This window comes from Micromonospora sonneratiae (assembly GCF_042679305.1).
Taxonomy (GTDB): Bacteria; Actinomycetota; Actinomycetes; order Mycobacteriales; family Micromonosporaceae; genus Micromonospora_H; species Micromonospora_H sonneratiae.
The window spans coordinates 112,914-156,417 of record NZ_JBHTMP010000012.1; the positions used below are offsets into that span (position 1 = coordinate 112,914).

The following is a 43,504-nucleotide window of genomic DNA, read 5'->3' on the forward strand; positions in this document are numbered from 1 at the left end:
CGCCCGCCGCCCACCAGCGGCGCAGCGCGAGCGCCAGCACCACCGGCACCAGCGTCCAGGCGGCGACGTACGGCGTGAACGCGAACAGCGGCACCAGCGGTCCGCGTTCGAGTCCACCGATCCGGATCACCGCCCAGCCCAGGGTGGGCACGACCAGCAGCCAGCACAGCCAGGTCGGCAGCACCCTGACAGCCTTACGTCTGACGCGGGATGCCTCGGTCGGTTTCTCGATTGCGTCCACGCTCATGGGTGCACGTTATCGACGGTCCAAGGTGGACCTGTGATGGTCCCGTGAAGGTTCCCGGCCGGGTGGTTCGACACCGCTGGACGTGACAGCTCGACACCGCCAGTCGTGGGGCAGTTGATTGTCATGTTCGTTGGTCGGCCGGTGGGTTGCCGCCCGGCTGCTGTCGGTCGGTGGCCCACCACCGCCGGAGAAAGTGAATCGGCTACAGGTTTGCTGGTCGTCGAGCGGGGTAGCCCGCACCGTGACGGACATGTCGGACACCGTGGCCACCAGGCACTGGCCGGTCGAGACCGCATCGACCGGCTCGGAATTGGAACAGGCGCTCTTCGAAGTCAAACGGGTCATCGTCGGGCAGGACCGACTCGTCGAGCGACTGTTCACCGCGCTGCTGGCCGACGGTCACTGCCTACTGGAAGGCGTACCCGGCGTCGCCAAGACGCTGGCTGCGCAAACGTTGGCTGTCACGGTCGGTGGCAGCTTCTCCCGGATCCAGTTCACCCCGGACCTGGTGCCCTCGGACATCGTCGGCACCCGGATCTACCGGGCGTCGAAAGAGGGCTTCGACGTGGAACTGGGACCGATCATGGCCAACCTGGTACTGGCCGACGAGATCAACCGGGCACCCGCGAAGGTACAGTCGGCACTGCTGGAGGCGATGGCCGAGCGTCAGGTCTCGATCGGTGGCCGCAGCTATCCGGTACCGGACCCGTTCCTGGTCCTCGCCACCCAGAACCCGATCGAGAGCGAGGGCGTCTACCAACTGCCGGAGGCGCAACGCGACCGGTTCCTGATGAAGGTGACCGTCGACTACCCCAGCGACGCCGACGAGTTGGCCATCCTCTACCGGATGAGTGCCGACCGGCCGAAGGCCCGGCAGATCCTCGACCCGGACCGGCTGCGCGCCCTACAGGCCCGGGCCAGCCTGGTGTTCGTACACCACGCGCTCGCCGAGTACGTGGTCCGGCTGATTCTGGCCAGTCGTGACCCGATCCGGTTCGGACTGCCGGACCTCGCACCGCTGTTGGCGTACGGTGCCAGTCCCCGGGCGACGCTCGGACTGGTCTCCGCCGCCCGGGCGCAGGCCCTGCTGCGAGGTCGTGACTACGTACTGCCCGAGGACATCCGGGAACTGGCCGGGGACGTGCTCTCCCACCGGTTGGTGCTCTCCTTCGACGCGGTCGCTGACGGTGTGACAGCCGAGTCGGTGGTACGCCGACTGGTGCAGGCGGTGCCACCGCCACGAATCGCGCCGAACCGGGACGAGGGCTATCCCGAGTTGGCGGTCGCGTGAATCGCCCGAGTGCCGGGCAGGGCCCGGGGGACGCGCGGCGTCCCGCTGTCATCGGAGATCCGACACTGCGGGATCTCGCCCCGGAGCACCGGCTCCGCCGGCTGGAGTTGACCGTCGCCCGGCGGCTCGACGGTCTGCTGCACGGCCAGCACCAGGGCCTGCTGCCCGGTGCCGGCAGCGAGTTCGCCGGCAGTCGGGAGTACCGACCCGGCGAGGACGAGGTACGCAGGATGGACTGGGCGGTGACCGCTCGCACCATGACGCCGCACGTACGGGAGGTGGACGCCGACCGGGAACTCTCCACCTGGCTGCTGGTCGACGCCTCACCGAGCATGGACTTCGGCACGGCCGACCTGGAGAAACGGGAACTGGCGGTGGCCGCGGTGGCGGCGGTCGGGTTCCTCACCGCGGGTGCCGGGAACCGGCTCGGTGCGTACCTGGCCGGTGCCGATCAGGTACGGAGGTTCCCGGCCCGGACCGGTCGGAACCATCTGCTCAACCTGCTGCGGGCACTGATGGCCGCCCCACGCGGCGACACGGATGTCGGCGCACCGGGTGCCGCTGGCCCCGAGGCCAGGGGCGACGGTCGGCTACCGGCGTGGGCAGCCGCAGGTCGACCGCCAACACCGGGACCCGGCCTGGCCGGTGCCATCGAGAGTCTGCGTCGGGCGCTGACCCGTCGGGGCCTGGTCGTCGTGGTCTCCGACTTCCTGGACGGGCTACCCGACAGCGACCTCACTGCGCCGAGCTGGGAACGGCCGCTGCGGCGGATGGCCAGCCGGCATCAGGTGCTGGCCGTCGAGGTGACCGATCCGCGTGAGCTGGAGCTGCCCGACGTCGGACTGATCACGCTGGTCGACCCGGAGACCGGACAGCGCCGGGAGGTGTCCACCGGCGATCCCCGGCTGCGGGAGCGGTTCGCCGCCGCCTCGATCGAGCAGCGCCAACTGGTCGGGGCGGCGATCCGCCGGGCCGGAGCCGCCCACCTGTCGCTGCGTACCGACCGGGACTGGGCCGCCGACATCGTGCGACACGTCCACGGTCAGCGACGGCTGGCGGGGGCGGTCCGGGGACGTTCCCGGGCAGAACTCGGAGGTGGGGTGTGACCTGGGAATCTCCCGGACGTCTGTGGCTGCTGCTGGGTGTCGTCGCGGTCGGTGTGGCGTACGTGCTGATGCAACGGCGACGCAGCCGGTACGCCGTACGCTTCACCAATTTGCGACTGCTGGACCGGGTCGCGCCGAAACGTCCGGCCTGGCGCCGGACTCTGCCGGCGAGCCTGTTCCTGGCGATGCTGGCGTTTCTGGTGGTGGGCTTCGCCCGGCCGCACGCCGACGTGAAGGTACCCCGGGAACGGGCCACCGTGATGGTGGCCGTGGACGTGTCCACCTCGATGCTGGCCACCGATGTGGAACCGGACCGCCTGGCGGCGGCGAAGGTGGCCGCCCGCAGGTTCGTCGACAGCCTGCCCAAGGAGTTCAACGTGGGGCTGGTGGCGTTCGCCGGCAGCGCGGCGGTGCTGGTCCCACCCGGTACGGACCGCAAGGCACTGCACACCGGGATCCGGCGGCTGGCCGAGGGCACCACCGGGGTGCAGGGCACCGCCATCGGGGAGGCGATAAACACCTCCCTACAGGCGGTGAAGTCACTGGACGCCCGGGCGGCGAAGGACCCGCCGCCGGCACGGATCGTCCTGCTCTCCGATGGGGCGAACACCTCCGGCCGGGACCCGCTGGCGGCAGCGGCCGACGCGTTGGCGGTGAAGGTGCCGGTGCACACCATTTCGTTCGGCACACCCGACGGCCATGTGGAACGGGGCGGCCGACCGATCCGGGTGCCGGTGGACGGGCAGACCCTGAAGGCGGTGGCCGAGGAGACCGGCGGGGGCTACCACGAGGCCGGTTCGAGCGCCGAGCTACGGGCCGTATACGAGGACATCGGCACGTCCGTGGGCTATCGCATCGAACGGCAGGACATATCTGCCCGGTTCATCGGGTTCGGGCTGTTGCTGGCCATGGCGGCGGCAACCGGGTCGATGGCCTGGTTCTCGCGTCTGCCCTGATCTCGACGGCGGGAGGAAGTGAGCTCAGCGATGCGAGGGGAAGTCAGCTGAGCGACAGGGGGAAGTCAGCTGAGCAGTTTGACCAGGAGTGAGCCGAGAAGGAGTGCGCGGATGGCAGTACAGACCGGTTTGGGCGAACCCCGCGGCCCGTGGTTCATCTCACCCGACCTCGACCAGGGGAGCGGGAACGGCCGATTCGACGTACCGGATGGGACCGTGGTCCCGGACAGTGCCACCCGCTGGCGGCAGCGGCTGCTGGCCGCGCTGGCCGTGGTGACCCTGTCCGTCGGATCCGGCGCGGTGGCCGGCGGGTACGTCGCAGGCCTGGACGGGGTGGCCCCGGCCGCCTCCACCAAGGCCGCCGGTACGCCGGCCGACCTCATCGCGGCTGCCGCCCAGGTGGTGCCGGGTGTCGTGTCGATCAGGGTCACCGGGGGCAGTGGAACCGCCACCGGATCCGGATTCGCCATCGACGACCAGCAGCATGTCGTCACCAACGACCACATCGTGGCCCGGGGCAAGGGCCCGACGGTCCAGGTGGAGGCACCCGACGGCAGGCAGGTCACCGCGCGGGTGGTGGGCCGCGACTCCAGCAGCGACATCGCCGTCCTGCGGGTGCCCCCGTCGGTGGGGCTGACCCCGTTGCCGTTGGCCAAGCGCGGCTCGACCCGGGTGGGGGAGCCGGTGCTGGCGGTGGGCTCGCCGCTCGGCCTGCCCGGTACGGTCACCGCCGGCATCGTCAGTGCCCTGGACCGGCAGGTACGCCTGGGCGACAACCAGCACACGGCGGTGCAGACCGACGCCTCGATCAACCCGGGGAACTCGGGCGGGCCACTGGTCAACGCCCGGGGTGAGGTGGTCGGGGTGAACACCGCGATCGCCACCATCGACGGCAACGGGTCGATCGGGATCGGCTTCGCCATCCCGATCGAGCAGGCGCAGCAGGTCGCCGACACCATCATCGGCAAGGGCGGCTGACCAATGTCGACGCGGGCGGCTGAGCAGCGGCAGCCGGGACGGAACTAGCCTCAGCACATGGCCGACGATCTGCGTGTCAACGAACGCCTGGTGATTCCGGGCGCGGAGTTGAACTGGCGCTTCTCCCGTTCGTCCGGTCCGGGCGGGCAGGGCGTCAACACCACGGACTCGCGCGCCGAGCTGTCCTGGAACCTGGCGGGCTCCGCAGTCCTACCGGCGAAACTGCGGGACCGGGCAGTGGAACGGCTGGCCGGTCGGCTGGTGGACGGCACACTCACGGTGACCGCCAGTGAGCACCGGGCCCAGTTGGCCAACCGGGAGGCGGCCCGGGACCGGCTGGCGGCGCTGTTACGCGAGGCGGTGGCACCGCCACCGCCCCCGCGTCGCCCCACCCGGCCGTCGAAGGCGGCCAAGGAACGGCGGATCGCCGAGAAGAAGCGACGTGGCGAGACGAAGCGGCTTCGCCGTGCGGACGGCGATTGACGGTGTACGCCCGTTGCTACGACCCTCGGCAGGACCGCGCCCGGAGCAACCCGTTACTGCGTTCGGGCCGTGTCCGTCACTGCACCCGGGCCGTGTCCGTTACTGCCCCCGGGCCGTGTCCGTCACTGCATCCGCGCCGTCTCGCGGAGCACGGTTTCCAGCACCCGGGCTATGCCGTCCTGGTCGATCGACGCCTCCGGATCGGTCGCGTACTGGTGGAATGCCTGGCGGACCGCCGTCAGTGACGGGTCCCGGCCGAGCACCCACGAGGCGGCCTGACCCTTGGAGCAGTGCGCACCCTCGACCGCGAACCGCCAGATCCGGCAGGCGGTGAGCACCATGTGCGCGGCGTCCTCCGAGTCGTCGACGAGCGATTGCCAGGTGGTCAACCAGTACCTGCCACGCTGGTGGAGCCACTCCACCGGTATCGGCGCGATCGTGTCACGGGGCCTCGCGCCGATCAGGTTGTGGCCGTCCGCGCGAGCCATTGCCAACTCGGCCGGCAGGTCCGGGCTGGCGGCCACCCGGGGCTCGATCTCGAACCCGATGGTGGAGTCGTCGTACCGACCGACGTGTAGCTCCATCGGTGGCGTCCGGGTCGGCGAGCCGGCGACACCGGCGGTCACGACATGCAGGTCCACGCCGCTGGCGTCACCGACGTCGGCGTGGCGTACCAGGTCCGCCAACGCGTCGATCTGCGGATCCGACAGCGCGCCGTCGATGACGGCGAGCAGGTCGATGTCACTTCGGCCGGGACGGAAGTCGCCGGCTGCCAGGGAGCCGTGCAGTATCACCGACCGGGTCCGGGAGCCGACGACGTCGGCGGTGGATTCGGCCAGCTGCTTCGCGGCGGCCCGGGTTGCGACTTCGGCTACGTGTGCCATCCGGCCTTTCTAGCAGTCGGGCGACGGACGGGCGCTGGCCTACCGTTCGTGCGGGGTCTGGGTGCCGATCGGCCGGGCGGCGGGTGAGGCCAGACCGGCGAGCGCGGCGAAGACCAGTACGGCGATGAACGCGTGCAGGAGTCCGACCCGTTCCCCGAGGAAGCCGAGTGCCGGCGGACCGGCCAGGAAGGCGACGTAGCCGATCGTGGCGACGACGCTGACCCGGGCGGCGGAGAGCCGGGGTTCGTCCGCCGCCGCCGACAGGCCGACCGGGAAGCCGAGCGCGGAGCCCAGCCCCCAGAGGACGACTCCGGCGGTGGCCACCGTAGCGCTGGGTACGAAGATCACGATCGCGAGGCCGGTTACCGCGCAGGCGGCCGAGGCCAGCAGTACGCGTACCCGGCCGTAGGTGTCCAGGAGTTTCACGCCGACTATGCGCCCCAACGTCATGGCGGCGACGAAGATGCCGAAGACGAGCGACCCGATGGCGTTGCTGACGTCGTGTCCGTCGACCATCGCCAGGGTGAGCCAGTCGTTGGCGGAGCCTTCGGCGAAGGCCAGGCCGAGGACGATCACGCCGATGAGGAGCGTTCGCGGTTCCCGCCAGACGGCGAGCCTGGTACGAGGGCTGACCGGCTCCTCGTCGGCCTGCTCCGGGTCCTGTTCGCCCGCGTTGCGCGGAAGGAAGCGTACGGTGACGACGGTCGTGCCGGCGATGACCACCGCGACCAGGCCCAGGTGCACGATCACCGGTACCCGGGTGAACTCGGCGATGGTGCCGAGCCCCGCCCCGATCATCGTGCCCACACTGAACGAGGCGTGGAACAGCGGCATGATCGTGCGGTCCAGCGCGTGTTCGTTGGCGGCCCCCTCCACGTTCATCGCGACGTCGCACAGCCCGTAGCCGGCGCCGAAGAGGGCCAGTCCGGTGATGACGATGGCCGTGGCGGTGGCCAGCGCCCCGATGCCGACGACGGCGAGTCCCACCGAGGCCAGCAGCAGTGCGATGAGGATGGTGCGTCGGCCGCCGATGCGGGCCAGTACGTGGCTCGACGTGGTCAGGCCGACGATCGAGCCGGCAGCGAGCCCGAAGATGATCCAGCCCATCCGGGCGGTGGAGGCGTCGAGGGCGTCGCGGACGGCCGGGGTACGGGAAACCCAGCTCGACAGACCGATCCCGGTCAGCGCGAAGATCGCGAAGATCGCGTTTCGCCACGCCCTGACGGTGTGGCCGCCCAGGTCGATGGTCACGACATCTGACGCTACCGGCCCACCCGGGCCGGCATGTAGGAAACCTTCCATCGACAGGTTTGACTTCGTTGGAATCCGTCGCAACAATGTTAATCGATATAGATAGACGTTGTTCTATTGAACTCTGAAGGGAGGCACCCATGGCAGCCGTGACCGGCGAGATGTCATGGTTCTGCTGCGGCACCGCATGGGGGCCGTGTGGCACGACCGGCCGTGGTGCGTGTGGCACCTGCAACTCGGGCAGCTACCAGCACGCCTGGCCGAACACCTCCGACGCCTGCTGGGCCATCACCCGCCCGGACGTCTGCGGCGTCCCCCTGAGCCGGCGGACCTGCGGATTCCGGCACTACACCACCAACCCCTGCACCGGTGCGCGGGTCGGCACCACGATCGCCGACTGCGGCCCGCAGACCGACCTGTTCTGCGGCGAGCGCAGCTGCTGCGGCTCGGTGTGCGGAAGCAACCGCATCATCGACCTGACCCCGGCGGCCTACAGCGCCATCGCCAGCCTCTCCACCGGGCTGCGGCCCTGCTCCGTCGACGTCGTCTGAACAGGAAGGAGGGCCCGCAATGGACGTCACCATGGACCGCCGCCGACTGCTCAGCACGGCCGTACTCGGTGGGGCCGGCATCGTCGGTGCCACCGCGCTCGGCTCCCTCGCCCCCGAAGCGGCCTTCGCCGCCGATCCGGTGCTGGTGGAACCCGGGGCACCGGATCCCAACTTCGCCGAGGGACGGGTCAGCAAGGTGACCGGAAGCATGTTGCTGCTGACCGGCTCGGACACCGTACTGCACTCGATCCGGGTCACCGACGGCACGAGCATCTGGAAGCTGCGCCCCACCACCTTCGACAACATCGCCATCGGCGACGGGATGTACGTACGGGGACTACGCCTGCCCGACGGCACCCTGGCCGCAGACTCGATCTGGGTGAACATCGTCAACCTCCAGGCGCACATCACCTCGGTCGGGCGCAACCTGGTCCACCTCGACCACCGTGGCCAGCGGATCGTCGGTCACGTCGTGCCCGGCACCACGGCCGCCGTCTACAACGGCACCCCGGCCATCTCCGACGTGTCGCTGCTGCGCGTCGGAAAGCACGTCCAGGTGATCGGGGCCTGGCATCCGGACACCAACGAGATCGACATCGCCACCGTCTACGCCGCAGCCTGACCGTCGCCACCCCGGGCGGGTGCCACGCCCACCGGCACCCGCCCACTGTGGCCCAAGCCCCCTGCCCTGTCCGCCCGGGCCTCCGACCACCACCGACGACCAAGGAGGAGAGACTTCCCATGCTTGCGATGATCGCGGCACTACAGCCCCTGCTGATCGGAGCGGTGCTGCTCTGGTCCGCCCAGGGGAAGCTGCTCAGCCGGTACGCCGCAACCGGGGCCCGCCGGTCGGCGCTGGCCCGACTCGTCGGTGACGAACGCGTGGTGCCCGCGTACCGGGTGCTCGGTGGGGTCGAACTCACTCTCGGCGCGCTCCTGCTGCTGCCACCCACGCTGACAGCGGAGGCGGTCGCGGCGACCGGACTGGCCCTCGGCTTCCTCGGCTACCTCGGTTACGCGGCCAAGGCGGCCCCGACCTCCTCGTGCGGTTGCCTCGGTGCCCGGTCCGCCCCGGTGTCCTGGCGTGGATTCGCCCGAGCCGGCCTGCTGGTGGTCGCCGGCCTGCTGGCCATGCTGGCCCAGGGCAGCTGGCTGACCGCCCTCACCGGCCGTCCGCTGGCCGGTACGACGATCCTGCTGGTCGAGGCGGCGGCGGTCGTCGTACTGTCCCCGGAACTCGATCAGGCCTGGCTGGTGCCGCTGCGCCAGCTCCGGGTCCGGCTGACCAACCCACTCGCCGGCGGCACCGGCATACCGTTGCTGGCCACGGTGCACCAGCTTCAGCAGAGCGAGGCGTACCGCCGGGTCGCCGCCCTGATCAGCTCGGACGTCCGGGAGCACTGGGACGACGACGAGTGGCGGATCGTCTGCCACGCGGCCCGCTACCAGGGCCGACTGGCCACCGCCGTGTTCGCCGTACCCCGGCTGCGCTACGAGCCGGACGCGGTACGGGTGGCGATCGTCGACGAGGCCACCGGCGTCACCCTGGTGAACGTCCCGGCGGTTGCGGCCTAGCAGCACGTCCCGGTAGAGGCCCGCCCATTCAGCTCAGGTGCACACTCACCGCTGGCGGTCGAAGTCCTGACCGGCTCCGATCACGAACACATCCAGCGACAAGGCAGGTCCAGCGGCAGGGTCGAGCGAGGACATGCATCCGTGGCCGCACTCCAGGAGCGCCCACGCGACCTCGGCCGTCGTCGCCGGGGCAGCTTTCGCAGCCGACTCGATGTCGGTCCAGACCACCGCGACCAAGGACCCGGCATTCTCCAGCACGTAGTCGCCGAAACAGTCGTTGAAGGCGTCCCAGTTCTTCCCGTAGTACGCAGGGAAGCCGAACGCCCGGCTGAGCTCGGTGTGTGCTTCGGTGCGGGAGGTCATCCGCCGCCCGTCCAGCTCAACCCTTCGGTACGACCAGCGGTCGAGGAACGCGTCGAGTGCCGGGACCGCCTCCAGGTGGACCCGGAACAGCGGCCCTGAACGGATCCAGGGAAGTTCTCCGCGTACCCAGGGCCGTGCGCTCGTCATGGGTTCGCAGCCTAGGCGTCCTCGACGCGACATGGCTCACCCGTCCGAGGCGTCCACGAGCCGGTCGCACTCCGCGATCAGGCGCGTGCGCAGCGGTGTGGCCCGATCGGAGAAGTCACGTTGTGCGGCGACGTACTCGGCCCGGCCCGCCGCCGTCTCCACCCGTACCGGTGGATAGCCCAGGGCGGCCAGGTCGTACGGACTGGCCTGCATGTCGAGGGTACGGACGTCCCGGGCCAGGGCGAACGCGTCGGCCACCAGCTCGCTCGGCACCAACGGGGACAGCTTGTACGCCCACCGGTAGAGATCCATGTTCGCGTGCAGACAGCCCGGCTGCTCGTTGTCGTGCTGCGTCTCCCGGGTCGGATTGAGCAGGTTGAGCGGCCGGGCGGGTTCGGTGAAGAAGCGGTACGCGTCGAAGTGACTGCACCGGACCCGGTTGACCTCCACCGTCCGGGCCGTCTCCGCCGGGCTGAGCCGCAGCGGCCACGCGTTGTGCCGCAGTTCCTCCTGGGTCTGCCGGTAGACCATCGCCCACTCGTGCATTCCGAAGCAGCCGAACTGGGCCGGCCGCCCGGCCGTCGCCACCAGCAGTGCGCGGATCCACGCGATCGAGTCGGCGCGACGTTGGCGTACCCCGTCGGTGTCGAGCGTGAGCCCGACGGACGTCTCCCGGTAGTCCCGGCCGAACTCGGCCGGATCCGCGTCCCGCAGCGTCACCCCGGCCCCCGGATGCCAGCGACGCAGTTGTGCCGGCCGGTGCGAGTAGTAGGTGAACAGGAAGTCCTCGACCGGATGCTTGACGCCGCTGCGTCGCCGTTGCAGGTGCGGGGCCAACCAGGCATCCACCCGTTGCTCGTGGGCCTGCCGGCGGGTCTGCCAGGTCGGCGCATCGAGAACGGCGGTACGGGTGGTGGCGGCGGTCACCGGTCCAGCGTACGACCGCCACCGCGGCAGTCGTCCGTCCCCACCACCGCAGCCACCCGCCGGGCGGCGGGCTACGTCACGTCGACCCGGACCCCGGCGGAGAAGACCGCACTGCGCAGTTCGAGCTGGGTCGGTAGCTCCCGCCCGGCGGTGTTGAACACCAGTGGGAAGAGCAGTCGGCCACCGGCCGGCACCGGCGTGGAGAACAGATCCCGACCCTGGTTGGCGGCCCGGGTGGCGGCCTCGTCGGCACCGACCCAGTTGCCGTCGGGCAGGTACGCCCGTTGCAGCGCGCCGTACCAGGTCTGTTTCTCCTGCGTGAGGTTTCGTAGGCCGACGGTGGCCTGGCAGTGCTGCGTGCCGGGCGGGCAGGACACCCGGTAGACGGTGAACTCGAACGCCGACTCCTGTAGCGGCGCGCCGACCGGGCCGGTCCTGCTCTGGCCGATCCACGCACCGTTGGACGGTTGCCGGTCGGTCTGCATCGCGCTCACCCGTGCGGTGGCGGTCCAGACCGCCCCGGCGACCACGCCACCGAGGATCGCGATCGCCACCCCGACGGCCAGCCAGGCCGGCGGTCTGCGCCGTGCCCTGGGCCGGGGAGCGGCGGGCCGTGGATAGAGGGTGCCACGGGTCGCGTTCGGGTCGTAGACCGCGACACCGGAGCGCTGGCGGCTGGCCGCCCGGCGCAGGATGGTCCGACGGTTCCAGATCCGGTAGCCCAACCAGCTCAGCACGGCCAGCACCAGCAGCGCCACCACGGCACCACCGAGTACGGCGGGGTGTCGCCACCACGGCGGTGGGGCCGGTGCGGCCGGGTTCATCACCGCCGCGTCCCAGGTCGCGGTCGCACAGTCGTACGGGGTGTCCCCGCCGATGGCGAAGGCGCAGGCCGGAGCGGTGACCGGGGTGCTGTCGACGGTCGGAGCCAGGACGGTGGTCAGACTCATCGCGTCGTGGGCACCGAGTTGCAGTTGCCAGCTCACCTCGGTACCCCGGTCCGGACCGTTCGGGGCGGTCGCCTGACCGCCGTTGCTGATCCCGGTCGGGGCGACCCGCTGGGGCAACTCCTGCCGGACGGTGGTGCCCACGGTGCTGTCACCGCTGTTGCGGACGTCGATCCGGTAGGTCGGTGAGGCGGCTCCGACCGGGGTCACCGCGACGGTGACCATTGGGGCTGCCGATGTGACGACCGCCATCGGGGCTGCCACCGGGGCGGTGACCGCCGGGTGGGCCGTTGCGGATCTGGTCGCGGCGGCGGTGGCCGGTTCGGCTACCAGGATCATCAGGGCCGGCAGCAGTGCCGGAAGGTAGCCGACGATTGCTGCCGCGACCGTGCATGAACGCTTCGATACAGGCATGACAAACGAGACCTCCCAAGCCGCACGCTAGGTCGGGGTGACGCCGCGTCACCGGGGAAGGAACGAACTGCGTCCGGGTCGGGTCGGGTCGGGTATCGTGCCCCGACCCGGGCGGGGCGCAGGTGGTGGTGGCGGTCGATCGGGGCAGGTGAGACTAGATTGGCTGGGTGCGTATCGCTCGTTTTGCTCATGCCAAGGGAATGTCGTTCGGGGTCGTCGAGGGGGAGCCGGAGGCCGGCCCCGAGGGGCTGACCATCGCCGAGATCGAGGGCCACCCGTTCGGCGAGATCCGGTTCACCTCCGCGCGGTGGGCGCTGGCCGACGTACGGCTGCTCTCGCCGATCCTGCCCAGCAAGGTCGTCTGCGTCGGCCGTAACTACGTGGAGCACGCGGCGGAGCAGTCCGCCGAGGTGCCGACCGAACCGTTGCTGTTCCTCAAGCCGTCGACGTCGGTGGTCGGGCCCCGGGACGCCATCCGGCTGCCGCTACAGAGTCAGCACGTCGACCATGAGGCCGAACTCGCGGTGGTGATCGGGCCACCGGGGGCGCGGCGTGCCGACCGGGCGACCGCCAGCAAGGCGATCTTCGGCTACACCTGCGCCAACGACGTGACCGCTCGGGACCTGCAACGCGCCGACGGGCAGTGGACCCGGGCCAAGGGCTTCGACTCGTTCTGCCCGATCGGCCCGTGGATCGTCACCGGGCTCGACGTGAGCGACCTGGAGGTGCGCTGCGAGGTGGGCCGCAAACCGGAGGAGATGGAGGTACGCCAGCTCGGCCGGACCAAGGACATGGTCTTCGACGTGCCGACGCTGGTGTCGTACATCTCACACGTGATGACCTTGCTGCCCGGGGACGTGATTCTGACCGGCACCCCGGCGGGGATTAGCCCGCTGACCGACGGGGATACGGTGACGGTGCGTATCGAGGGGATCGGCAGTTTGTCGAATCCCGTGGTCCGCGCGGCGTGACCGTTTCGGCGTGCCAAGCCGGCTGATTCGACGCGTTTTCGCAGGTCAGCGGGTTTCTTCGGAGCCGATTTGGTGCCCGTGAACCGGGTCCGGTAAAGTTCTTTTCGGCACTGAAGAGCGCCACTGGGGTATGGGGTAATTGGCAGCCCGACTGATTCTGGTTCAGTTAGTCTAGGTTCGAGTCCTGGTACCCCAGCCACCGATGCTCCCCAAGAACATCGGTGCTGCTGGACTCTGATAGAGTTCGGCAGCAGCAGGAGAGCAACAAAGGCAACACCAGCAACACAAAGCAAGTCCTGGCCCCGTCGTCTAGTGGCCTAGGACGCCGCCCTCTCAAGGCGGTAGCGCCGGTTCGAATCCGGTCGGGGCTACAACTGGCGGCCCGTGTCACCTCGGTGGCACGGGCCGCTTCCTTTTTCACCGGACCACTCTTCGTCGGCGTCGCGCAGCCTGTCGTGCTGCCGGGCCCGTTCCGCCCGCGCTCCGTCGGTGCAGCCCGCAGCGTGGTCGGCTGTCCGAGCCTGGCGGTCGGCTGGTCCGGGCCTGCTACGTCTCGATGGTCAGCGTATGACGTGACGTGCCCCCGGCGCGGCCCTTTGGCGTAATCGCCGGGCCGTGCCGGGGGCACGATGACGTGCGGCTGACCGGGGGAAGCCGAACCGGTGATGGGCGGTCGGCTCCGACGGCCGCGTCGAGTGAACCGGGACCCGGTGCGGCCCGGGGAGTGGCGGGCTAGAGGCCGCTGAGCCGTTGACCGGCCCGGACGACCGCCATCGCGTGCCGGTCACCCGGCCGGCGGCCCAGGCGCTCGATCGGGCCGGAGACGCTGATCGAGGCGATCACCCGGCCGGTCCGGTCGCGGATCGGCGCTGAGACGCTGGCCACACCGGCCTCCCGCTCGGCAACGCTCTGCGACCAGCCGCGTCGCCGTACCTCGGCGAGGGTGCGACCGGTGAACTTGCAGCGGGGCAGCAGTGGCATCACCGCCTCCGGCGGCTCCCAGGCCAGCAGGACCTGTGCGGCGGACCCGGCGGTCATCGGCAGCACCGAGCCGACCGGGACGGTGTCCCGCAGCCCGCTGGCGCGTTCCGCCGCGGCCACACAGACCCGCTCGTCGGCCCGCCGCAGGTAGAGCTGGGCACTCTCGCCGGTGGCGTCACGTAGCGCCGCCAGCAGGGGCTCGGCTGCGGTCAACAGCACGTCAGGCGCGGCGTTGGCCAGTTCGCCGAGGCGGGGGCCCGGCCGCCAGCGTCCCTGGGTGTCCCGTACCAGCATGCGATGGATCTCCAGCGCCTGTGCCAGCCGGTGCGCGGTGGCCCGCGGCAGCTTCGTGCGCTCGACGAGTTCGGCCAGGCTGGCGCCGTCGACGCAGGCGGCCAGGATGACCACCGCCTTGTCGAGAACGCCGACACCGCTCATACTGTGTCCCACAAGCCGAAACATACCTCCCAGAATTTAGGATGTCCAGATGGTGGGAGTCACATCGAAGGCGGCATCGCCGAGGACCCTGGCCGAGAAGGTCTGGGATGCCCACGTGGTGCGATCCGCCGAGGGTGAACCAGACCTGCTCTTCATTGACCTGCACCTCCTGCACGAGGTCACCAGCCCGCAGGCCTTCGACGGTCTGCGGATGGCCGATCGTCAGGTACGGCGACCGGACCTGACCCTGGCGACCGAGGACCACAACACCCCGACCGGCTACGCCGACCCGGCGTTCCAGAGCCGGCGCGGGGATCTGTTGACCATCGCCGACCCGACCTCGCGTACGCAGATCGAGACACTGCGCCGCAACTGCGCCGAGTTCGGGGTCAAGATCCACCCGCTCGGCGACGAGAACCAGGGGATCGTGCACGTGATCGGGCCACAGTTGGGGCTGACCCAGCCCGGCCTGACCATCGTCTGCGGGGACTCGCACACCGCCACCCACGGTGCGTTCGGAGCGCTCGCCTTCGGCATCGGCACCAGCGAGGTGGAGCACGTCCTGGCCACCCAGACGCTGCCGCAGATCCGGCCGAGGACCATGGCGGTCACGGTCACCGGCGAACTCGGGCCGGGGGTCACCGCCAAGGACCTCGTCCTGGCGCTGATCGCCCAGGTGGGCACCGGTGGCGGTCGCGGCCACATCGTGGAGTACCGGGGTGAGGCGATCCGCAAGCTCTCCATGGAGGGCCGGATGACCATCGCCAACATGTCCATCGAATGGGGCGCCAAGGCCGGCATGATCGCGCCGGACGAGACCACCTTCGAGTACCTCAAGGGCCGCCCCAACGCGCCCCAGGGGGCCGACTGGGACGCCGCCGTGGAGTACTGGCGCACCCTGCCCACCGACGAGGGCGCCACCTTCGACACCGAGGTCGTCCTCGACGCCAGCCAGATCAGCCCATTCGTCACCTGGGGCACCAACCCGGGTCAGGGCACCTCGCTGAACTCGGTGGTGCCGGACCCGAGCGACTTCGACACCGAGGCCGAGCGGACCGCCGCCACGCGGGCCCTGGAGTACATGGACCTCCGGCCCGGTACGCCGCTGCGTGACGTCCCGGTCGACGTGGTCTTCGTCGGGTCGTGCACCAACGGGCGGCTGGAGGACCTACGCGCCGCCGCCGACGTGCTGCGCGGGCACAGGGTCGCCGACGGCGTACGGATGCTGGTCGTGCCTGGCTCCGCCGCCGTACGGGCCGCCGCCGAGAACGAGGGGCTGGACAGGGTGTTCACCGAGGCGGGCGCCGAATGGCGGTTCGCCGGGTGCTCGATGTGCCTGGGAATGAACCCCGACACGCTCACGCCGGGGCAGCGGTCCGCCTCCACCTCCAACCGAAACTTCGAGGGCCGGCAGGGCCGGGGTGGGCGTACCCACCTGGTTTCCCCGCCGGTCGCCGCCGCCACCGCCGTGGCCGGCCGGCTGGCCGCTCCGGCCGATCTGTGAGGGGCAGATATCAATGGAAAAGTTCACCGTTCACACCGGTTCCGCAGTCCCGCTCCGTCGCTCCAATGTGGATACGGATCAGATCATTCCGGCCGTGTATCTCAAGCGGGTAACCAGAACCGGCTTTGCCGACGGGCTCTTCAGCGCATGGCGGGAAGACCCGGCATTCGTACTCAATGATCATTCATATTCCGGTGCTTCGATCCTGTTGGCCGGTCCCGAGTTTGGTACCGGGTCGTCGCGGGAGCACGCTGTCTGGGCGCTGCGGGACTGGGGGTTCCGGGCCGTCCTCTCCCCACGTTTCGGTGACATCTTCCGGGGGAACGCTCTGAAGGAAGGACTCTTACCAGTAGAGCTTGAATTGAATGTCATCGAGCAATTGTGGGAGTTGGTGGAAGCTGACCCGACCACGCAGATCGCGGTCGATCTGGCTGCCCGGGAGGTCCGGGCAGGCGGTTCGAGCTGGTCGTTCCCTATCGATGACTTCAGTCGTTGGCGGCTGATGGAAGGCTTGGATGACATTGGACTCACCCTCCGCCATGAGGCGTTCATCACCTCCTACGAGCAGGGTCGACTCCCCTTCCTGCCGGTTGTGAGATAGTCCGTACGCCTGCCGCAGAGCCTTTTTCGCCCCCGTCGGTTGTACCGGCGGGGGCGAATCCTTTACGACACAACGACTTTTTTCCGGAAGATGTTTGTGTCCTGGTGGCACAGGGCATACCGTGCGCGCAGAATGGCTCGCGTTGAGTCTAGTTGCACATATGGGAGGAAGTCGTGAACAAGGCCGAGCTCATCGAGGCTCTCGCCGTACGCCTGGGGGATCGTAAGGCGGCGACGGCGGCGCTCGACGCGGTCCTCACCGAGGTTCAGGCCGCGGTCACCAAGGGCGACCGCGTGGCGATCACCGGATTCGGAGTGTTCGAAAAGCGCGTACGCGGCCCGCGAACAGCGCGCAACCCGCGTACCGGCGAGGCGGTGAAGGTCAAAAAGACATCCGTGCCGACCTTCCGGCCGGGCGCCGGGTTCAAGGAGATGGTCGCCAGCGGTAAGGCACCCAAGACCGCAGCCGCACCCAAGAAGACCACCGCTGCGGCGACGGCAGCGGCGAAGAAGACCACCGCGGCCAAGGCCCCCGCCAAGACCGCCGCGGCCAAGAAGACGACCGCCACCAAGGCGGCGGCGAAGAAGACGGTCACCAAGAAGGCGGCCCCGACCAAGGCAGCCGCCAAGACCACCACCAAGAAGGTGACCACCGCCAAGACCGCGCCGGCCAAGAAGGCGGCGGTGAAGAAGACCACGGTGGCCAAGAAGACCACCGCGGCGAAGACCACCACGGCGGCCAAGAAGGCTCCAGCCAAGAAGACCGCGACCAAGAAGGCCGCGGCGAAGCGCTGAATCAGCCGTACCCAAGGGCGTCCACCGGCTCCGGTGGGCGCCCTTCGCCATGCCACCGGCACCATCTCCGCGCTCAGACTGCGGTTTCCGGTGGAGCCATTGACCTGACCGACCGGGACATCGAGAATCGCCGGCAACTCACGCCCCCCACCGCAGGGAGTGTCGATGCGCCGTCCCGCCACCGCCAATGTTGCAGTCTGCCTGGGTGTTCTCGTCCTCGTGGACATTCTGCGGGTCTGGTTGCCCGCCATCATCACCATCTTCGGGCAGGCCGCGTCCACGCCGGCCGAACTGATGGGGGCCTTCGCCCTGCTGTGGTTCCTGTTGCCGTTGGCCGTCCCGGCGCTGCTCCGGCGGACCGGTGCCGGACCGGTCGCCCTGACCGCCGTGGTCGTGCTGGCTGTCGCCCGGCTCGCGCTGACCGCCACGCCGGGCGGACAGTTGCAGCTCTACCTTGCCAGTGTCGGGCTGCTGGCGGGACTGGTCTGGCTCACGGCGACCGCCCACACGACCGTACGGCCGGTGCCCGGGTTGGTGCTGGGGCTGGCCCTCGGCACGATCGCGCACACCGTGCTGGGGACGTACGACCTGGTCTGGCGCGGGGGATGGGCGGCCTGGACGGTCAGCGTGGTGCTGGTCGGGCTGCTGGTGGCCGCGCAGGCCCGCACCCCGACGCAGCCGGTACGCGCCGCTGACGCCGAAGATTCCGCTGGGGTGGCCGATACCTGGCCGGCGGTCGTGCAGGCCCGCAGCTGGCTTCTCGTCGGCCCAACGGTGCTGCTCAGCGGCATGGTGGCACTGTCGCCCGCGCTGGCCGGCGCAACGACGTCGTACCTGTTCGGTGCCCCGACCCGGCGGTTGGCCGAGTCGACGGGTGGGTGGGGCCTGCCGGAGGGAACCCTGATCGGGCTGGCCGTCGGACTGTTCGTCCTGACCGCCCTGTCCCGGCCGCACCGATCCACCCGCTGGTGGGGGCCGTTGGCGCTGGTCGTCGGCGTACTCCTGTTCGCCATCGGCTGGATACCGGCGCTGGCACCGGCGATCCTGCTCACCGCCGCCGGTCTCGGCGCCTGCCTGGCCCTGGCCGGGGCGACCACCGGGGAGCCGGCACCCGCCGGATCCGTTGCGGCACGACGGCGGAGCTACGCGGCGGCGGGCGGCATGCTCGTCTTCGTCGTCGCAGCCATCGCCTACTACGCCGCCTACGACCTGGGCTACCCCAACGGCTGGGCACCCGTGGCAGTCGCCGGCCTCGTCGCCGTCCAGGCGTCACGACCCGCACCCGGAGCGGCCCGGGATACGCCCAGTCCCGCCCTGCGGCGGGCGGCTTCCATGGCCGCAGGTGGGCGGGCCGGTCGGCTGGCCGCCGCCCTCACCGCCCTCACCGTGCTCGGAGCGGTCCAGATCCCGGGTGACTCCGACGATCCGGCCCCCCGGTCGGCAGCCGACCCGATCCGGCTGGTCGCCTACAACATCCGGATGGGCTTCGGTCTGGACGGGCGCTTCGACCTGGCCGGACTGGTCGACGTCGTCGCCGGGGAGAAACCCGATGTCGTGGTACTCAGCGAGGTCGACCGGGCCTGGCTGCTCAACGGCGGACACGACACCCTGGCACTGCTGGCCCGGCGACTGGACCTGCCGTACGTCTTCGCGCCGGCCGCCGACCCGGTCTGGGGCGACGCCGTACTGACCCGGATCCCCGTACGGCATGCCGAGACCCGGGCGCTGCCCGCCGTCGGCGCACCCACCGGAGCGCAGGCGCTGGCCGTGACCCTCGACCTCGACGGCCGGGAACTGGTGGTCGTCTCCACCCACCTGCAACCCCCGCCCGACGAAGGGCCGGTGGTGCAGGCCCGCGCGGTGGCCAGCTTCGCCACCGGGTACGCCGGGTGCCGACCGCTGGTCGTGGCCGGTGACCTGAACACCGAACCGGGAGAACCGGCGTTCGCCGAGTTCATCCGGGCCGACCTGGTCGACGCGCTTGCCGATGCCCGACCCCTGCCCACCAGCCCGGCGGACGCGCCGCACGGGCAGATCGACCACGTCCTCGTCTCCGGCGGTATCACGCCCCGCGACGCCGTGGCCCCACGTAGCACCGCATCCGATCACCTGGCCGTCGCCGTGACCCTGGCCATCGGTGGCGGGTGCTGACCCGGCCACCAGGATTGAATGGCGACGCCTACCAGGGGTCGGCAGCGACACCCACCGGGGATGGGCAGCGACGCCTACCAGGGTTCGGCGGCGGCACCCACCAGGATTGGGCGGCGACGCCTACCACGGGTCGGCAGCGACCAACCGGTCGGCGGCGAAGGCCAGCAGCCAGCCGCCGCCCTTCGGGGTGGCGAACCCGTGCGGCACCGGCAGTGTCGCCGCCCCGGCGTCCGGGCCGATGACGTCACCGACGTCGGCACCGGGGACGTCACCGGCGTCGGCTGAGCCGGCCAACAGGGCCAGTACGCCCGGAATCACCCTGCCCTGGCTGCACACCGCCACCGGCTCACCAGCGACGGCCAACTCGACGAGCCGGCTGGCGGCGGCCAGGACGCACTCCGTACGGAGCTGACCGGGAACCGGCTCGTCGAACACCCCGTCCACCTCGATCGGCAGATCGAGCCGCTCGGCAGCCGGATCCAGGGTCTGTACGCAGCGGCGGGCCGAGGCGGACAGCAGACGTACCGGCTGGATCAGCGGCACCAGCCGGGCCAGGTCCAGTGCCTGTGCCCGCCCCACGTCGTCCAGCGGGCGGGCGGTGTCCGGACCGGACCAGGTGGCCCGCCGACCGGCGGAGGCGTGCCGGAGCAACGCCAACGTCACGGTGACCCGGGGGAGTGCGGCGAACGACCGCAGCACCGTCGCGTCGTGCGGGTAGCTGACCAGGCGTACCGCCTCGTCGACCGGCAACCAGCGCAACAGGTCGACCTCGGTGTCCGGCTGGAAACCACCGGCCCCCACCGCCCGCAGCGACCAGTAGTCGACGACCTTCGGCCGCCCGTCGCTGACGTACCGCGCGCTGGGCAGCCGCACCTGCGGTACCGCGCGGACGTCCGCCTCCTCCGCGACCTCGCGTACGGCGGCCAGCAGCGCCGGCTCACCCGGATCCAGCTTGCCCTTCGGCAGGGACCAGTCGTCGTAGCGTGGGCGGTGCACCAGGCAGACCTCGACACCGTCACCCTCGACGCCGTCACCGGAGGGCCGCCACACCACGCCGCCGGCGGCCCGCACCACCGTCCGGTCCGGTACCGCGTTCGCCCCCCAGCATCCGCGCACCCGACCAGCCTATGCCCCGTCCCCGACCGCCCGGCGCAGCAGCAGGTCCTGTAGGTGCGTCAGCCGCGCCCCGGGCGTTCCGGCCAGTCGGTGCCAACTGCCGTCGGCGGCCAACTCGAACGCCTCCACCCCGGGATCCATGGCCGCCCGCAGCACCTGGTCCAACTCCGTACGGGCAGCCGGATCGGTCACCCGTACCAGCGCCTCGACCCGGCGGTCCAGGTTCCGGTGCATCAGGTCGGCCGACCCGATCCAGAACTCGGCGTCACCGTCGTTGCCGAACCGGAAGACCCGGGAATGTTCCAGGAACCGGCCGAGGATGGAACGCACCCGGATGTTCTCCGACAGTCCCGGTACGCCGGGACGCAGCGTGCACATGCCCCGGATGATGAGGTCGACGTGCACCCCGGCCCGGGAGGCCCGGTAGAGCGCGTCCACGATCTCCTCGTCGACCAGGGAGTTGACCTTCAGCTGGACCAGGCCCGGCGCGTCCGGTCGGGTGTAGGCGATCTCCCGTTCGATCCGGTCGACCAGGCCACGTCGTACGCCGTGCGGGGCGACCAGCAGCCGTCGGTACGAGGTCTGCCGGCTGTAGCCGGTCAGCACGTTGAACAGGTCGGTCAGGTCCGCCCCGACCTCCGGATCGGCGGTCAGCATCCCGAAGTCCTCGTAGAGCCGGGCCGTCTTCGGGTGGTAGTTCCCGGTGCCGATGTGGCAGTACCGACGGATCGAGTCGCCCTCCTGCCGTACGACCAGCGCGGTCTTGGCATGTGTCTTGAGCCCGACCAGGCCGTAGACGACGTGACAGCCGGCCCGCTCCAGCATCCGCGCCCAGCCGATGTTGGCCACCTCGTCGAACCGGGCCTTCACCTCCACCAGCACCACCACCTGTTTGCCAGCGGCGGCGGCCTCGATCAGCGCGTCCACGATCGGCGAGTCACCGCTGGTGCGGTACAGCGTCTGCTTGATGGCCAGCACGTCCGGGTCGGCGGCGGCCTGCTCCACGAAGCGTTGCACGCTGGTCGCGAACGAGTGGTACGGGTGGTGCACGAGCACGTCCCCGTCGCGCAGGGTGGCGAACACGCTGCGCGGCACCTCACCCTCGGCCAGCCGGGGATGGGTGGCCGGCACGAACGGTCGGTCCTTCAGGTCCGGCCGATCCGACTCCTCGTAGACCTGCCACAGCGACGACAGGTCCAGCAGGCCCGGCACCCGCAGCACATCCTGCGGATCCATGTCCAGTTCGCGCAGCAGCAACTCCAGCACGTGGTCGGAGATGGAGGCGGCCACCTCGAGGCGTACCGGTGGGCCGAACCGGCGTCGGGCCAACTCCCGCTCCAGGGCCTGCAACAGGTCCTCGTCGCGGTCCTCGTCCACCTCCACCTCGGCGTTGCGGGTCACCCGGAACAGGTGGCACTCGACCACCTGCATCCCGGAGAACAGCTGCCCCAGGTGGACCGCGATCAGGTCCTCCACCGGCAGGAACCGGGTACCCGGCGAGTCCCGCCCGACCCGGACGAAGCGGGGCACGTTGTTGGGCACCTTGACCCGGGCGAACAACTCCGGCCCGCCGGCCGGGTCCCGGACCACCACCGCCAGGTTCAGCGACCGGCTGGAGATGTACGGGAACGGGTGCGCCGGGTCCACGGCCAACGGCGTGAGCACCGGGAAGATCTGCTCCCGGAAGTACGTACGCAGCCGGTCCCGCTCGGTCCCGTCCAGTTCCGCCCAGCGGGGCAGGTGGATGTCCTGGGCGGCCAGCCCGGGCAGTACCTCGTCGGTGAAACAGCTGGCGTGCCGGTTGACCAGGTCGGCGGCCTTCGCGGCGATCAGCTCCAGTTGCGTACGCGGGGGCAGCCGGTCACCGCCCCGTACCGGCAACCCGGCCTGCCAGCGTCGTTTCAGACCGGCCACCCGGACCATGTAGAACTCGTCCAGGTTGCTGGCGAAGATGGCCAGGAACTTCGCCCGTTCCAGCAGCGGAGTGTCCCGGTCCTCGGCCAGCGCCAGCACCCGGGCGTTGAAATCCAGCCAGGACAGCTCCCGGTTGAGGAACCGGTCCTCCGGCAACGGCGCGGGAGCGGCCAACCGCACGGTTGGCTCGGTGACCGGCCCAACAGCTGGCTCGGCCGCCGGCCCAACAGCCGGCTCGGTGACCGGTCGAGCAGCCGGGGCGCTGGCTGGATCTTCGGGCGGACGACTCACCGGCCCATCATCACCCGATGAAGATGAATGCGAAACGAAGTCGACGTTGCCGAGGTCAGTGGAACGTCGGCAGGGTGATCCGGGTCATCCGCCCGGCGTCGTCGTGCTCGATGCGTACCCGCTGGCCGAGGCGGAGCAGCCGCAGACCGGAGGCGTCGAACGCGGTCGCCGGAAACTCGACCTCGGTGCCGTCGTCGAGCAGCAGTGTGCCGCAACGGAGCTGCGGGTCGAAGGTCGCCACGGTGCCCTGCATGTCAGCACCGTACACCGGGGGAGAACCGGCGAACAGCGCGCTGGTGTGCCGTCCCAGGCCGAGCGCGGCGACCGCCAGCAGGTCGGCCGGGGTGTCGACGTCCCGCCGTACGGTCGGCCCGATCCCGGTCAACGCCACCGCCCCGGAGGCGGCGTGCGCGGCAGCCGAACCGTCGCCGAACCGGGGATCCAACGGCACCCCGGGCGGCGCGGTGAGCAGGGTCGTGCCCGAGCCCGGCGCGTCCGCGACGAACCGTCGTACCCGGGAGGGGTCGTCGGCGGCGGCCCGCAGCGCAACCGCCAGCTCGGCCGGCAGTAACGCCGGCAGGTCGGCGGTCATCGCGGCCACCCAGCCCCCGCCGGACCGGGCCGCACCCAGCGCGAAAGCCGGGTTGAGGCCGGCTCCGGGAGGGTCGGCCGTCACCCTCGCTCCCAGGGGCCGCAACGCCGCAGCTACCGTACGATCGTCGGTCACCACCAGCACGTCGGCCACCACCGGGCAGGCCACCACCGCGCTGACCGTGTCCAGGGCAAGGGCCAGCGCCAACGACTCGTGCGGCACCCCGGCGAGTGCGCCCCGCAGCCGGCTCTTGGCGATGTCGAGCCGCTTCACCGGCACGACCACGGTCCAGTTCGGCTCGGTCACGGGGCAATCCTGCCAGCCCGGCGAACGGCCCTCACTGGCCGTGCCCGGGGCAAGGAGGCATGATTTCGCTGCGGACGTGAGGCGACGCCCGCGGCGGTCGCCGGCCGGACGGCTGGCGAGGTCAGAGGCAGAACGAGGGGGAATTCGTGGCGCGGCGAAGGCTGGGATTCTGGCGACGGTTAGCCGTGACACTGGTCAAACCACCACTGAACATCTGGACCCGTCGTACCTGGCTCGGAATGGAACATCTCGCCCAGGACACCGGCATCATCATCGTGGCCAACCACCTCTCCCACGCCGACCCGCTGGTCTCCGCGCACTACATCTACGACGCCGGCCGCTGGCCGCAGTACCTCGGTAAGGCCAGCCTCTTCCGGCTGCCGGTGATCGGCAGCCTGCTGTACAAGACCCGGCAGATCCCGGTGGAACGGGGCACCGTCGACGCGGCCCGGTCCCTGGAGACACTGATCGCCGCGGTGCGGGCCGGCGGTACGGTGGTGATCTACCCGGAGGGCACCACCACCCGGGAACCCGAACTATGGCCGATGCGGGGCAAAACCGGCGCGGCCCGGCTGGCCCTGGCCACGAACGCGCCGGTGATCCCGGTCGCAATGTGGGGGCCGGAGAAGATGTTCGACCCGCGCACCAAGAAACTGAACCTGCGACCCCGGATCCCGGTGACCGTCGTCGCCGGACCGCCGGTGGACCTGACGCGCTGGGCCGGTGCCGCCCCCACGAAGACCACCCTCGACGAAATGACAGACGAGATGATGCTCCGGTTGCGGGACATGCTGGCCGAGGTCCGAGGCACCACACCCCCGCCGCTGTGGTCGCCCAACGCGCGCCGCGACACCACCGGCGCCCGGGCCACCACCACCGGAGACCGTCGCGAGGGCGGAGACGCCGGACCCGCCGGAGACACTGCGGGCGGCGCGGCATGAAGGGAACCGCCACCGTCCTCGGCGCAGGATCCTGGGGTACGGCCGTCGCGAAGATACTGGCCGACGCCGGTCGGGACGTACGCCTCTGGGCCCGCCGCCAGACCGTCGCCGACGCCATCAACAGCACCGGCATGAACCCGTACTACCTGCCCGGCCGACGCCTGCCCGACCGCATCACCGCCACCACCGACGCGCCGAAGGCCATCGACGGTGCGGAGATCGTCGTGCTGGCCGTACCGTCGCAGACCCTGCGCGGCAACCTCGCCGAATGGGTGCCCTACCTCGCCCCCGACTCGACGCTCGTCTCGCTGATGAAGGGCATCGAACTCGGCACCCTCAAGCGGATGAGCGAAGTGATCGTGGAGGTCACCGGGGTGGCCGCTGACCGGGTCGCGGTCGTCTCCGGTCCCAACCTGGCCCCCGAGATCGCCGACGAGCAGCCCGCCGCCACCGTCGTCGCCTGCACCGACACCGACCGGGCCACCCTGATCCAGAAGGCGATCAGCACCCCGTACCTGCGGCCGTACACCAACGACGACGTCATCGGTACGGAACTGGGCGGCGCGGTCAAGAACGTCATCGCCCTCGCGTACGGCATGGCCACCGCCATGGGCCTCGGCGACAACACCAAGGCCACCCTGATCACCCGGGGACTGGCCGAGACCTCCCGGCTCGGCGTCGCCCTGGGAGCCGACCCGCTCACCTTCGCCGGCCTCGCCGGCATGGGCGACCTGGTCGCCAGCTGCTCGTCGCCGCTGTCGCGCAACCGCACCTTCGGTGAACACCTCGGTCGGGGCGAAACCCTCGAACAGGCCCAGGCCGCCACCAAACAGACCGCCGAAGGTGTCAAGAGCTGCCTGTCGATCCGCGACCTCGCCCGCCGCAACAACGTCGAGATGCCCATCACCGAACAGGTCGAACTCGTCTGCCACGAAGGCGTCAAGCCGCAGGTGGCGATGGCCGCCCTGATGGCCCGCTCGCCCAAACCCGAATGACCCTGGAGGCAGGAATGGCTGACCGGAGCGACTACGGCGACGGCACCCGCTGCGTACACGCCGGGCTACCCGAACCCGCCCCCGGCCAGCCGTTCCTGCCCGGCCCGGTGTTCGCCGCGCCCTACCACCTCGAACCGGGGCCGGACGTGGCGACGGGCGGCTACGACGGCTACGCCCGATCCGGCAACCCCACGCGGCGCAACCTCGAGACCGCCATCGGCGAACTCGAAGGCGGCGCCTGCCTCACCTTCAGCAGCGGCCAGGCCGCCATCACCGGACTGCTGCTGGCCGTGCTCCGCCCCGGCGACACCGTCATGCTCCCCGCCGACGGCTACTTCAGCGTCCGCAAGTTCGCCGCCACGACCCTGGCCAACATCGGCGTCACCGTGCAGTACGTACCCACCGCCGGCCCCTACCCGGGCTTCGACGGCGTACGGCTGGTCCTGCTCGAAACCCCGGCCAACCCCGGCCTGGACGTCTGCGACATCACCGCCCTGGCCACCCGGGCCCACGCCGCCGGCACCCTCGTCGCCGTCGACAACACCGCCGCCACCCCGCTCGGACAACGCCCCCTCGACCTGGGTGCCGACATCGTCGTCGCCTCCGGCACCAAGGCCCTGACCGGGCACTCCGACCTGCTGCTCGGCTACCTGGCCAGCCGTGACCCGGAACTGCTGGAGACCGTACGCGGCTGGCGGGAGACCACCGGCGCGGTCCCCGGCCCGTTCGACGCCTGGCTGGCCCACCGTTCACTGGCCACCCTGGACCTGCGGCTGGCCCGGCACACAGCCAACGCCGAGGCGGTCGCGCTGGCACTGCGGGCCCGTCCCGACGTGGCCGACGTACGCTGGCCCGGGCTCGCCGACGACCCGTCGTACGCCGTGGCCAGTGTCCAGATGCGCCGCATCCCCGGCATCGTCTCGTTCGACCTCGGCGACGCCGGCCGGGTGGAGCGGTTCCTGAAGGCGTCCCGTCTGGTCTTCGCGGCCACCTCCTTCGGCGGCCTGCACACCACCGCCGACCGCCGCGCCCAGTGGGGCGACGACACCGAGCCCGGATTCGTCCGTCTCTCCTGCGGTGTCGAGGACGCGGCCGACCTGGTTGCCGACATCACTTCGGCGCTGGACTCAGCCGGTCTCTAGCTGTCAGGGGCCCTGAGCGCCAACGACTTCTGACAGGAAGAGGCTTCCGGGCCGCTGGGAACGACGGTGTGTCAGTTCTCGTTGCTGCTGACAGCAGTCGGGCCGCCTGCTGAGGTAGAACGCCCGCGAGACGTGGCTGGTGGCAGCCTCACATCCGGGCCCTCAGCACGTCGACCTCACAGCCTGGCGCGAACGGGTCGAAGCCGTGCTCGATCAGCCAGCGAACTGCCAGCAGGCTTCGCAACGACCACCACGCGTGGATCACGTCGAGGTCGATGTCGATGCCGTAGCCGGCGATGACGTCGTCGAGGTGCTCCTCGTGTCCGAGCGTGAAGGTGGCGAGGTCGTACAGGGCATCACCCTGGCCCGCCTCGGACCAGTCGATGATGCCGGTGACCTCGTCGCCGTCGACGAAGACGTGCGCGATCTGCAGGTCGCCGTGGGTGAACGCCGGAGTCCACGGCCGGAACGCGGCCTCGGCGACCTGGCGGTTGCGGGTGACCAGGTCAGCGGGCAGGACATCGTTCGTCACGAGCAACTCGCACTCGTCGTCGAGTTCCGCCGCCAGCGCCACGATGCTCCGCCCGGCCCGGCCCGGCATGGGCGGCAGGGGCGCTTCGTGCAGCTTCCGGATGGCGGCACCCGCCGCGGCCCACGCCGCCGGCGACCCGGTCGACGGCCCGCCGAGGCGCCCAAGCGTCGTCCCCGGGAGTGCGGCGATCGCGAGCACGGGCGGCTTGCGCCACAGGACCTCCGGGGTCGGGACCGGCGCGAGGGACATCGCCTCGACCTCGACGTCGATGCGCGCCTGATCGGCGTCCACCTTCAAGAACACGTCACCGACGCGTAGCGTCGCGCGCTCGGAATGGGCGACGACGACTTTGACCTCATCCATTGGCGACCAGTATCCCGGGGATGACCGCCGACGTCGCCAGGTTTGTCGCGGCCGATTACCCGGCTACCGCGTCCCGCTACCCGGCGGCCTCGTGCACGACCCGACCTCCGGCCAGGTCAGGCCCACCACTTTCGTCAGGAGTCCCAAGTGGCCAGCTCGTGGTCGGGCAGATCCGGCGCTGCCGCCGTACCGACCTGCTGAAAGTCCACGGCCGGCCACATTCCGCGTACGGTCCCCTCCAGCACGAGCAGCGACATCAGCGGGAAGGCGAAGTCCGAGGCGGCGTAGATGCCGTGCCGCTGTTGCAACTCGAAGACCTCGTTGCCGAAGACGGACATGTCGAAGGTGTTGCCGGGGCCGGCAGTGCGGGACACCAGTTGCACCATCTCGGTGATGAAGGCCTCCCGATTCGTGGCGGATCCCACGGCGACGGCGCTTTCCAACACGATCTCGCCGCAACGTCGGCCGTCGCCAACCGCCAACCGGCCGAAGAACTCGCCGATCAGGTCACGCACGCGGGCAGGTAGTCGGACGCAGTACCCGGCGTCGAGGATCACCACGTGTTCGTCCCGGGTCAGGTAGAGGTTGCCAGGATGCAGGTCGCAGTGCACGAAGCCGTGGACGAACATCATCCGGTGCGCCGCCGTCAGGACGGCGGTTCCCAACCGGGCGCGGACCGGTCCGGGCAGCAGGGCCGGGGTGGCGGCGTCCAGATCCGCGATGAAGTCGAACACCAGGCAGTTGGGGCCCGACAGTTCGCGGTACAGCATCGGGGTGAGCACGTCGGGCATCCCCGAGATGCTGTCACGCAACAGGTCCAGGTTGTCGGCTTCCCGGCCGAAGTCGAGCTGCCCCAGGATGGCGGCGTTCAGGTAGCCCACCAGATCCGCCATCGGCATTCCGCGCATCTTCGGCATCCGTTCGGCGATGCGGACGAGCCGCTGAAGCAGCGCAAGGTCGGTCCGGATCCGCCGGTCGACATCGGGACGTTTGAGCTTGAGCGCCACCACCCGACCATCGGCGAGCCGCGCCCGGTAGACACAGGCGATGCTGCCACTACCCACCGGGGTCTGGTCGACATGCTGGAGAGCCAGTTTCGGACACAGGGCCTGCGCATCGGCGAGCGCACGACCAGCCTCAGCCCACGACATCGGGGTCACCCGGTCGTGCAGGCGGCCCATCTGTTCGCACAGCTCCGCAGGCATGGTGTCTCGGCGGGTGCTGGCGATCTGTCCGAACTTGACGAAGGTGGGACCGAGGGTCTGAAGCAGGCGGACCAGCCCTCGATAGAGCCGTTCCCGGCTCTGGGAGCGCCCCTTGACCATCCGTACCATCAACGTCGTTGGCAGGGTACGGACCAGCTCGACTCCGATCAACGCGATGATCACAACAAGTCGAAGCGCCGCCCTCGGACCCGACACCGTCGAACCCTTGAAATCCAGCTCGGATCGCACCGCAGCCTCCTCGATTAGCGGCGGTCGGGTTGCCTGGAACCCTGGGACAACCGGATCCTTTCGCGGCTCCGCGTCGGGTTCTTCTCCTGGCTTGCGTTGTCGGCCCGGTCGGGCAACGCCGCAACCCAGGAGAATTCGTTGCCGTTGCCGTTGCCGTTGCCTGGCTGCCCGGTCGTACCCCGCATCGTCGTGCGGGCCGGGCGTCGTATCGGCAATGCCAGCGGACACGAGTGCCGAGATTGCGTTGAAAACAGATCTAACCCGTCATACTGGCCATGGGTCTGCTGGGGAGGCGCGGCGCGCGCCGGCGCGGAGGTGGTTATGAGCGATGTAAAGGGCGACTACTCCCCAGGCGCGCCGTGCTGGTTCGACATGACGGTGCCCAGTAGGGAAACGGCGATGGGCTTCTACGGCTCGGTGCTGGACTGGACCTTCGACGGGGACTTCTACACCCTGTGCCAGGTACGCGGTAAGCCAGTCGCGGGGATCGCCGAGCCCGCACCGGACGCGGCAGCACCCGAGCAGTCCAACTGGACGGTCTATCTCGCCACGGACGACTGCGCGGCGGCACTGCGGCGGGTCACCGAGGCTGGCGGTCGCGTGGTGAAGGAACCACAGGACGCAATGGTCGGCTGGATGGCGATCGGGCAGGACACCACCGGCGGCATCTTCGCCCTGTGGCAGGGCCGCGAACTCAGCGGGTCACAGGTGGTCGACGAGCATGGTGCACCCTGTTGGAGCGAGGTGACCACCGCCGATCTGCCCGCCACCGTGCGTTTCTACCAGCAGATCTTCGACTACCAGGCGCAACCCCGGGAAGACCTGCCATATACCGTGCTCAGCTCCGACGGAGAGCCGGTGGCGGGCGTGTTCGCCGGGGCGGAGCAGCGTACCCACGAAGGACACGGTGCCTGGCTGGCGTACTTCCGGGTGGCTGATGTGGAGACTGCTGCAAGCCGGGCAGCCGAGCACGGCGGGCGCGTGCTTTCGCAGCCTGAGGAATCGGAATTCGGTCGTACCGCAATCCTGGCGGATCCCTTCGGGGCTCCCTTCGCGGTCATCGAGGCACCCGTCCGTTGACCACCTGCGGTTGAACATGACGGATGGGGCAGCGCGCGCCGTAACGTGGCGCGCGCTGCCCCATCCGGTCAGCCGACCTGGAGCAGCGAGAACTGGTTCTTGTCGTCGTCGGCGAATACCGCGCTGAAGCCGAACGGCAGGCGCATGGGCTCCTGGACGAACGCGACACCCCGACCGGACAGTTCCTCGTAGGTGGCGGCGAGGTCCTCGGTGAGGAACTGTAGACCGGTGAACTCGCGCATCAGATCCTCTTGATACATCGGATTGTCATGCGGGAAGAGGACGATGGTCGTGGTCGATCCGGCAGGCGCTACCTCCACCCACCGGATCGGGCCGAAGCGCTGGTCCCGCCGTAGCTCGAATCCGAGCTTGTTGGTGTAGAAGTCGACGGCTCTGTCCTGGTCAGTGACGAAGATGGTCACGCTCCCGAGTTTGCCGATCACCGTTGCCTCCCGGCGTGTCGTGGTATGGCCAGATCTCGCTCAGGACCACGATATTCCAGGTGGGGGCGCTGATTTTTCTTCTGCCTTGCGGCATCACTGGTCCAGGTCAACGGGCTGGTCGGCAGGCTATTCGACGGGCTGGAACACGAAGAACTGGTTGCCGTCCTGGTCGAGGAAGGCGGCGAACCACTTGCCGTAGGGCTGGAGTTCCGGCTCGTTCGTGAACTTGACCCCACGCTCGCTGTAGGTCCGGTGCATCGCATGGATGTCGTTGGTCTCGAATGCAATGTCGGTATAGATACCAATCTTGGCTTCGTCGCCAACGGGAAAGTCCTTCGACGCCAGGCTGATCGTCGTTTGGGCGCCGGGCGGAGCTACCTCGATCCACTTCATCCCCGGCCCCTCCCGCAGTGACCGGACTTCGAACCCGAGCTTCTCCGTATAGAAGGCGAGCGCTGCATCCTGGTCGCTTACGTATACGCCTACCTGCGAGATGTGAGAAATCATGGCTACCTCCCCGCCGCGGGCAGCGGCAACTGACTGGAGTCCGGTCAACGGCATGAGCAGGATCAGAATAGCCACGTACCCAGTTCGAAGGCAGACCGTAGGGAGCCGCGTACGGACAACACAGCAATCTAAGGAAAGAATCCGTGCGATCCGCTGGGTACGCTGCCTGGGCGGGGTCAACCCAGCATCATCATGAACGAGTCACGGGACCGTGGTCGTTGTGATCGGCGCGGTCCGTCTGGCTTTTTGGCGACGCCAACCACGGAGGTTCCCATGATCTTGGTAACCGGCGCGACTGGACCGGTCGGTAGCCAGGTTGTCACGCAACTGGTCGAGGCGAAGGCCGACGTGCGAGCGCTGACCCGAGATCCGAAGGCTGCGCGCTTCGCGCCCCAGGTAGAGGTGGTCCAGGGCGATCTGGGCAGCCCGGAGAGCCTCCGCAAGGCGCTTGACGGTGTGGAGCGCCTGTTCGCGTTGATGCCCACCTTCGGCAAGCCGGAAGGGCGCACCTACGACCAGAACCTGGCCCGGGCCGCGAGTGACGCCGGTGTCCGACAGATCGTTCGGCTGTCCGTACTGGCCGCAGAGGCTGCCCAGGCCGACGACCCGCACACCGCGTACCACCTCAACGGTGAGCGGGAGGTACGGGAATGCGGGGTGCCATGGACCTTCCTCCGTCCGGGACAGTTCATGACCAACGCACTGTCGTGGGCCGAGAGCATCAAGTCGGAGGGCTTCGTGCGAGAGCCCTACGCCCACATCAAGCAGGCACCGATCGACCCCGCCGACATCGCCGCGTGCGCGGTTAGCGTGCTCACCTCCGATGGCCACGACGGACAGGCGTACCCGCTGTCCGGGCCTGAGGCGTTGAGCATCGAAGAGCAGGTCGCGCGGGTGGCCGAGGTACTGGGCAGCGAGATCCGGGTCATCAACGTCCCACCGGACGTGGCACGGGCGGAGTGGCTCGATCAGGGCTACCCCGAGATGATGGTCGACGGCATCCTGAAGCACATGGGTGACGAGAACGGCATCCATGGCAAGGTCTTCCCCGGAGTGGAGCAGCTGACGGGCCGTCCGGCCGTCACCTTCCGCGAATGGGCCAGCAGCAACGTCGACGCGTTCCGCTGAACGGCTTCGGCGGCCGGTCCCGGCCCCGGGGCCGGCCGCCGTTCGGGGTGCGCCGGTTCGTCCGCCGGGCAGTTTCTCCTCTGCGGGTGCGCTGCCAGCGCTATATCCTGGCACCATCAGCACGCCGGGGCGGTACCACACGGGACAGTCACGCCGACCACTTGGAGAGGTGGCCGGCGGCTCACTCGGTCCGCCCATGACTGCATTCCGCGCCGGGCGTCCATCAGCGAACTGGTCCACGACGGACTTTCCGGCAGGCCCCGGCCACGCGGACGCCCAAGACGCACAGGGCGAAGGCGCCAGCGATCGTACGCGCTGCGGATCCGGTTGTAGCTCCGTGGACAGGTGTGAGGCTGCCCGGGCCTGCCTCGCTGACCCCGCCATCGCGACCCGGGTCGACGCAGTCAGCCGCGCTGTCGTACGGATGCGGCAGAACCTGGCTGATCCCCACTGTCTGAGGGACCATGCCCATGCCGGGCTGCTCAGTCCGTTCCATTTTCACCGGGTGTTCCGGATGGTCACCGCCGCCACCCCCGCACGCTTCCTTGCCGCCCTGCGGATGGCGGAGGCGCAGCGGCTGCTGGTCCGGTCGCGGTTGCGGGTGACCGACATTGCGCTCCGCGTCGGCTACTCCAGCCTCAGTAGCTTCACGGCGCAGTTCACCCGCCTGGTTGGCTTCAGCCCACGCCGGTTCCGGATCCTGGTTGCCCGGGCTGGTGACCTGCCGGTCGGGGTGGCAGCCCGGTCGCTGGAGGGACAGGGCCGTCCCGAGTGGCCGGTGCTCACCACCGTCGTGCGGGACGTGGCGAACGAGGCGCTGTTCACCGGCCTGTTTCCCTACGGCATTCCGCAGGGCCGACCCGCCTCCGGGGCTGTCACTACTGGTGACGAGAAGCTCTATCTGCCCCTACCCAGCCCCGGCTACTACCAGCTGCTCTCGGTGAGTTTCGCCCCGGACCGCTCGATTGCGGACACACTCGCTGACACGCAGGGCAGCTACCGTCGGGTGGCGGCGTTGCCGGGCCCGGTGCGAATCTGCAACGAGCCGCCGGCGGCGCCATGTCATCTCTGGTTGCGTCAGCCGCAGCTTACCGACCCGCCGATCGTCGTCGCGTTGCCGCTGCTCGGCGTGGAGTCGGCCCTCGAAGCGATCAACGAATCGGGGATGGCAGCCGCTCGGTCGGCAAGCCAGGAGAAGCCTCCGAAGGATTCGTCTCACTAGACTGGCAAGCGCGGAGAGATCTCCAGGCGTGAATGCAATGGCCATTTAACTCCGCTGACAGCGCATGCCCGGAAAATAGATGACATCCTGGAGGCTGGGATGACCGATCTGTCGATGAGCGTCGCCGAAAAGAACAAACAACTCGTTCTGGATTTTCAGCGAGAATGCATGCATCAGCAGAACTGGCAGGCGATCGACAAGTACCTCGACAAGGACCTGGTCGTGCATCTGCCGGCCGGGGAGGTTCCGGCAGGTCGGGACAGCGCCTTCTCCTGGTTCATCGAATGCACTACGTGGTTCACCAGCCACGGCATCGAAGTCAAGATGATGGTTGCCGACGAGGATACCGTCTTTCAGCTGATCGAGCTGCACTTCGAGCACACCGGAGAGTATCTGGGGATTCCGCCGACCGGAAAACGCTTCTCCATCCCCGGCCTCGCCGCCTTCAAGATCAGGAATGGGCTGATCAGCGAACACTGGGGGCTGTACGAGATGGCTGGGATTCCAGGGCTGGTGAACGACTCCGAGCAGCGTGTCGATTCCGATGGCTCGAACGGGTAGATGGAGGACGGGTCATGTCGGAAACTGGCAAAGAGCCGATTGACGAAACCGAGCGGACCAAGGCGGTGGCCCGCGCCTTCTTCGAGGCGTGCAACACGCACGACCTGGCTCGCATAATGGATTTCTTCCACCCTGACATCGTGCATCACGCCAGACTCTCGGATTATCCGAAGGATGGAATAGCATTCGTTTACAAAATGACACTGCAGGCGTTCCCGGATTTGCGGTGGAACGTGCTGGAAGTCATTGCGGAGAAGGATCGGGTGGCATCCCTCATCCGCTACGAGGGCACCCACAAGGGTGCCTATCTGCATTGCTCGGACAGCGGTAGGCGGGTCAGCTTCCTGTCCATCAACATTGCCCGCGTGGTGGACGGAAAGTTCATCGAACATCGTGGCGTTCTCGACGAGCTGCACCTGCTGACCCAGATCGGCGCGTTGCCCGATCCCATTCTCGCGCAGATGTCCTGACCGAGGCTGCGCCGCAGCCAGAGAGAAAGGTGTACCAAGGTGTCTGCAGAACTACTGGTCAAAGACTCACCCACGATGACCACACAGAGCAAAGTGGCGGACGTGACAGAGCCGGTACGCGCCTTCATCGACGCGGTCAACGCTGGTGATCTGGGGGCGGCCACCGACCAACTGGCCGACGACGCCACGCATCACGGGCAGATCGCCAGCTACCGGCCCGAGGGCGTACGGGTGTTGTTCAACCTGCTACGGACCGTGCTGCCCGACATGCGGATGGAGATTCGGGACATCCGGGTCGAGGGCGACCGGGTCATCTCCCGGGTGGTCGGCACCGGCACCCACACCGGCGCGTTCCTGGGCCAACCGCCGTCCAACCGTCCCATCGTCTGGCAGATGGTCGACATCGCCACGGTGCGCCGGCAGCCCAGGGCCGACGGGACACCGGGCCGCCCGGTGATTACCGAGCGTTACTGGGACGTCTTCGCCGACCCGTACGCCTGGCAGGAGATCGGGGTCATCCCCGCGATCATGTGCTGATCCGGACCGTGCTGGACCAGGGGCCGCCTGGCCCCTGGTCGCTCTCTGCCCCCGGCGATCGGCACAACGCTGTTGTTCGCCCTCGATAGGAGGCGTCCATGGAGCAGACAGAGAAACAGGAGACCGCGGCCCGCCCCCTGCTGTGCGACCGCCTGCTGCTGGGCATAACCGGCTCGCCTGCCGCACTGTCGATGCCGCAGACGGTACTGATGATGCGACAGAGCCTGGTCGGCGAGGTACGGGTGATGATGTCGGCCGCCGCCTGTCGCCTGCTGCGGCCGTACACGATGCGCCTCTTCACCGGCGACTGGGTCTACACCGACACGCACCGTCCCCACGGCAGGAACCTGATTCCCCACCTGGACCTCACCGCGGACATCGATCTGTTCCTGGTCATGCCCGCGACCGCGAACATCGTGGCCAAGGCGGCTCACGGCATCTGCGACGATCTCATCTCCACCGCGATCGTGGCGAGCCCCGCGCCGGTCGTGCTCGTACCGGCGATGAACGAGACGATGTGGCGCAGCCGGGCGGTCCAGCGGAACGTGGAACTCGCCACCGACCTGGGCTACACCGTCATCGCCCCCGGCATCGGCATCCAGTTGACCGATCTCCGGGCTGCCCGCGGGGTCATGCCGCCGCTCGAACACATTCTCGACCAGCTCATCTCCACCGTCGCCGCCAGGAAACGGGAGGGATCGACCGTATGACCGCCGCACCCCGAGACGTCGACATCCTGCCCACCCCGCCGATGCTGCCCGGCCTGTCGCAGACGAGCAGCATGCTGGAATGGCAGCAGGATCATGCTGGCTTCTTCCAACGCGCATACGAGCAACTCGGTCCGGTCTTCGGCGTCCAACTCGGTCCCCAGCAGGGGACAGTGCTCGTCGGCCCGCGCTATCACGAGTTCTTCTTCAAGGAAGTCGACAACCGGCTGTCCGTGCCGGAACAGTACCGATTCGTGGTGCCGATGTTCGGTGAGGTCGCGCTGGCGGCCACCGACACCGCAACCCGCCGCCGGCACGTCGCGCTGATGCAGTCGGCATTCCAGGGCCGTCGCCTGTCCCGCTACACGGAACAGGCAGCCGACGAGACCGAGCAGTGGTTGGACAGCCTGGGGGCGAACGGTCGGTTCGACCTGTGGAACGCCCTGGAGGGACTGGCCATGCGCATCGCCGCCAGCACGCTGCTGGGGCCGGAGGTGCGGGCGCGTATCGACGACTTCCGTCCGCTCCTGGCCGACCTGGCGCGCGGCATGGACTTCGTCCTGCCGCCGGACCTGCCACTACCCAAGTTCGTCCGGCGTGACCGAGCCCGCCGACTGCTGACCGAGATGATCCAACCGGTGTTGGCCGAACGCCGCCGTCGGTCGGACACCTCCCCGGACTTTCTGCAAACCCTCATCGACGACCCGGGGGTCGGTGACGAGGGGGACGACGTCCTGGTCGGCATGGCCCTGATGACGATCTTCACCGGCTACATCACCACCTGCGCCCAACTCGCCTGGGCCCTCGTCCTGCTGCTGCAACACCCGGCATACCTGGAATCGGTGATCGCGGAGGTGGACGCCGCCCGAACGCCTGCCGCGCCCGGGTCGCCGCCCGCCAGCACGAGACCCGCCGTCGGCGGTGACCGGGTGCCGCCGGATGCGCGGCTGCCACGGCTCGAATGGGCGCTCAAGGAAGCGATCCGCCTGCGGCCGGTGATGAGCCACTATGCACGGTACAACCGAACGGACATCGAACTGGACGGCTACCGCCTGCCGGCCGGCTGGCTGACCATGCTCTGTCCGTCGGTGGCGCACCGGCTGCCGGAGTTGTTCACCGACCCGGATCGCTACGACCCGGAGCGGTTCTCCCCGGGCCGGGCCGAGGACCGACGCCATCCGTACGCGTTGATAGGTTTCAGCGGCGGCTTCTACCGCTGTCCCGGGTCGGCATTCGGCATGAACGAGATGCGAGTGGTCATTGCCTCGTTACTCGCGCGCTTCGACCTCGTTGCTCCAGCGGTCGAACCACTCCCAAGTTTCGACATGGGGGTGACCCGGCCGACATCGCCGTGCATCATTGAATATCGCACCCGGAACTGAGTCGCACGTACCAATCACCGGAGGAACAGGCCATTGCCGGACATCATCGTCGTCGAAGGGCTGCGCAAACGTTTTGGTGACGTCACCTCCCTCGATGGGGTGGACCTACGAGCTGCGCCCGGCACGGTGCTGGGCCTGCTCGGTCCGAATGGTGCCGGCAAGACGACCCTGGTCCGCATCCTCGCCACCCTGCTGTCACCGGACGCCGGGCGGGTTCTCGTCGGTGGACACGACGTGGTGGCCGCGCCAGAGCAGGTACGCCACATCATCGGCCTGAGCGGGCAGTTCACCGCGCTCGACGACCAGCTCACCGGCGCGGAGAACCTACTGCTCTTCGGCCGGTTGTTCCGCCTCGGTCGGCGTGAGACGCGGCGTCGGGCAGCCGATCTGATCGATCGACTCGAACTGGGCGAGGTCGCCGGCCGGGCCGTCAGGACCTACTCCGGCGGCATGCGTCGCCGGTTCGACATTGCGATCGGGCTGATCGGAGGCCCCGCCGTACTCTTCCTCGACGAGCCGACGACGGGGTTGGACGTACGGTCCCGACAGGGCGTCTGGGAAATCGTCCGAGACCTGGTGTCGGAGGGGACGACCGTCCTGCTCACCACGCACTACCTGGAGGAGGCGGACCAACTCGCCGACACGGTCGTCGTCCTCGACCGGGGGCGGGTCGTGGCATGCGGCGTTCCGGCAGAACTGAAGGCGGGCCTGGACGCACACACGGTCGAGGTCAGAGTCTCGGATCCGGCCTGGCTGCGGACGGCAACCGAGGTCGCCGGTCCCTACGGCAGCGGTCAACGCCTCCCGAATCGCGACGACGACGAGATGACGATGCTGCTGCGACTACCCGCCGGTGACACCACACTCGTGCCACGCCTGCTGGCCGACCTGTACGCCGCCGGCGTACCAGTCGAACACCTGGTCATCCGTCAGCCCAGCCTTGACGACCTCGTGCTGTCACTGACCGGTGGGGGAGCCACCCCGACGGGCCACCAGTCCGTACGGCCACTGACCGAGGAGGTGCGGTGAGCGAGGCTACGGCCACGTTCGGCCGGACGCGGGCAACCGTCTGGCGACGCGCCGGGTACTGGCTGACCGACGCGGCGCTGCTGGCCGGCAGAGGCGTACGACAGATGCTCCGCAGTCCCGGCACCCTCTTTGCGACGACCGGCCTGCCGGTGATCTTCTTTGTCTTCTTCGCCTACGTCCTCGGATCGGGAATGAGTTCCCCCGGCCAGCCGTACGTGCAGTTCCTCTTCCCCGGCCTGCTGGTGGCGACAGTCACCTTCAGCACGATCCCGGCCGTCATCACCGGTCTGCACGACGACCTGAACAACGGCATCATCGACCGTATCCGGTCGACGCCGGCCAGCGTCTCGGCGGTGCTCCTCGGACGGGCCCTCGCGGACAACCTGCGCAACGTCCTGGGCAGCAGCGTCCTGCTGGGGCTGGCCCTGTTGGCCGGCGTCAGGTTCTCCGGCGGGTTCCCGGAGGCGCTGGCCGCCATGGCGCTGCTCCTGCTCTACGGCTTCGCGGTGATCGCGTTCGCCGGCTACCTGACCACGGCGATGCGCAACGTGGAGGCGGCGCAGATGATCGGCACCGCCGTCGCTGGTCCACTCGGCTTCGTCAGTTCGCTCTACGCCGATCCCGCCCGGATGCCGGTGTGGCTGCGCGTGTTCGCCGAGCAGAACCCCGCCTCGCACACCGGCGACGCGCTGCGGGCGTGGATGGGCGGCACGTCAGCCGGCTCGTCGCTGTGGTACGCAGTTGCCTGGCTGGTCGGGGCGACCCTCCTCTTCGGGTGGCTGGCCAATCGACGGGTCGCTCTCGCTTCGACGCCGGGGCAACGATGACACCGGGGCAACGATGACAGTAGTTGAGCAACCAATAAGAAAGAGCACTGTCAATCAATAGGTAACGTCGGTTGCGGATCCGACCCCCGATACGCCCAAGAAAGGGACAACCGGTCCGAGAGGCACCGCCAGGCGTGGCGCCTGGGAGGGTTTGCGGGTCCTGTCGAGCCAGGGAGGCAGCAGATGACGACCGCAGCCGATATGACCTACGACCCTTTCGATCCCGAGCTGATCCAGGACCCCCACCCCTTCTATCACCGCATCCGGCAACTGGCGCCGGTCTTCCCCAGTTCCATGTCCTCCGACATGTGGATGGTCAGCGACGAAGCCGCCAAGGTCTATGTCGTCACCCGGTACGACGACCTGGCGTACGTGCTGGAGCACCCGGAACTCTTTCCATCCGGTAACAAGACCGGCCCGGAGGACCCGCCGGAGGTCACCGAGGAACTCGCCCGGGGCATCCCCAAGGCAAAGACGCTGTACGACTCCGACCAGCCGGGCCACACCCGGCTACGTACCCTGATGCAGGGGGCATGGTCCTCGCAGCGCGTCGAACAGTTCGCGCCGCGCATCCGCGACTGGGCGGGCAAGGCGATCGACGGGTTCGCCGGAACAGGCTCGGCCGAGCTGTTCGCCGAGTACGCCGATGTGGTGATGGACCACGCGATCCTGGACTTCCTCGGCATACCCAGCGAGGACCACGAGCAGGTACACGCCTGGGACAAGCTGTGGGTGAAGGTCTTCATCCCGGGCCACCCCCCGGAGGACCAGCGAGCGGCTGCCAGGGAAATCGTCGAATATCAGCGCTACCTGGAGCGACTGTTCAACGATCGGCGCGAAAACCCGCGCGACGACGTGGCCAGCGCGTTGGTGCACGCGACCACGGACGACGGCGACCGGCTCACCATGGCCGAGCTGGTGTGGGGCCTGATGGAGATGTACGGCGCCGGCTACGGCAACACCGCCGAGGGCCTGGCGAACATGCTCTTCCTGCTGCTGCACGAACCGCAGCGGTGGGAGGAACTTCTACAGCAGCGGGAGCTGCTGGCCGACGCAGTCGAGGAGGGACTGCGTATGGAGGGGCCGGTGCAGTGGCTGTCCCGCGAAGCAGCCCAGGACACCGAACTCGGCGGGGTCACCATCCCCAAGGGGTCCACGGTGATGGTGCTCTACTCGGCGGCCAATCGCGACCCCGAAGCGTTCCCGGAGCCGGACGAGTTCTGCCCGGCCCGCCGGGGAGCCACCCGTACCGGTGCCAAGCACGTGGCGCACGGTCGGGGAATCCACTACTGCGTGGGTGCCGGTTGGTCACGAGTAGCCATCCGCGCTGGCGTGGAAGCCCTCATGGATCGGTTGCCGGACGTACGCCTGCGGGCAGACTTCACACCGGAGTTCCACCTGCCGGAGCCGATGGTGCGCTGCGTCAAGGCCCTGCCGGCCGTGTGGCAGCCTTCCTGATCCGTAGCGTCGAAGGCCCGGTCGAGGGGGGCGGCCGGGCACCGACCCGGATCAGGGTGGCTCTCAGGGGAGTTTCCGGGTCGGTTCCCCGATGTGTGACCCGACGTGTCACGGCACGCTGCGGCAATGGCGAAGCGAAGCGGACAGTGGGCACGGCAGCTGCTGGTGTGGTTCCACGTGGTCACCTCGGTGGGCTGGATGAGCCTGGCCCTGACGCTGTGTGCGCTGATGCTCTGGGACGAGCCGGCCGCCTACGACGCGGCACTGATGCTGGACAAGGAACTGCTGCAACACCTGGGCACCTCGTCGGCTTTCTCCGGGCTGATGCTGGCCGCGCTCACCTCGTTCGGCTACTTCCGGTACTGGTGGGTGTTCGTAAAGCTCGCCATCACACTGATCCAGCTCAACCTCGGCATCTTCCTGCTCAGCCCGAACCTCGACACGGCGACACCGGGCAAATCGGGTGCGTTGGCCATCGGCTCGGCGCTGATGGCATCGGCGATCGCGTTCCAGGCCTGGCTCTCGGTCGCGAAACCGTGGCGGCAGACCCCGTGGACCGACCCACGGGCCAAACCCCGGCAGTTTCCGACCTGGCTGTACCTGGCCGGCATCGCGGTGCCTGTCTTCGACTACACGTTCTGGCCGTTCGTCTTCGGAGCACCGGCACCGATCGCCTCGCTGCTGATCGCGATCGGCTTCCCGTTCTGGCGTCGGGCCAGGTTGCGTCAGGGCCGTGAGACACCCGGCCGCCGGGCCGCGCAGGACAACCAAACCAGCGTACGGGCCGGCTGACCCATCCGCCGCGCCGCTGTTCGGCAGGCAACCGCACCGGTCCACGCGGCCGTGACGACCGGCCGACGACGCCGAGGCCCAGGTGTCGAGTTGGCAGCGGACAATACGACGGTGAGCGACTCGACGACGAACGAATCCGGGAGCGGTTGGTTCTCCGTACGATGCGTGTTCCGCTTCGCGGGCGAGCCGCGACCCACGGCTGACAGTCGTCGAACAACTTCCAGTGGTCCCTGCCCTGATCGGGGGTTGCCCTGAGTGGATTCCGGGTTCGCGAACCCGGGACCTGTCCGGGACGATGCCGGAGTACGGATTTCCGCTGGCCGCCCAGGCTAAGAGCATGGTCCCGCAACACCAACAGCCCCTCCGCGATCCGCGATTTCTCGCCCTGCTCACCGTCGGGGGAGTCGTCCTGGCCGCCGTCCTGACCGTGGTCGCCCACCTCGAACCGGATCCCGGAATGAGCCCGTTGTCGCTGACGATCTCCGACTACGCGGTCTCCAACCGGGGCGGCCCGATGGACGTCGCCATGTTCGTCCTCGGGGCGGCCTCCCTCGCGCTGCCACTCGGCCTCCGCGCCGCTCGCGTACCGGTCGGCAGGCTGCCGGTGCTTCTGCTGGTGGTCTGGGGAATCGGCCTGCTGCTGTCGGCGATCGTGCCCACCGACCCGATCGGCGTGGCGATGACCACCGATGGATACATCCACCGGTACGCCTCGGTCACCGCCTTCGTCTGCCTACCGGTCGCCGCCCTGCTGGTGGTACGGCGGCTGACCGCCGACCGACGCTGGCAGGCCAGCTTCCGACCGATACGGACGCTGGCGCTGGCCAGTGTCCTGGGACTTGCCGGGCTCTACTACTCGGCCTTTCCCGGCGAACGGGTCCTGATGGGACTTGTCGAACGCGTCCTGGTCGCCGTCGAGGTGGCACTGCTGGCCGTCATCGCCGTACGGCTCTACCGAGTGGCCGGTCATCACGAGCCGCCGGGCGTCCGGGTGGGCCGTCCCAGCCTGTCCACGGAACAGCGCTCGCCCGTACGGTTGTGAGCGTCTGCGGGCGTGATTCCTTCGGGCGCGGTCGATTTTTAGGACCCGGGCGCGGCCGGGATATCAGCGAGGACCGCAGCCACGGGCCCGAGGCTGATCAGCCCGCTCGCCGCTCCCGCCAACTCGCCCGACGCCGGTAGCAGCGCCGCCCGTACCCGTTGTAGTGCGCTGTGGTCCGACAGCGCCAGGGCAGCCCGGGCGAGGAGGGTCCACAGGGCCTCGGTGAGAAGGTCGTGCGGAGGATCGGGCAGCAGGCGCAGGGCCTCGGCGGCCTCCGTACGCCGACCCGCCGCCAGCAGCAGGACCGGCCGCACCCACGGCGCGTACGGCCCGAAGACATCCGCCCCTTCCGGCTCGGGCGGGTGGCCGTGACGCAGCCGCAGACACAGCAGAGCCAACGGCAGCAGACCACTGCTCAGGCCCGGCATGCCCGCAGAGTCCAGGGGCACGGCTGCGGCACGGTAGGCCGCCTCCTTGTCGGCGAGGGAGGCGTTCGGGTCCTCGGCGAGGCGGAGCGCGCGGTACCAGGCGGTGAACACGAGCGCCAACGGCAGATCGTGACGTTCGGCCAGCCGGTGCAGGTGTGCGTCGTACCGGTCGGCGCTCGTGAAGTCGGCGACGGCGCTGGCGGACTGGAGCCGGATGAGGTAGCCCAGCACCTCGTACGTCGGCAGCCCGTGCCGCCCGGACAGCGCGACGATCTCCGCGCCGATCAGATCCCGCCGCCCCGCCAGCCCGGTCCGCTCGAAGGACTGCATGTACACCCCGTTGAGGGCGAAGGCCAACAGCGCCGGATCGTCCAGGCCACGCGCGATCCGCTCGGCTTCCGCCGCTGCGGCGCGGGCGCGTGGCGAGGCGTCGCCGCGTGACTCCAGTGCAATCGTGGCCAGCAGCCGGGCCCGCGTACCCGGCGGTGTGTCGGATGGGAGCCGGGCCAGCGTACGCTCGGCCGCCGCGACCACCCGGGCCGCCTGTCCGGGGTCGTCGGAGCGGGTCCAGTTCGCCGGGACGTCGTAGGCACCGATGACCCGCGCGGTGAGGCCGGCGTCACCGAGTTCCTCGGCCGCCTCGACGGCGGCGGCCCGGTGCTCGCGGGCCGAGACGAGACCGGCG

Annotated in this window: 42 protein-coding genes, 2 tRNA genes and 2 pseudogenes (1 of these 46 running past the window's edge); 31 read left to right on the top strand and 15 right to left on the bottom strand. The window is 69.3% G+C overall.

Annotation, left to right across the window (positions count from 1 at the left end):
• On the bottom strand, positions 1–247 hold the 5' portion of the coding sequence (locus ACFQ4H_RS10590) for an endonuclease/exonuclease/phosphatase family protein (protein ID WP_377569668.1). Its footprint begins 764 nt before the window's first position; 247 of the gene's 1,011 nt are visible here — the first part of the coding sequence; its start codon is at positions 245–247; the stop codon falls past the left edge of the window.
• A gap of 241 nt (positions 248–488) precedes the next feature.
• Between ACFQ4H_RS10590 and ACFQ4H_RS10595 the strand changes: the two genes are divergently transcribed.
• The 5 genes from ACFQ4H_RS10595 to arfB all read left to right on the top strand — a co-directional run bounded on the left by ACFQ4H_RS10595 (position 489) and on the right by arfB (position 5,061).
• Positions 489–1,538 (top strand): AAA family ATPase, encoded by a 1,050-nt coding sequence (locus ACFQ4H_RS10595; protein ID WP_377569670.1) that lies wholly within the window; start codon positions 489–491, stop codon positions 1,536–1,538.
• Positions 1,539–1,588: 50 nt separating this feature from the next.
• Complete coding sequence (locus ACFQ4H_RS10600; RefSeq protein WP_377569741.1) at positions 1,589–2,644, top strand: DUF58 domain-containing protein; 1,056 nt, start codon at positions 1,589–1,591, stop codon at positions 2,642–2,644.
• Complete coding sequence (locus ACFQ4H_RS10605) at positions 2,641–3,600, top strand: VWA domain-containing protein (RefSeq protein WP_377569672.1); 960 nt, start codon at positions 2,641–2,643, stop codon at positions 3,598–3,600. Before ACFQ4H_RS10600 ends, ACFQ4H_RS10605 begins: the two co-directional genes overlap by 4 nt.
• Positions 3,601–3,711: 111 nt before the next feature.
• Positions 3,712–4,578, top strand: coding sequence for a S1C family serine protease (locus tag ACFQ4H_RS10610; RefSeq protein ID WP_377569673.1), 867 nt, complete (start codon positions 3,712–3,714; stop codon positions 4,576–4,578).
• A 57-nt stretch (positions 4,579–4,635) separates the two neighbouring features.
• Positions 4,636–5,061, top strand: coding sequence for an alternative ribosome rescue aminoacyl-tRNA hydrolase ArfB (gene arfB / locus ACFQ4H_RS10615; protein WP_377569674.1), 426 nt, complete (start codon positions 4,636–4,638; stop codon positions 5,059–5,061).
• Positions 5,062–5,183: 122 nt separating this feature from the next.
• On the opposite strand, the gene ACFQ4H_RS10620 is transcribed toward arfB, so the two are convergent.
• Positions 5,184–5,945: an aminoglycoside adenylyltransferase domain-containing protein gene (locus ACFQ4H_RS10620; RefSeq protein WP_377569675.1), complete on the bottom strand. Its 762-nt coding sequence runs from the start codon at positions 5,943–5,945 to the stop codon at positions 5,184–5,186.
• Between the two features lie 39 nt (positions 5,946–5,984).
• On the bottom strand, positions 5,985–7,196 hold the full coding sequence (locus ACFQ4H_RS10625; RefSeq protein ID WP_377569677.1) for an MFS transporter: 1,212 nt from the start codon (positions 7,194–7,196) through the stop codon (positions 5,985–5,987).
• A 140-nt stretch (positions 7,197–7,336) separates the two neighbouring features.
• On the opposite strand from ACFQ4H_RS10625, the gene ACFQ4H_RS10630 reads away from it, so the two are divergent.
• The 3 genes from ACFQ4H_RS10630 to ACFQ4H_RS10640 all read left to right on the top strand — a co-directional run bounded on the left by ACFQ4H_RS10630 (position 7,337) and on the right by ACFQ4H_RS10640 (position 9,322).
• On the top strand, positions 7,337–7,747 hold the full coding sequence (locus tag ACFQ4H_RS10630) for an RlpA-like double-psi beta-barrel domain-containing protein (RefSeq protein WP_377569678.1): 411 nt from the start codon (positions 7,337–7,339) through the stop codon (positions 7,745–7,747).
• Positions 7,748–7,766: 19 nt separating this feature from the next.
• Entirely contained in the window at positions 7,767–8,369 is a 603-nt protein-coding gene (locus ACFQ4H_RS10635; protein WP_377569680.1) for a cell wall protein, read from the top strand.
• 119 nt (positions 8,370–8,488) lie between these two features.
• Positions 8,489–9,322, top strand: coding sequence for a MauE/DoxX family redox-associated membrane protein (locus tag ACFQ4H_RS10640; protein ID WP_377569681.1), 834 nt, complete (start codon positions 8,489–8,491; stop codon positions 9,320–9,322).
• 45 nt (positions 9,323–9,367) lie between these two features.
• Here ACFQ4H_RS10640 and ACFQ4H_RS10645 read toward each other — a convergent pair whose 3' ends face one another.
• The 3 genes from ACFQ4H_RS10645 to ACFQ4H_RS10655 all read right to left on the bottom strand — a co-directional run bounded on the left by ACFQ4H_RS10645 (position 9,368) and on the right by ACFQ4H_RS10655 (position 12,120).
• Complete coding sequence (locus tag ACFQ4H_RS10645; protein WP_377569683.1) at positions 9,368–9,832, bottom strand: barstar family protein; 465 nt, start codon at positions 9,830–9,832, stop codon at positions 9,368–9,370.
• A 36-nt stretch (positions 9,833–9,868) separates the two neighbouring features.
• The gene (locus ACFQ4H_RS10650) at positions 9,869–10,759 is read right to left on the bottom strand and encodes a 3-methyladenine DNA glycosylase (protein WP_377569684.1); all 891 of its coding nucleotides are present in this window, start codon (positions 10,757–10,759) and stop codon (positions 9,869–9,871) included.
• Positions 10,760–10,830: 71 nt separating this feature from the next.
• The gene (locus tag ACFQ4H_RS10655; RefSeq protein WP_377569686.1) at positions 10,831–12,120 is read right to left on the bottom strand and encodes a hypothetical protein; all 1,290 of its coding nucleotides are present in this window, start codon (positions 12,118–12,120) and stop codon (positions 10,831–10,833) included.
• 167 nt (positions 12,121–12,287) lie between these two features.
• Here ACFQ4H_RS10655 and ACFQ4H_RS10660 point away from each other — a divergent pair, with 167 nt between their 5' ends.
• From ACFQ4H_RS10660 to ACFQ4H_RS10670, 3 genes are all read left to right on the top strand, one after another.
• Positions 12,288–13,091: a fumarylacetoacetate hydrolase family protein gene (locus tag ACFQ4H_RS10660; RefSeq protein WP_377569687.1), complete on the top strand. Its 804-nt coding sequence runs from the start codon at positions 12,288–12,290 to the stop codon at positions 13,089–13,091.
• Positions 13,092–13,215: 124 nt separating this feature from the next.
• Positions 13,216–13,290 (top strand) — tRNA-Gln (locus ACFQ4H_RS10665).
• Positions 13,291–13,389: 99 nt separating this feature from the next.
• Positions 13,390–13,462: transfer RNA gene (locus ACFQ4H_RS10670), tRNA-Glu, on the top strand.
• Between the two features lie 361 nt (positions 13,463–13,823).
• Here ACFQ4H_RS10670 and ACFQ4H_RS10675 read toward each other — a convergent pair.
• On the bottom strand, positions 13,824–14,510 hold the full coding sequence (locus tag ACFQ4H_RS10675) for an IclR family transcriptional regulator (RefSeq protein WP_377569689.1): 687 nt from the start codon (positions 14,508–14,510) through the stop codon (positions 13,824–13,826).
• A 49-nt stretch (positions 14,511–14,559) separates the two neighbouring features.
• Between ACFQ4H_RS10675 and leuC the strand changes: the two genes are divergently transcribed.
• The 4 genes from leuC (at position 14,560) to ACFQ4H_RS10695 (ending at position 19,560) form a co-directional block, all read left to right on the top strand.
• Positions 14,560–16,014, top strand: a complete 1,455-nt coding sequence (leuC, locus tag ACFQ4H_RS10680) for a 3-isopropylmalate dehydratase large subunit (RefSeq protein ID WP_377569691.1) — start codon at positions 14,560–14,562, stop codon at positions 16,012–16,014.
• Between the two features lie 13 nt (positions 16,015–16,027).
• On the top strand, positions 16,028–16,615 hold the full coding sequence (gene leuD / locus ACFQ4H_RS10685) for a 3-isopropylmalate dehydratase small subunit (protein ID WP_377569692.1): 588 nt from the start codon (positions 16,028–16,030) through the stop codon (positions 16,613–16,615).
• A gap of 173 nt (positions 16,616–16,788) precedes the next feature.
• The gene (locus tag ACFQ4H_RS10690) at positions 16,789–17,409 is read left to right on the top strand and encodes an HU family DNA-binding protein (protein WP_377569694.1); all 621 of its coding nucleotides are present in this window, start codon (positions 16,789–16,791) and stop codon (positions 17,407–17,409) included.
• 165 nt (positions 17,410–17,574) lie between these two features.
• Complete coding sequence (locus ACFQ4H_RS10695; RefSeq protein WP_377569696.1) at positions 17,575–19,560, top strand: endonuclease/exonuclease/phosphatase family protein; 1,986 nt, start codon at positions 17,575–17,577, stop codon at positions 19,558–19,560.
• Between the two features lie 120 nt (positions 19,561–19,680).
• Here the strand turns inward: ACFQ4H_RS10695 and ACFQ4H_RS10700 are convergent, their stop codons facing one another.
• From ACFQ4H_RS10700 to cofC, 3 genes and pseudogenes are all read right to left on the bottom strand, one after another.
• Positions 19,681–20,676 (bottom strand): NUDIX hydrolase, encoded by a 996-nt coding sequence (locus ACFQ4H_RS10700; protein WP_377569698.1) that lies wholly within the window; start codon positions 20,674–20,676, stop codon positions 19,681–19,683.
• Between the two features lie 9 nt (positions 20,677–20,685).
• The gene (locus tag ACFQ4H_RS10705) at positions 20,686–22,881 is read right to left on the bottom strand and encodes an RNA degradosome polyphosphate kinase (RefSeq protein WP_377569700.1); all 2,196 of its coding nucleotides are present in this window, start codon (positions 22,879–22,881) and stop codon (positions 20,686–20,688) included.
• A 265-nt stretch (positions 22,882–23,146) separates the two neighbouring features.
• Positions 23,147–23,779, bottom strand: a pseudogene (gene cofC, locus ACFQ4H_RS10715) (2-phospho-L-lactate guanylyltransferase); the annotation flags it as partial.
• A 146-nt stretch (positions 23,780–23,925) separates the two neighbouring features.
• On the opposite strand from cofC, the gene ACFQ4H_RS10720 reads away from it, so the two are divergent.
• The 3 genes from ACFQ4H_RS10720 to ACFQ4H_RS10730 are packed head-to-tail and all read left to right on the top strand — an operon-like array spanning position 23,926 to position 26,857.
• Positions 23,926–24,720: a lysophospholipid acyltransferase family protein gene (locus ACFQ4H_RS10720; RefSeq protein WP_377569701.1), complete on the top strand. Its 795-nt coding sequence runs from the start codon at positions 23,926–23,928 to the stop codon at positions 24,718–24,720.
• A complete protein-coding gene (locus ACFQ4H_RS10725; protein WP_377569703.1) occupies positions 24,717–25,715 on the top strand; it encodes an NAD(P)H-dependent glycerol-3-phosphate dehydrogenase in 999 nt (332 codons plus the stop codon). Before ACFQ4H_RS10720 ends, ACFQ4H_RS10725 begins: the two co-directional genes overlap by 4 nt.
• A gap of 14 nt (positions 25,716–25,729) precedes the next feature.
• Positions 25,730–26,857 carry a cystathionine gamma-lyase gene (locus ACFQ4H_RS10730; RefSeq protein ID WP_377569704.1) on the top strand — a complete coding sequence of 376 codons (1,128 nt, stop codon included), beginning with the start codon at positions 25,730–25,732 and terminating at the stop codon, positions 26,855–26,857.
• A gap of 148 nt (positions 26,858–27,005) precedes the next feature.
• On the opposite strand, the gene ACFQ4H_RS10735 is transcribed toward ACFQ4H_RS10730, so the two are convergent.
• Both ACFQ4H_RS10735 and ACFQ4H_RS10740 read right to left on the bottom strand, forming a co-directional pair.
• The gene (locus ACFQ4H_RS10735) at positions 27,006–27,752 is read right to left on the bottom strand and encodes a phosphotransferase family protein (RefSeq protein WP_377569705.1); all 747 of its coding nucleotides are present in this window, start codon (positions 27,750–27,752) and stop codon (positions 27,006–27,008) included.
• Between the two features lie 134 nt (positions 27,753–27,886).
• Positions 27,887–29,206, bottom strand: a complete 1,320-nt coding sequence (locus ACFQ4H_RS10740; protein WP_377569707.1) for an ABC1 kinase family protein — start codon at positions 29,204–29,206, stop codon at positions 27,887–27,889.
• 321 nt (positions 29,207–29,527) lie between these two features.
• Here ACFQ4H_RS10740 and ACFQ4H_RS10745 point away from each other — a divergent pair, with 321 nt between their 5' ends.
• The gene (locus ACFQ4H_RS10745; protein WP_377569709.1) at positions 29,528–30,286 is read left to right on the top strand and encodes a VOC family protein; all 759 of its coding nucleotides are present in this window, start codon (positions 29,528–29,530) and stop codon (positions 30,284–30,286) included.
• Between the two features lie 68 nt (positions 30,287–30,354).
• Here ACFQ4H_RS10745 and ACFQ4H_RS10750 read toward each other — a convergent pair whose 3' ends face one another.
• Both ACFQ4H_RS10750 and ACFQ4H_RS10755 read right to left on the bottom strand, forming a co-directional pair.
• Positions 30,355–30,708 (bottom strand): VOC family protein, encoded by a 354-nt coding sequence (locus ACFQ4H_RS10750; protein ID WP_377569711.1) that lies wholly within the window; start codon positions 30,706–30,708, stop codon positions 30,355–30,357.
• 147 nt (positions 30,709–30,855) lie between these two features.
• Complete coding sequence (locus tag ACFQ4H_RS10755) at positions 30,856–31,311, bottom strand: VOC family protein (RefSeq protein ID WP_377569713.1); 456 nt, start codon at positions 31,309–31,311, stop codon at positions 30,856–30,858.
• A 198-nt stretch (positions 31,312–31,509) separates the two neighbouring features.
• Between ACFQ4H_RS10755 and ACFQ4H_RS10760 the strand changes: the two genes are divergently transcribed.
• The 12 genes from ACFQ4H_RS10760 to ACFQ4H_RS10815 all read left to right on the top strand — a co-directional run bounded on the left by ACFQ4H_RS10760 (position 31,510) and on the right by ACFQ4H_RS10815 (position 42,391).
• Positions 31,510–32,364, top strand: coding sequence for an SDR family oxidoreductase (locus ACFQ4H_RS10760; RefSeq protein WP_377569714.1), 855 nt, complete (start codon positions 31,510–31,512; stop codon positions 32,362–32,364).
• Positions 32,365–32,701: 337 nt separating this feature from the next.
• Positions 32,702–33,586 (top strand): helix-turn-helix domain-containing protein, encoded by an 885-nt coding sequence (locus ACFQ4H_RS10765; protein ID WP_377569716.1) that lies wholly within the window; start codon positions 32,702–32,704, stop codon positions 33,584–33,586.
• A gap of 99 nt (positions 33,587–33,685) precedes the next feature.
• Positions 33,686–34,147: an ester cyclase gene (locus ACFQ4H_RS10770; RefSeq protein WP_377569718.1), complete on the top strand. Its 462-nt coding sequence runs from the start codon at positions 33,686–33,688 to the stop codon at positions 34,145–34,147.
• Between the two features lie 14 nt (positions 34,148–34,161).
• The gene (locus ACFQ4H_RS10775) at positions 34,162–34,617 is read left to right on the top strand and encodes an ester cyclase (protein ID WP_377569720.1); all 456 of its coding nucleotides are present in this window, start codon (positions 34,162–34,164) and stop codon (positions 34,615–34,617) included.
• A 39-nt stretch (positions 34,618–34,656) separates the two neighbouring features.
• The gene (locus tag ACFQ4H_RS10780) at positions 34,657–35,154 is read left to right on the top strand and encodes an ester cyclase (RefSeq protein WP_377569722.1); all 498 of its coding nucleotides are present in this window, start codon (positions 34,657–34,659) and stop codon (positions 35,152–35,154) included.
• A gap of 98 nt (positions 35,155–35,252) precedes the next feature.
• Positions 35,253–35,864: a flavoprotein gene (locus ACFQ4H_RS10785; RefSeq protein ID WP_377569723.1), complete on the top strand. Its 612-nt coding sequence runs from the start codon at positions 35,253–35,255 to the stop codon at positions 35,862–35,864.
• Positions 35,861–37,243 carry a cytochrome P450 gene (locus tag ACFQ4H_RS10790; protein ID WP_377569725.1) on the top strand — a complete coding sequence of 461 codons (1,383 nt, stop codon included), beginning with the start codon at positions 35,861–35,863 and terminating at the stop codon, positions 37,241–37,243. Before ACFQ4H_RS10785 ends, ACFQ4H_RS10790 begins: the two co-directional genes overlap by 4 nt.
• A 33-nt stretch (positions 37,244–37,276) precedes the next feature.
• Positions 37,277–38,272, top strand: a complete 996-nt coding sequence (locus ACFQ4H_RS10795) for an ATP-binding cassette domain-containing protein (RefSeq protein ID WP_377569727.1) — start codon at positions 37,277–37,279, stop codon at positions 38,270–38,272.
• Positions 38,269–39,099, top strand: coding sequence for an ABC transporter permease (locus ACFQ4H_RS10800; RefSeq protein WP_377569728.1), 831 nt, complete (start codon positions 38,269–38,271; stop codon positions 39,097–39,099). Before ACFQ4H_RS10795 ends, ACFQ4H_RS10800 begins: the two co-directional genes overlap by 4 nt.
• A 183-nt stretch (positions 39,100–39,282) precedes the next feature.
• Positions 39,283–40,557 (top strand): cytochrome P450, encoded by a 1,275-nt coding sequence (locus ACFQ4H_RS10805; RefSeq protein ID WP_377569730.1) that lies wholly within the window; start codon positions 39,283–39,285, stop codon positions 40,555–40,557.
• Between the two features lie 126 nt (positions 40,558–40,683).
• A complete protein-coding gene (locus tag ACFQ4H_RS10810; RefSeq protein WP_377569731.1) occupies positions 40,684–41,349 on the top strand; it encodes a hypothetical protein in 666 nt (221 codons plus the stop codon).
• 337 nt (positions 41,350–41,686) lie between these two features.
• Entirely contained in the window at positions 41,687–42,391 is a 705-nt protein-coding gene (locus ACFQ4H_RS10815) for a DUF998 domain-containing protein (protein WP_377569733.1), read from the top strand.
• A gap of 38 nt (positions 42,392–42,429) precedes the next feature.
• On the opposite strand, the pseudogene ACFQ4H_RS10820 reads toward ACFQ4H_RS10815, so the two are convergent.
• A pseudogene (locus ACFQ4H_RS10820) lies at positions 42,430–43,504 on the bottom strand (SARP family transcriptional regulator); the annotation flags it as partial.

Coding starts and splice junctions, on each gene's coding strand:
- ACFQ4H_RS10610 (WP_377569673.1), top strand. CDS start 3,712: ATGGCAGTACAGACCGGTTTGGGCGAACCCCGCGGCCCGTGGTTCATC.
- arfB (WP_377569674.1), top strand. CDS start 4,636: ATGGCCGACGATCTGCGTGTCAACGAACGCCTGGTGATTCCGGGCGCG.
- ACFQ4H_RS10620 (WP_377569675.1), bottom strand. CDS start 5,945: ATGGCACACGTAGCCGAAGTCGCAACCCGGGCCGCCGCGAAGCAGCTG.
- ACFQ4H_RS10630 (WP_377569678.1), top strand. CDS start 7,337: ATGGCAGCCGTGACCGGCGAGATGTCATGGTTCTGCTGCGGCACCGCA.
- ACFQ4H_RS10635 (WP_377569680.1), top strand. CDS start 7,767: ATGGACGTCACCATGGACCGCCGCCGACTGCTCAGCACGGCCGTACTC.
- ACFQ4H_RS10640 (WP_377569681.1), top strand. CDS start 8,489: ATGCTTGCGATGATCGCGGCACTACAGCCCCTGCTGATCGGAGCGGTG.
- ACFQ4H_RS10645 (WP_377569683.1), bottom strand. CDS start 9,832: ATGACGAGCGCACGGCCCTGGGTACGCGGAGAACTTCCCTGGATCCGT.
- ACFQ4H_RS10655 (WP_377569686.1), bottom strand. CDS start 12,120: ATGCCTGTATCGAAGCGTTCATGCACGGTCGCGGCAGCAATCGTCGGC.
- ACFQ4H_RS10675 (WP_377569689.1), bottom strand. CDS start 14,510: ATGAGCGGTGTCGGCGTTCTCGACAAGGCGGTGGTCATCCTGGCCGCC.
- leuC (WP_377569691.1), top strand. CDS start 14,560: ATGGTGGGAGTCACATCGAAGGCGGCATCGCCGAGGACCCTGGCCGAG.
- leuD (WP_377569692.1), top strand. CDS start 16,028: ATGGAAAAGTTCACCGTTCACACCGGTTCCGCAGTCCCGCTCCGTCGC.
- ACFQ4H_RS10695 (WP_377569696.1), top strand. CDS start 17,575: ATGCGCCGTCCCGCCACCGCCAATGTTGCAGTCTGCCTGGGTGTTCTC.
- ACFQ4H_RS10725 (WP_377569703.1), top strand. CDS start 24,717: ATGAAGGGAACCGCCACCGTCCTCGGCGCAGGATCCTGGGGTACGGCC.
- ACFQ4H_RS10730 (WP_377569704.1), top strand. CDS start 25,730: ATGGCTGACCGGAGCGACTACGGCGACGGCACCCGCTGCGTACACGCC.
- ACFQ4H_RS10735 (WP_377569705.1), bottom strand. CDS start 27,752: ATGGATGAGGTCAAAGTCGTCGTCGCCCATTCCGAGCGCGCGACGCTA.
- ACFQ4H_RS10745 (WP_377569709.1), top strand. CDS start 29,528: ATGAGCGATGTAAAGGGCGACTACTCCCCAGGCGCGCCGTGCTGGTTC.
- ACFQ4H_RS10760 (WP_377569714.1), top strand. CDS start 31,510: ATGATCTTGGTAACCGGCGCGACTGGACCGGTCGGTAGCCAGGTTGTC.
- ACFQ4H_RS10770 (WP_377569718.1), top strand. CDS start 33,686: ATGACCGATCTGTCGATGAGCGTCGCCGAAAAGAACAAACAACTCGTT.
- ACFQ4H_RS10775 (WP_377569720.1), top strand. CDS start 34,162: ATGTCGGAAACTGGCAAAGAGCCGATTGACGAAACCGAGCGGACCAAG.
- ACFQ4H_RS10785 (WP_377569723.1), top strand. CDS start 35,253: ATGGAGCAGACAGAGAAACAGGAGACCGCGGCCCGCCCCCTGCTGTGC.
- ACFQ4H_RS10790 (WP_377569725.1), top strand. CDS start 35,861: ATGACCGCCGCACCCCGAGACGTCGACATCCTGCCCACCCCGCCGATG.
- ACFQ4H_RS10805 (WP_377569730.1), top strand. CDS start 39,283: ATGACGACCGCAGCCGATATGACCTACGACCCTTTCGATCCCGAGCTG.
- ACFQ4H_RS10810 (WP_377569731.1), top strand. CDS start 40,684: ATGGCGAAGCGAAGCGGACAGTGGGCACGGCAGCTGCTGGTGTGGTTC.
- ACFQ4H_RS10815 (WP_377569733.1), top strand. CDS start 41,687: ATGGTCCCGCAACACCAACAGCCCCTCCGCGATCCGCGATTTCTCGCC.